This window comes from Ulvibacterium marinum (genome assembly GCF_003626755.1).
Lineage (GTDB): Bacteria > Bacteroidota > Bacteroidia > Flavobacteriales > Flavobacteriaceae > Ulvibacterium > Ulvibacterium marinum.
Genome location: NZ_RBCJ01000001.1, coordinates 1,210,135 through 1,267,805, shown reverse-complemented (window position 1 = coordinate 1,267,805; position 57,671 = coordinate 1,210,135). Strand labels below are relative to the sequence as shown.

At 41.2% G+C, this 57,671-nt stretch carries 42 protein-coding genes and 1 pseudogene (2 of these 43 only partly in view); 33 read left to right on the top strand and 10 right to left on the bottom strand.

The annotated features are described in order from the left end of the window. The 5 genes from D7Z94_RS05405 to D7Z94_RS05385 form a co-directional block, all read left to right on the top strand. Positions 1 to 3,250, top strand: the 3' portion of a protein-coding gene (locus tag D7Z94_RS05405) for a VCBS repeat-containing protein (RefSeq protein ID WP_120710474.1). 77 nt of this gene lie to the left of the window's left edge; the window shows 3,250 of its 3,327 coding nt (coding positions 78-3,327); its start codon lies beyond the left edge, outside the window; its stop codon occupies positions 3,248 to 3,250. Beyond that, positions 3,228 to 3,821 (top strand): hypothetical protein, encoded by a 594-nt coding sequence (locus D7Z94_RS05400; protein ID WP_147415830.1) that lies wholly within the window; start codon positions 3,228 to 3,230, stop codon positions 3,819 to 3,821. The genes D7Z94_RS05405 and D7Z94_RS05400 overlap by 23 nt, the downstream gene beginning before the upstream one ends. Continuing rightward, positions 3,802 to 7,128 (top strand): VCBS repeat-containing protein, encoded by a 3,327-nt coding sequence (locus D7Z94_RS05395; RefSeq protein WP_245967139.1) that lies wholly within the window; start codon positions 3,802 to 3,804, stop codon positions 7,126 to 7,128. Before D7Z94_RS05400 ends, D7Z94_RS05395 begins: the two co-directional genes overlap by 20 nt. Positions 7,129 to 7,131: 3 nt before the next feature. Beyond that, positions 7,132 to 10,413 (top strand): VCBS repeat-containing protein, encoded by a 3,282-nt coding sequence (locus D7Z94_RS05390; protein ID WP_120710472.1) that lies wholly within the window; start codon positions 7,132 to 7,134, stop codon positions 10,411 to 10,413. 95 nt (positions 10,414 to 10,508) lie between these two features. After that, positions 10,509 to 11,756, top strand: coding sequence for a hypothetical protein (locus D7Z94_RS05385; protein ID WP_120710471.1), 1,248 nt, complete (start codon positions 10,509 to 10,511; stop codon positions 11,754 to 11,756). Between the two features lie 3 nt (positions 11,757 to 11,759). On the opposite strand, the gene D7Z94_RS05380 is transcribed toward D7Z94_RS05385, so the two are convergent. Genes D7Z94_RS05380 through D7Z94_RS05365 form a run of 4 tightly spaced genes read right to left on the bottom strand, consistent with a single transcriptional unit; the run spans position 11,760 to position 18,305 of the window. Beyond that, a complete protein-coding gene (locus tag D7Z94_RS05380; protein WP_120710470.1) occupies positions 11,760 to 13,565 on the bottom strand; it encodes a hypothetical protein in 1,806 nt (601 codons plus the stop codon). 10 nt (positions 13,566 to 13,575) lie between these two features. Continuing rightward, entirely contained in the window at positions 13,576 to 14,772 is a 1,197-nt protein-coding gene (locus D7Z94_RS05375; protein ID WP_120710469.1) for a DUF4249 domain-containing protein, read from the bottom strand. Between the two features lie 12 nt (positions 14,773 to 14,784). Next, entirely contained in the window at positions 14,785 to 17,547 is a 2,763-nt protein-coding gene (locus D7Z94_RS05370; protein ID WP_120710468.1) for a TonB-dependent receptor, read from the bottom strand. Further along, positions 17,544 to 18,305 (bottom strand): hypothetical protein, encoded by a 762-nt coding sequence (locus D7Z94_RS05365; RefSeq protein WP_147415829.1) that lies wholly within the window; start codon positions 18,303 to 18,305, stop codon positions 17,544 to 17,546. The genes D7Z94_RS05370 and D7Z94_RS05365 overlap by 4 nt, the downstream gene beginning before the upstream one ends. A 266-nt stretch (positions 18,306 to 18,571) precedes the next feature. On the opposite strand from D7Z94_RS05365, the gene D7Z94_RS05360 reads away from it, so the two are divergent. From D7Z94_RS05360 to D7Z94_RS05340, 5 genes are all read left to right on the top strand, one after another. Beyond that, positions 18,572 to 20,056: a xylulokinase gene (locus D7Z94_RS05360; protein ID WP_120710466.1), complete on the top strand. Its 1,485-nt coding sequence runs from the start codon at positions 18,572 to 18,574 to the stop codon at positions 20,054 to 20,056. A gap of 3 nt (positions 20,057 to 20,059) precedes the next feature. After that, positions 20,060 to 21,385, top strand: a complete 1,326-nt coding sequence (xylA, locus tag D7Z94_RS05355) for a xylose isomerase (protein WP_120710465.1) — start codon at positions 20,060 to 20,062, stop codon at positions 21,383 to 21,385. 198 nt (positions 21,386 to 21,583) lie between these two features. Beyond that, entirely contained in the window at positions 21,584 to 23,236 is a 1,653-nt protein-coding gene (locus D7Z94_RS05350) for a sodium/sugar symporter (protein ID WP_120710464.1), read from the top strand. A gap of 307 nt (positions 23,237 to 23,543) precedes the next feature. After that, positions 23,544 to 24,896 carry a vanadium-dependent haloperoxidase gene (locus D7Z94_RS05345; protein WP_120710463.1) on the top strand — a complete coding sequence of 451 codons (1,353 nt, stop codon included), beginning with the start codon at positions 23,544 to 23,546 and terminating at the stop codon, positions 24,894 to 24,896. Continuing rightward, entirely contained in the window at positions 24,889 to 25,740 is an 852-nt protein-coding gene (locus tag D7Z94_RS05340; protein ID WP_120710462.1) for an NHL repeat-containing protein, read from the top strand. Before D7Z94_RS05345 ends, D7Z94_RS05340 begins: the two co-directional genes overlap by 8 nt. A 7-nt stretch (positions 25,741 to 25,747) precedes the next feature. Here the strand turns inward: D7Z94_RS05340 and D7Z94_RS05335 are convergent, their stop codons facing one another. Next, positions 25,748 to 29,458 carry a ShlB/FhaC/HecB family hemolysin secretion/activation protein gene (locus D7Z94_RS05335; protein ID WP_120710461.1) on the bottom strand — a complete coding sequence of 1,237 codons (3,711 nt, stop codon included), beginning with the start codon at positions 29,456 to 29,458 and terminating at the stop codon, positions 25,748 to 25,750. 57 nt (positions 29,459 to 29,515) lie between these two features. On the opposite strand from D7Z94_RS05335, the gene D7Z94_RS05330 reads away from it, so the two are divergent. Continuing rightward, positions 29,516 to 30,721, top strand: coding sequence for a Pycsar system effector family protein (locus D7Z94_RS05330; protein ID WP_120710460.1), 1,206 nt, complete (start codon positions 29,516 to 29,518; stop codon positions 30,719 to 30,721). On the opposite strand, the gene D7Z94_RS05325 is transcribed toward D7Z94_RS05330, so the two are convergent. Further along, on the bottom strand, positions 30,718 to 33,099 hold the full coding sequence (locus D7Z94_RS05325) for a GAF domain-containing protein (RefSeq protein WP_120710884.1): 2,382 nt from the start codon (positions 33,097 to 33,099) through the stop codon (positions 30,718 to 30,720). The two genes, D7Z94_RS05330 and D7Z94_RS05325, sit on opposite strands and share 4 nt — an antisense overlap. Positions 33,100 to 33,213: 114 nt before the next feature. Here D7Z94_RS05325 and D7Z94_RS05320 point away from each other — a divergent pair, with 114 nt between their 5' ends. Beyond that, positions 33,214 to 34,110, top strand: a complete 897-nt coding sequence (locus D7Z94_RS05320; RefSeq protein WP_120710459.1) for a metallophosphoesterase — start codon at positions 33,214 to 33,216, stop codon at positions 34,108 to 34,110. Positions 34,111 to 34,131: 21 nt separating this feature from the next. Here D7Z94_RS05320 and D7Z94_RS05315 read toward each other — a convergent pair whose 3' ends face one another. The 3 genes from D7Z94_RS05315 to D7Z94_RS05305 form a co-directional block, all read right to left on the bottom strand. Continuing rightward, positions 34,132 to 34,860 (bottom strand): energy transducer TonB, encoded by a 729-nt coding sequence (locus D7Z94_RS05315; RefSeq protein ID WP_120710458.1) that lies wholly within the window; start codon positions 34,858 to 34,860, stop codon positions 34,132 to 34,134. A 404-nt stretch (positions 34,861 to 35,264) separates the two neighbouring features. Beyond that, a complete protein-coding gene (locus D7Z94_RS05310; RefSeq protein ID WP_120710457.1) occupies positions 35,265 to 36,914 on the bottom strand; it encodes a Gfo/Idh/MocA family protein in 1,650 nt (549 codons plus the stop codon). Next, positions 36,911 to 37,405 (bottom strand): DoxX family protein, encoded by a 495-nt coding sequence (locus D7Z94_RS05305; protein ID WP_120710456.1) that lies wholly within the window; start codon positions 37,403 to 37,405, stop codon positions 36,911 to 36,913. The genes D7Z94_RS05310 and D7Z94_RS05305 overlap by 4 nt, the downstream gene beginning before the upstream one ends. Before the next feature lie 314 nt (positions 37,406 to 37,719). On the opposite strand from D7Z94_RS05305, the gene D7Z94_RS05300 reads away from it, so the two are divergent. From D7Z94_RS05300 to D7Z94_RS05285, 4 genes are all read left to right on the top strand, one after another. Further along, the gene (locus D7Z94_RS05300; RefSeq protein WP_120710455.1) at positions 37,720 to 38,562 is read left to right on the top strand and encodes an alpha/beta hydrolase; all 843 of its coding nucleotides are present in this window, start codon (positions 37,720 to 37,722) and stop codon (positions 38,560 to 38,562) included. Between the two features lie 22 nt (positions 38,563 to 38,584). Further along, positions 38,585 to 39,997, top strand: coding sequence for a BNR-4 repeat-containing protein (locus D7Z94_RS05295; RefSeq protein ID WP_120710454.1), 1,413 nt, complete (start codon positions 38,585 to 38,587; stop codon positions 39,995 to 39,997). Positions 39,998 to 40,075: 78 nt separating this feature from the next. Beyond that, positions 40,076 to 40,819 (top strand): SGNH/GDSL hydrolase family protein, encoded by a 744-nt coding sequence (locus D7Z94_RS05290; RefSeq protein WP_120710453.1) that lies wholly within the window; start codon positions 40,076 to 40,078, stop codon positions 40,817 to 40,819. A 66-nt stretch (positions 40,820 to 40,885) separates the two neighbouring features. Then, complete coding sequence (locus D7Z94_RS05285; RefSeq protein ID WP_120710452.1) at positions 40,886 to 41,542, top strand: hypothetical protein; 657 nt, start codon at positions 40,886 to 40,888, stop codon at positions 41,540 to 41,542. Between the two features lie 134 nt (positions 41,543 to 41,676). Here the strand turns inward: D7Z94_RS05285 and D7Z94_RS05280 are convergent, their stop codons facing one another. Beyond that, positions 41,677 to 43,863, bottom strand: a complete 2,187-nt coding sequence (locus tag D7Z94_RS05280; RefSeq protein ID WP_120710451.1) for an acylase — start codon at positions 43,861 to 43,863, stop codon at positions 41,677 to 41,679. Between the two features lie 230 nt (positions 43,864 to 44,093). On the opposite strand from D7Z94_RS05280, the gene D7Z94_RS05275 reads away from it, so the two are divergent. The 17 genes and pseudogenes from D7Z94_RS05275 to D7Z94_RS05195 all read left to right on the top strand — a co-directional run. Then, entirely contained in the window at positions 44,094 to 44,543 is a 450-nt protein-coding gene (locus tag D7Z94_RS05275) for a SoxR reducing system RseC family protein (protein ID WP_120710450.1), read from the top strand. A gap of 4 nt (positions 44,544 to 44,547) precedes the next feature. Further along, a complete protein-coding gene (locus tag D7Z94_RS05270) occupies positions 44,548 to 45,438 on the top strand; it encodes a Fe-S cluster domain-containing protein (protein ID WP_120710449.1) in 891 nt (296 codons plus the stop codon). Beyond that, positions 45,431 to 46,759, top strand: coding sequence for an electron transport complex subunit RsxC (gene rsxC / locus D7Z94_RS05265; protein WP_120710448.1), 1,329 nt, complete (start codon positions 45,431 to 45,433; stop codon positions 46,757 to 46,759). The genes D7Z94_RS05270 and rsxC overlap by 8 nt, the downstream gene beginning before the upstream one ends. 6 nt (positions 46,760 to 46,765) lie before the next feature. Continuing rightward, positions 46,766 to 47,776, top strand: a complete 1,011-nt coding sequence (locus tag D7Z94_RS05260; protein ID WP_120710447.1) for an RnfABCDGE type electron transport complex subunit D — start codon at positions 46,766 to 46,768, stop codon at positions 47,774 to 47,776. Beyond that, positions 47,776 to 48,378 carry an RnfABCDGE type electron transport complex subunit G gene (locus tag D7Z94_RS05255; protein ID WP_245967138.1) on the top strand — a complete coding sequence of 201 codons (603 nt, stop codon included), beginning with the start codon at positions 47,776 to 47,778 and terminating at the stop codon, positions 48,376 to 48,378. Before D7Z94_RS05260 ends, D7Z94_RS05255 begins: the two co-directional genes overlap by 1 nt. Positions 48,379 to 48,557: 179 nt before the next feature. After that, positions 48,558 to 49,163, top strand: a complete 606-nt coding sequence (locus tag D7Z94_RS05250; RefSeq protein ID WP_120710446.1) for an RnfABCDGE type electron transport complex subunit E — start codon at positions 48,558 to 48,560, stop codon at positions 49,161 to 49,163. Positions 49,164 to 49,165: 2 nt separating this feature from the next. After that, entirely contained in the window at positions 49,166 to 49,741 is a 576-nt protein-coding gene (locus D7Z94_RS05245; RefSeq protein WP_120710445.1) for an electron transport complex protein RnfA, read from the top strand. 145 nt (positions 49,742 to 49,886) lie between these two features. Further along, positions 49,887 to 50,720 carry a phosphoribosyltransferase gene (locus D7Z94_RS05240; RefSeq protein WP_120710444.1) on the top strand — a complete coding sequence of 278 codons (834 nt, stop codon included), beginning with the start codon at positions 49,887 to 49,889 and terminating at the stop codon, positions 50,718 to 50,720. Positions 50,721 to 50,726: 6 nt separating this feature from the next. Then, the gene (locus D7Z94_RS05235; protein WP_120710443.1) at positions 50,727 to 51,059 is read left to right on the top strand and encodes a hypothetical protein; all 333 of its coding nucleotides are present in this window, start codon (positions 50,727 to 50,729) and stop codon (positions 51,057 to 51,059) included. 153 nt (positions 51,060 to 51,212) lie between these two features. Continuing rightward, positions 51,213 to 52,229, top strand: a complete 1,017-nt coding sequence (locus tag D7Z94_RS05230; RefSeq protein ID WP_120710882.1) for a reverse transcriptase domain-containing protein — start codon at positions 51,213 to 51,215, stop codon at positions 52,227 to 52,229. A gap of 60 nt (positions 52,230 to 52,289) precedes the next feature. Then, a complete protein-coding gene (locus D7Z94_RS05225) occupies positions 52,290 to 52,871 on the top strand; it encodes a hypothetical protein (protein WP_120710442.1) in 582 nt (193 codons plus the stop codon). Between the two features lie 269 nt (positions 52,872 to 53,140). Next, positions 53,141 to 54,253, top strand: coding sequence for a DUF2891 domain-containing protein (locus D7Z94_RS05220; RefSeq protein ID WP_120710441.1), 1,113 nt, complete (start codon positions 53,141 to 53,143; stop codon positions 54,251 to 54,253). 114 nt (positions 54,254 to 54,367) lie between these two features. After that, the gene (locus D7Z94_RS05215) at positions 54,368 to 55,270 is read left to right on the top strand and encodes an alpha/beta hydrolase (RefSeq protein WP_158594583.1); all 903 of its coding nucleotides are present in this window, start codon (positions 54,368 to 54,370) and stop codon (positions 55,268 to 55,270) included. A 97-nt stretch (positions 55,271 to 55,367) separates the two neighbouring features. Continuing rightward, a complete protein-coding gene (locus tag D7Z94_RS05210) occupies positions 55,368 to 55,943 on the top strand; it encodes a Crp/Fnr family transcriptional regulator (RefSeq protein ID WP_120710439.1) in 576 nt (191 codons plus the stop codon). A 74-nt stretch (positions 55,944 to 56,017) separates the two neighbouring features. After that, a complete protein-coding gene (locus tag D7Z94_RS05205) occupies positions 56,018 to 56,818 on the top strand; it encodes a type 1 glutamine amidotransferase domain-containing protein (protein ID WP_120710438.1) in 801 nt (266 codons plus the stop codon). Between the two features lie 243 nt (positions 56,819 to 57,061). Continuing rightward, positions 57,062 to 57,238, top strand: a pseudogene (locus D7Z94_RS26170) (short-chain dehydrogenase/reductase); the annotation flags it as partial. A gap of 103 nt (positions 57,239 to 57,341) precedes the next feature. After that, positions 57,342 to 57,671, top strand: the start of a protein-coding gene (locus D7Z94_RS05195) for an FG-GAP repeat domain-containing protein (protein WP_120710436.1). Its footprint extends 876 nt past the window's final position; only the first 330 of its 1,206 coding nucleotides appear in the window; the start codon lies at positions 57,342 to 57,344; its stop codon lies off the right edge, out of view.

Genomic DNA, 57,671 nt, shown 5'->3' with positions numbered 1-57,671 from the left:
GACTTCCTTGTTTGTATTAAAGGATACTACTATCGGAGTTTCCTTTGAAAATACATTGACCTACGATGAGGAATTTAACCCGTACTTGTATCGCAATTTTTACAATGGTGGAGGAGTAGCCATCGGGGATATCAATAATGACGGGTTGGAGGATATCTATTTTACCGGGAATATGGTGGATAATAAACTCTATTTAAATAAGGGCAACTGGCAATTTGAGGACATTACTGAAAACGCAGGTGTAGCCTGTCCTGGCGTTTGGTCCACCGGGGCTACTTTTGCGGATGTCAATGGTGATGGTCTTCTGGATCTGTATGTCTGCAAGTCTGGAAAGCCCGAAGGCGGTAATAGACACAACGAACTTTTCATAAATAATGGCCCTTCTACAGACCTGCCCGACGGTCAGGCGGGATCAGGGCAAATAACCTTTATCGAATCCTCCAAAAAATATGGATTGGATATTGAGGGGCTCTCGGTACATGCCGCTTTTTTTGATTACGATAAGGATGGGGATTTGGATGCCTATATCCTGAACAATTCGCTTCGTTCCGTGGGTGCATTTGACTTGATTAAAGACCAACGGACCATTCCAGATGAAAGTGGTAGCGGAAACAAATTTCTTAGAAACGACAATGGGGTTTTTACCGAAATTACTGAGGAAGTTGGAATTTATAGTAGTAAGATAGGGTTTGGCTTAGGAATTACCTTAGGTGATTTCAACCAGGACAACTGGACGGATATTTTTATATCCAATGACTTTTTTGAAAGAGACTATCTCTACATCAATGATACATTAGGAGGGTTCACAGAAGAATTGGAAAACTATTTTCAATCCATCTCTATGGGTTCCATGGGTGCCGACATGGCCGATTTGGACAACGACCTTTTGTCCGAACTCATTGTTACCGAAATGTTGCCCGAAAACCTTGAGCGGCAAAAAACCAAAACTCTTTTTGAATCCTGGGACAAATATACCATGGCTCGGGAACAAGGCTATTTTCATCAATTCCCTCGCAATACCCTTCAAAAAAACCTAGGAGGCAAACAGTTTTTGGAAACTGGTAGATTAGCGGGCATATCCGGTTCCGAATGGAGTTGGGGAGCCCTTTTATTTGACATGGACAACAATGGCCTAAGGGATGTTTTTATCAGTAACGGTATTTATAAGGATTTGCTAGATCGCGACTATTTGGCCTATCGGGCTAATGAGGAGACCGTAAAAAATAGAATTCAAAAAAATGAAAAAAATGTGATAACCTCCTTAATCGATGCCATGCCTTCCCAAGCTGTGCCAAATGCCGCCTATGCCAATCAGGGAAATCTAAAATTCCAAAAAACCAGCCATGAATGGGGCCTGGGCACTCCTAGTTTTAGCAATGGAAGTGCTTATGGCGATTTGGACAACGATGGCGACTTGGACTTAGTGGTAAACAATGTGAACATGCCTTCCTTTGTATATGAAAATACGACGGATACGCTCACGCTCCGAAGCATTACCTTAAAACTAATGGATTCCACCGGTCGCATTCCAGTAATTGGTACAAAAGCCACCATCAAATATGGGAACGATCAATACGCCCATGGTGAAAATTACGTGTCAAGAGGCTTTCAAAGCAGCGTTCCGTATGGCGTCCATTTTGGAGTTGGAAACAGGGAAAAAGTAGATTCCCTTTGGATCCAATGGCCCAATGGAAAAATTTCAACATATACGAACCTTGCCACCAATAAGATATACTCTTTTAAGCAGCCGGTACGTCTTGGAAAGTATCCGCCAACACATTCTTTTGATGCTATATCTCCAACAATACTAGAAGGAATTTCGCCGTTTTTCGATTTTACACATAAGGAAAACAATTACGTAGATTTCAACAATGAACGGTTACTCACCCAGATGAGCAGTAACGAGGGCCCGGCCTTTGCCAAGGCTGATATCAACAAAGACGGAAAACCTGATTTTTTTGTAGGAGGTGCCAAAAATCAAACGGGAAGGTTATTCATTTCCTCCCGAACCGGATATTACCAAATGGATACCCCTTTTAGAGAGGACTCCAATTCCGAGGATACGGATGCTTTATTTTTTGATGGTGATAATGATGGAGATTTAGATCTTTATGTCTGTCACGGAGGTAAGGCTTTTTCGCCCTATTCCGTTGCACTCAATGATGCCTACTATAAAAATAATGAGGGTGCCTTTGTCAAATCCAAAACTAGCCTTCAATTTCCAAAGACCTTAAGCTCGTCTACGGTGGCGGCTTCGGACTATGACCAGGATGGGGATATGGATCTTTTTGTTGGAGAACGCTATAAAACCAATCTCTATGGATTGCCAGGTACCGGTTATCTTCTCGAGAACAATGGGAAAGGGGAATTCACAACTTTAGAGGAAGAGGGTTTCATCAATTTAGGCATGATCACCAATGCCCAATGGAGCGACCTGAACAATGACGCTTGGGAGGACCTTGTAGTACTTGGCGAATGGATGCCCGTAAAGATTTTCTTGAATGAAAAGGGCAAATTAGTAGATAGGACCGAAGCATACGGAATGGGAGAGTCTTCTGGGCTCTGGACATCCTTGGAAGTGGCCGATATTGACCGTGACGGGGATATGGATATCATTGCCGGAAATATTGGACAAAATAGTTTTTTAAGACCAAATATGAAAATGTTTGTCCACGACTTTGATGGCAATGGATTTCAAGAACAGATTATATGTCAGTCTTCAAAAGGTAAGTATTATCCCATTGCGGATAAAGATGAGTTAATCTCACAAATACCGAATCTTAAGAAAAAACTACTGTATTATAAGGATTACGCCAAAGCAGATATCTCTTCCATATTCACGGAAGAACAATTAAAAAATGCTATTTCTTTTGATCTTAAAATGATTGAAAGTACTGTTTTCATTCATGAAAATGGAAAGTATTTCCCCACAAGACTCCCAAGTGAAATTCAATATGCCCCGGTATACACAATCACGTCTGCCGATATAAATGAAGACGGCCATATCGATCTTTTCTTTGGAGGCAATCAATATTTGGTCAAACCTCAGTTTGGAAGGTATGATGCTTCAACAGGATGGGCTATCTTTGGGCCTTATACCAACACTGACAACCCTCCCGAAGTGTTTCCGTTGAGAATCAAAGGACAGATTAGAAATCTAGAATGGATAGATACGGGCAATAAAAAAGTGTTGATCGCTTCGATAAATAATGGAAAAATCAGATTTTATGAGTTCAAAAATGATCGCTAAAGTATGTAGCACTTTCATTTTCATGGTACTTATGGGTTGCTCTGAAAGTAAGTATACAAGTATGGTAAAAAAGGAGCTTGCCAGTGGCGTAATCCACGATTCCCTTTTTCTTGGGCTTCGATTGGGGCAAACCCGGAAGGACTTTTTTGAAATCTGTTGGAATTTGAATCGAGAGAAAATGGTGACCCACAGCGAAATTTTCCCATTTGTTAAATATCCTTTGCCTAAAAAGACAACGTCAGATCCAGAAAAGGATATGACCATGCTCTTCTATGGCGATTTTGATGAAGGAAAGACCATCATGACCGGGATGAAACTTCAATTCTATTATGACGCTTGGGCAATATGGAACAAAGCTTTACAAGCCGATCAACTGCTTTTAGCTGTGAAGGATTCCCTGGAAAAATGGTATCCTGGAAATGATTTTATCAGAGTCCCATTAGAAAAGGATTCAACCGAATTATTTGTGAAGGTGGATGGCAACCGGAGAATTACCATTAAACCTTTGGATGATAACCGAATGGTAAAGGCTAAAATAGACGACCTTAGATATGTTTTGGATAAGGAATAAAAAAAACGTTTCAATAGAAAAATTTGGACAATTGGGCATAGCTCTGATGTTCTTTTGCATTATAACTTCTTGCACTTCGGAGACTCCAATTGAGAATCAAGCCGAGCCAAAAAAAGTCTTTCAATTACTTGATGAATCTGTTACAGGTATCGATTTTACCAACAAACTGGCCTATGACAATGAGTTCAACGTTTACAAATACCGTAATTATTACAACGGCGGTGGTGTCGCCATTGGGGATATTAACAATGATGGCCTTCCGGATATTTATTTTATCGCCAATCAAGAAAAGAACCGACTCTTTCTAAACAAAGGGAATTTTAAGTTCGAGGACATTACGGATCAATCTATGGTAGGAGGAACAAAACCTTGGTCCACGGGAGTTGCCATGGTAGACATAAATGCAGATGGTTATCTGGATATCTACGTATGTAATTCCGGTGATTTAAATGGGGAAAACAAACAAAACGAACTTTTCGTAAATCAGGGAGATACTACGTTCAAGGAAATGGCAGCGGAGTACAATTTGGACGACAAAGGGTTTTCCACGCATGCCTCATTTTTTGATTACGACAAGGATGGGGATCTAGATGCCTATATCCTGAATAACTCCTATAAGGCCATTGGAGGTTTTGATCTAAAGCTGAACCAGCGAAATAAAAGGGATGTTCTAGGAGGCGATAAATTAATGGAGAACATAGACGGTACGTTTGTAGATGTAAGTGAAAAGGCCGGTATCTACGGTAGTGTTATAGGTTTTGGTTTAGGGGTAACCGTCGGTGACGTAAATAATGACGGATGGGAGGACATTTACGTATCCAATGATTTTTTTGAGCGGGATTATCTCTACATCAATAATCAAGATGGCACCTTTTCCGAGCAGCTCGAAAATCAGATTACGGCTACAAGTGTAGCTTCCATGGGTGCGGATATGGCAGACATCAATAATGACGGTCACAACGATATTTTTGTCACCGAGATGCTTCCTTCAGACTATGAACGTCTTAAAACGGTGACTACTTTTGAGGATTGGAACAAATACCAGTTGAACCTCAAAAGCGGGTATTACCACCAGTTCACAAGAAACACCTTTCAATTGAACAATACCAACAATTCTTTTAGCGAAATTGGGCGGTTAAGTGGTGTGGAGGCCTCCGACTGGAGTTGGGGCGCCCTTATATTTGATATGGATCATGACGGTTTTAAGGATCTGTTCATAGCGAATGGGGTTTATAGAGACCTTACTGATCAGGACTACCTCCTATACCTTTCCAATGAGGAAATTTTGAAATCTATGATTAGTAATGATACTATCAATTATGCAAAGTTGATAGAGATCATTCCCTCCAACAAAGTGAAAAACCATGCCTATAAGAATTTAGGCAAACTTAATTTCGAGATTTACGAGCAATCCGGTCTATTACAAGAGAGCTTTTCAAATGGAGCCGCCTATGGGGATCTGGATAATGATGGGGATCTGGATCTGGTAGTGAACAATCTCAATATGGAGTCCTTTGTCTATCAAAATACCACAATGGATTCCGAACAAGCACATTATCTCAAATTTGACTTAAAAGGGGAAAATAAAAATACAAATGCCATCGGTTCCAAAATAGAAATCGAACCTTATTCCATTACCATAGAAAACCAGCCGGTACGTGGTTTTCAATCGAGCATGGATATTCGTCCCAATATTGGATTAAAGACCAATGACCCCGTTGCCGTTACCATAACCTGGCCTTCCGGCAAGATTACCAAGCTGGATGACGTTAATGTTAATCAAACTTTGACCCTTTATGAAAAGGAGGCCGAAACAATAGAAACAAAAAACACGGAAGCTGTTAAGAAGATATTTGAAAAAATGGATTGGGACAACAACTACAAGCATCTTGAAAATCGTTTCGTGGATTTTGACAGGGATCGTTTGCTCAACCATATGTGGAGCACGGAAGGGCCAAAGGTTTCCATGGCCGACATAAACAAAGATGGCAGAAAAGATTTGTTCATTGGCGGATCCAAGGGCAACCCTGCTACGTTGTTTTTAGGAACCCAGGATAAACCAGTCCAAAAAATAACCAACGATTTTGATAAGAACAGTGGGTCCGAAGACATGGGCAGTTTATTCTTCGATGCGGACAACGATGGGGATTTAGATCTCTATGTATGCAGTGGTGGTATTGAGTATTCCCAGTTTTCGGCTGATTTCTCAGACCGTCTTTATTTGAACGATGGAGCCGGAAATTTTACCCTGTCCAAACAACAACTTCCCGTTAAGGGATCATTCCATAGTACTTCTATAGTACGGGCTGCAGATGTGGACGGTGATGGAGATCAGGACCTCTTTGTTGGCGAACGAATAATTCCCCTTAAATACGGCGCACCTTGTTCGGGGTTTTTACTCCAAAATGATGGTCAGGGAAACTTTACAGATGTCACCGGTCAACAAGCCCCGGAACTGGAGGGATTAGGGATGATTACCGATGCCCTATTCCAAGATTTGGATGCCGATGGCGATCAAGATCTAATAGTAATCGGTGAATTTATGGGAATTGAACTATTGGTAAATGAAAAAGGGAGGTTTAGTAGAAAAGCCAATAACAAGCTTGCGGATTTAAAGGGGTGGTGGAACACCATTCACCCGGTAGATCTGGACAATGATGGAGATATGGATTTCATATTGGGCAACCACGGTCTTAATAGCCGGTTCGAGGCAAGTGCTGAAAATCCGATTACGCTATACTCCAAGGATTTTGATGGCAACGGCTTTACAGATCCCATTCTTACTTTCCGCAGGGACGATGGAAAAGATTACCCCTATGCACTTCGGCATAACTTAATAGAACAGATGAAAGTCCTCAACAAGAAATTTCCCAACTACCAATCCTTCAAAAATGCATCCATTACGGACATGTTCTCACCTCAAGAAATGGAGGGGGCATACCGTTTGGAGACAAACATTCTTTCTTCCATAGTATTAACAAATGAAGGGGATTTCAATTTCAAGGTTCAGGAACTCCCCATAGAGGCCCAGTTTTCGACAACCTATGCAATCACATCCCATGATTTTGACAAAGACGGAGATCAAGACATTGTTTTGGGCGGAAATTTATACAACGTAAAGCCTGAAGTGGGTCGGTATGATGCCTCTTATGGCGTTTATTTGGAAAACTTAGGAGCCATGAAATTTATAAGTCGGGAGAGTGGAAGCGGTTTTAACGTAAAGGGAGAAATCCGTGATATGGTGATAGATGAACAACAACTTATTGTAGCCAGAAATAGGGACTCTTTAGTTCTATTTAAATTTTAAGACATGAGATACGCTTTGAGTGTTTTCATAATAGCTTTCCTATTTTTAGTGAGTTGTTCGGAGACTAAGAAACAGGTTCCTACCGAAAAAGCGGCGATTTACTTCCACAGCGTTCCCTCTGACAGTAGTGGTGTCGATTTTTCAAATGATTTACACTATAAAAATGACCTTAACATTATAGAATATCTCTACTACTACAATGGAGGTGGAGTGGCCATAGGGGATATAAACAACGATGGTCTGGAGGACATCTATCTGTCCGCAAACCAAACTCCGGATAGGCTCTACCTAAATCTAGGAAATCTAAAGTTCAAGGATATAACCGAAGAAGCGGGAATAGCATTAGACTCGACTTGGTCCACCGGAGTGACTATGGAAGATATTAATAATGATGGATTTCTAGATATTTATGTTTCTAAAGTCGGGAATTATAAAAGTCTTAAAGCCCATAATTTGCTCTATATCAATAATGGCAATAATTCCTTTACGGAGTCCTCGTCTCAATATGGTCTGGATTTTTCGGGGTTTTCCACTCAAGCTTCTTTTTTTGATTACGATAACGATGGTGACATGGATATGTACCTGATGAACCATTCCATCCACACCCCCAGAAGTTATGGCAACATAAGCATTCGACAACAAAAGGATTCACTTGCCGGCGATCGATTCTTCGAAAATACCTTGAATGAAGGCAATGCAAATTTCATTGATGTTACCAATGAATCTGGTATCTACAGCAGTGCCTTAGGATATGGATTGGCCATTACTACCGCCGATATTAACAAAGACGGTTTTATTGACATTTATATAGGCAACGACTTTCATGAGGACGATTATCTTTATATCAACCAGGGAAATAGAACTTTTAAGGAATCAAGGGATGCATACCTAAACCACACCGCCCGATTTACAATGGGCGTGGATATAGCCGACATAAACAATGATCTACTTCCTGATATTTTCACCTTGGACATGATGCCTTTTGATCATGAAGTTTTCTTGAAATCCGGAGGGGAAGATTCCGATAAAGTAAGCCAAATCAAAAAGAATTTTGGTTTCGGTACCCAATATGCGAGAAATACACTTCAGCTAAACAGGGATAACCAATCTTTCTCAGACATAGCTTTGATGACAGAAACCTACGCCACAGATTGGAGTTGGTCCCCATTGATCCAGGATTTTGATAATGATGGCCTTCTGGACATTTATGTAACCAATGGCATTTATAAACGTCCCAATGACCTCAACTACATCAATTATCTGAGCAATGTGGATTTTGCAAAATATGACCAGACCAAGCAAAATGAAATTGAGAAAAAGTTGATTGACCAAATGCCTACCATTGATATCCCCAATGTACTTTTTCACAATAAAGGGACCTTGGAATTTGAGAGGCTTACCAATGCATCCGGACTTCAACCTTCGTATTCCAACGGGGCGGCATATAGTGATCTGGATAATGACGGTGATCTGGATATTGTCGTCAATAATATCAATCAAAAGGCCTTTGTACTTGAAAATCGAAGCTCGAATCAAGCCAATAATAATTTCATCTCATTTGAATTAAGGGGAGATGAAACATACAAAAACCCTACTGGTTCAAAACTGTACCTCTATGCCAATGGCAAGACATTCTATAGAGAACTTGCAGCCACCAAAGGATTCCAGTCCTCCTCTTCGCATAGAGTGCATTTTGGGCTGGGGCCTACAGAAAAAATTGATTCCGTTAAGATTCAGTGGTTGGACGGAATGGAACAAATAGAAATGGACCTGGTCATTAACCAACACCACGCCATAGAAAGAAATGCCACGAGAACTCCTTCGGAAAATGACAGCTCTAAGGATGAACCAAATAGCGAGGTTCCCACTTTTCCATATGTACATATTGAGAACAACTATCTGGATTATGAACGTGAGATATTGATCCCGGAAAAACTATCTTCTGAAGGGCCCTGCTTGCTCAAAGCGGATTTCAATGGCGATGGACGGGACGATATTTTTGTGGGATCTTCAAAATATCAATCTCCTTCGCTTTTTATACAGCAAAGGAATGGGACTTTCTTAAAGGATAAAAAAAGTGAATTTATCAAGGACATTGAATATGAAGATGTAGACGCCAGTGCTTTTGATTTGGATAATGATGGTGATTTAGATCTTTACGTGATGAGTGGAGGGAACGAAAAAGTAGAAGGCGATCCGTATCTGGAAGACCGTATCTACATTAACGATGGGAAAGGTACATTTAGCCGACTCAAAATCGATTTGATCAGGACCAATGGGGGCAGCGTATCTTCAGGGGATTTCAACGGGGATGGGTTTACGGACCTCTTTATCGGTAACCGTTCCATTCCTGGTGGATATGGCCTATCCCCTACTAGCTACATCTTGGAGAACAATGGCAAAGGTAGCTTTCGAGTGGTGGCACAGTCCAGTATGGGTATGATAACGGATAGTCAATGGGCCAACATCAATAATGACGAACTTTTGGACTTGGTGCTTGTTGGGGACTGGATGCCCATCACCATTCTTATAAACCAAGGGGATTCCAAGTTTGTGGATAAGACCAAAGCCTATGGCCTGGACAAGACCCACGGTATGTGGAATACAGTTTGGGTGACGGATCTGAATGGGGATGGCAAAAATGACATTTTAGGAGGTAATGCTGGCCTGAATATGAAATTCAAGGCCTCACAGGAGCGCCCTTTAAAATTGTATGTCGACGATTTTGACAAAAATACCCAACCAGATCCCATTATTTTTTATGATTTCTTTGGAGACTACGTTCCCTTTGCCTCCAAAGACCGATTGGCCCAGCAACTCCCCTCCCTAAAGAAGCGATTTTTAGGTTATGAGGAATTTTCAAAAATAAGTACCATTACGGATTTGACCGGATGGAAAGAAAAGGATATCCTAGAAACCAAAACCATATATGAGCTTGAATCCATGGCCTTTATCCAACAGGATAGTACATTCCAAGGGATATCCCTGCCTAAGGAGGCTCAAATGAGTAGCATTGAGGATTTTCTTGTAGATGCCGACCAAGGTGGAAACCAGAGAATAGTATTTGTGGGCAACTATCTGGACTATACCACGGAACTAGGTCAAAGCAGTTCAAATTCAGGAGGGATACTCACTTACGGGGAAGATGGTATATTCAACTTTACGGATTATTTACCCTTGCCTCCTACTATAAATGCCAGGGAGATACTAAAAATTGGTAAGGATACATTTTTAGTGGTCTCAAATGATGGCCCATCGTATACTTTTAATCTAACAGTGCCCTAGACCTATAAATTTTAAATATTTCAATTAAAAATAGGTATGCGTTTAATGGGAAAAGTGGTATCTTTTATTCATAGGAATTGTAAAAACCGATACCCTTGTTCCCTGTTAAAATATACATAGGATCCTCTCTCCCAAAAAGTGTTTTTGTAGGAGTATTTTTTTTTCTAATCATTTCATGTTCAGACGATGACCCTGTAGATGATAATGAAGCAGTCCTCACCTGTTTTGATGGTATCCTCAATGGGGATGAAATCACTGTGGATTGTGGAGGGGTCTGTCCTGGATTTTGCCCCCTTTCCTCCATAGGTATCCTGGGAGGGGAAGTTAAGGGAAGATCACAAAATGGGGAACTAGTTGATGTATTACAATTAGATCCCTCAATAGAGTATCGTCTTGTGGGTCCATTGCTTATTAGGGACAAAGGAGCCTTATCGATACCCGCTGGAACAGTAATTAAGGCCGATCCCAATGTAGGTGCCTACATTGCCGTGGCACAGGGCGGTCAATTATTCGTGTTTGGGCAACCGGAAAATCCAGCGGTCATCACCTCTGGAGCTGAAAACCCGATGCCCGGCGATTGGGGAGGTGTTATCATTTGTGGTCAAGCTCCCATAGATACCGGTGAAGTAGGTAGATCCGATATTATTGATATTTTCTATGGGGGTTCCGAGCTAGAGGATTCATCGGGATTCCTTAACTATCTACGAATTGAATATGCTGGAGCCATAACCGAAAATCAGCAAAACTTTGATGGTATTGCCTTTTATGGAGTGGGTGCATTTACAAATGTTACCAATGTGCAAACCTATGAAAGTCTGGGAAACGGAATCCGGTTCATTGGGGGTAATGCAGATGCAGAAAGACTTGTGGTTACCAATGCTGGGGCGAATGGTATAGCCGTGACTAACGATTGGAGCGGGAATGGAAATTCCTGGTACTTGTCCGGTGTTTCCGAGGCCGGAATCCGAATTAGCAGCAATGAGCTTGTAGAAAGTCCCAATCCCATCGTTACCGATACCATACGTAATATCAGTATGGTGGGGCCTAACTTTGAAGAAGGGTTGAATTATTCGGAGTTAGGGGGGAGTTATGTGCTCACCAATGTACATACAACAGGCATGCAATTAGGAATCAATGTTGAAGGACCGGCGGCTTCAAATCAGATAGACCTAGGTAATCTACAAATCGATTCCATCCAATTTGATAATCCGGCAACTGATTTTGTTCCGACCAATTACACAGGTACCAATCCCGGATTTTATCAGGAAAATATAGCTACAGGTGCTGGCAACGAAGCCCTAAAACCAGATTGGGCCAATGGTTGGACAAGAGGTTTGCAATAAATTTCAATCCACATAAATTGATTTTCGAATGGAAACCGGCCTGCTATCATAAGTAAGTCCTTCCAAATGGATTTCAAACTCCCCGGACACATCAGAGGTAAAAAAATCCAATTGGGTCTGTCCATCCCTCAAACTGAATTTTGGAATCCAAAGCAATTGTAAGCGATCATCTGGCAGACGGTATTTGGAATCCACGGGATTTATTCCGTCGTATTGTTGTACAAAGTATTTCTTATTCGGTTGAGGCTTCGTAATCCCTTCCATCGAAATTGCACCATTTTTTTGAAACTGTTCATAACCATCACCTACCTTAGTCCTTATAATCAGGGCACCCTGAAATACTTCGGGTCCAAAAACAAGTCTATGCCTTAATACGGTCATGGCTTCAATGGTACGGGCATCGAACTCCAGAAGAGCATTATTATCTTGTATTAGGCAGCCATCCATTAGGATTAACGGAGGTAAATCCGTAACTTGGGTGTAATCGAACCCTTTTATACGTATGGCTTCATTGTCCTTATCCACCCTTTTATGGGAAACATCCTTAATAATTTCCACAATGGTTTCACGTACCGTTTTAAAACGTACGTAATCATCCAGCAGATACACCTCTTTTTCTTTGTTATCCGAAAACTGTCTTAGTGGATTGGACAAGATAGAATCTGGTCGAAATTGAAAATAGGAATTTTCGATTTGATTATGGATGCTCCGTTGTAGGATCTTCTCTCGCATTGATGAATCTATCCTTATCCCCTCAAAAAACAATTTGGAATGGTCCAAAGGTTTCTGCTCCCCTAACTGAACCTCATATCCTTCCGCATTAACGGACAAAACCTGTACAACAGCCTTCTCCCCAGAATAGTAACCGTCTATATTTAGATGAAAATTTCCCAATTCGTCCGTCTCCACCACTTCAAAAAAGTAGTCCTCCCCTGGAATGCATAGCGCAACCTTTAAATTCTGCACCGATCTGTTCCCTTGAAGTGCAATGATCTTACCAGAAAAAAGTTCTCCGCGAAGTTCGGGGAGATAAACGGTATCGCCAATTGCGACCGAAGGCTTTATATTGGAAGCATCATTCTTTTCAAAAAAATCTAGCATTCCTAATTGTGCTGGTGCTGGAATTCCATCCTTTTTTCTAACCGAAATGGAATAGTTGCCTTCCAAGATTTCACTGTTATCCTTATCTTGAAAGAAAAGGGATACTTTTTCGCGTTTTTTAAATCTTGTCCTTTTTAAAGTTAGGTCCATAGGTCCACCTTCTTTGGAAATGGTCCCGGTTACAGTGGATTTTTTTTCGTCATCCTTTTTTTTTGGTTTTCCCAGGGAATCAATTTTAGAAAGAACTACTTTTTGTAACCGGCCTTGGTTGGCCAAATAGGGATTTATAATCGTGATATCGCTTTGGTAAAATTCGGATTGGTCCTGATTTCGCATCCAACTCGTATAGGCTACTAGTTTATAGCCTCCTGAAACGATATCGGTAGGCACAAAGAAATCGCCATGACTAACCCCATTTTCCAATAAAATTTTATGCTTAAAAACGGCTTTGCCTCCAGTATCGATTAATTCTACATAAGCAATTTTGCTTAGCTTGCTTAAATCCCCGCCTCCACGCTCCAAACAATATACCTTGTAGTAGAGATATTCACCCGTTAAGAACAGGGAAGAATTTGCATGGACAAAGATACCTTCTTGGGGTACGGCCTTATAACCATTTATCTGATCATTTGTCTTTAGGGCAACCTGGCCCAGCCCTATGGCAGGGGTAATGAACCCTATCAATACAAAACATAACAAACGTCTCATGGAACAAAAATTATTCTATCCAAAAATCCGGCACCTTATTGCTGCCTAAAGCGGTACAATCCCCACATGCACTTGGGGTCATTAAGTAACCGCCTTGACTTGGGTCAAATTTATATAGCACACTGTTACCCCGGTCCAATATTCCTTTGAGGTCCTCTCCAAAAGCTGGGGAACCGATACATTCTTGAATATAAGGAGGCAACTCCTCCCCCGGAAAAAAGTCTTCATAACTGAAGAATATCCGTTTTTCGTCTATTGCGGCAACTTCAAAAAACCCAGCAATATTCTCATCCTCATTATCCACCGAAAAGATATTCCCTGGTAGGAACCCTGGTTGATCCTCGGTAAAAACACTATTGGGAGATTGTGACAACCCCTTAAGGGCTTCATAATAGTCAAATGCTTCCGGGGTCTGCACATATTGCCTAACCAAAATACTATAGCGGTGCGACAAGATGTAATTGTTGCGATTAATAAACCTTACTGGGTAACGGCTTAATCTATCCTCGGAAAGGTTTAAGGTGTTGACTACCTCAATAGTCTTTTCCCTATCGGTACCATAACAGGTCCGTTCTTCCCGCTCACGTAAAATTACTTCAAACACAGGGCCCGTGGAGAGCTGAATAATGAATACTACATCATTGGGACCCCAAAGAGGTGCTATTATCTTAAAAGTTTCCTCATATTCGTATCTATAATAATTGGACTGCCGGGAGGGGTCAAAAGTATCCACAAAGATACCCATACCCTCTTCCCCCTGATCATTTGCGGTCCGTTCCGCATACAATTCGTCTATTGTAGTAGAGGCCGTTGGCAATTGTATGGTATCCGAGCGATAGGACCTACCATCCTCTGTGGTTATGGATAGACTGTAGGCCTTGCCCATTTCCGCGGAAAACGGGGGGTTGGATAAATAGATTCCGGGCTCCTCTTCATCAAATACAAATTGCCCTCCTTCTCCATCCTCAACGGTAACATTGGCATTTTCTTCGGCTTGGGGTCCATCTTCATCAAAACGAAAAGATCGGGTCAACCGTATTTCTTGTCTTTTATTTTCATTGGTGATTAGCGCATCGACCACCAAAACATCCTCAAAACCTTCAACTGTGCCCTCAAAAGGTTCGGTACAACCAAAGATCCATAACAACAGGGCCATACCGATGCATTGTACGGGAAATTGTTTTTTATGTATGGTCGTAGCGTACATATATGTATTGGTTCAAAATCTAAAATTATAGGTAATCGACGGTATCGGTATGGTAAAAATGGAGCTTTGTAGTGCCTCTATTTCCCCATCCTGCGAAACAAAAAAAACCGAATAGGGGTTGTTCCTTCCTAGAACGTTGTAAACGGAAATAGTCCAGAAACTATGGGCAAACTTTTTTATTTTATGGTTCCCCTCAATATTGAAACCAATATCCAAACGATAGAAATCCGGAATCCGGAATTGGTTCCGTTCACTATAAAGCACAAACTCGTTCCCGTTAAATTCATAGTTCCCGACAGGAAACGTAACCGGTCTTCCGGTTTGGTACACAAAATTACCGGAAAAACTGAATCGCCTGGTAAGCTTGTAATTTAATACGAGACTTAGGTCATGGGGCTTATCAAAATTCGATGGGAAAAATTCACCGTCGTTTACGCGTTCCTGGGGAAATTCACTATCCAGCTGAAAAAATGAACGGGAATAGGTGTACCCTAGCCAACCATTCAGTTTTCCCCGGTTCTTACGGATCAATAATTCCACCCCATATGCTTTCCCCTTTCCTTGTAATACTTCGGTCTCTATATTCTCATTGAGGAACAATTGGGCTCCTGTCTTGAAGTCTATGATATTGTTCTGCCTTTTGTAAAAACCTTCCAAACTAAGCTCATATTCTTTGATATTCTTGTAAATCCCCAATGAAAACTGGTTGGCCTGCTGAGGTTCTATATTACGGTCCGAAAGTTTCCAGGTATCCACGGGAGATACCGTGGTATTATTGGAAAGGGTATGTATAAATTGATAGGTGTTGTTGAAGCTTGCCTTAATGGATAGGCTATCATTTAAAAGATATCGCGCGGAGATACGGGCCTCCGGCCCACCATAGGTCTCAAAAATTTCATTGTTGTCAAAAGTTTCGGAGCCGGCTACATTGGCATCGGTCCTGGGTGCTCCTTCCCGATATATTCGTTGTGTGGAAGGGCCCAATGCGGCATAAAACGAATAACGCAGTCCTAAATCCAATTGCAATTTTTCATTGACCTTATAGTTATCGGATACAAAAAGGGCGGACTCCAACGCTCTTTCTTCGGGAACGGCCAACGGCTGTATGATATCATTGGAGCCTTTTGGGGCTATCTCCCCAGGAAGCACCGAATACAATTTTCCGGAAATTCCATAGTCAATGGTATGGGATTCTTTGAGTAGGTATTTCAATTGAAGCTTTAGCTCCGTCTCATCTATTTGAAACCCTTGCTCAAAGTTTCTATTTGTGCTGCCATCAAAATCGATATTGAATTTATATTGACTGTTATTTAACATCAAGGTCCCGGAACTTTTTTCGCTCAGTTTACGGTTCCACTGCAAGGAAAGCAAACGATTGCTATAGTCGAACAAGGAATCCGAAGTTATACTAAAGATGTCCCTAGTATAATATGCAGTTGCCCTTAACTCGTTGTTGTCATTGATTTTATGATTATACTTGGTTATAAAATCATAAAAGGAAGCCTGACTGTTATTCAGGTTCTCTTCGTCCAAGGAACGCAAAATCCAATCCGAATAAGCGCCACGTGCTCCTACCATAAGTCCGGCCTTTTCCTGGGCCAAGGGAATCTCCACAACGGCATTTGAAGTCACCGGACCCACCGAAACCTCACCTTTAAATTTGGTGTTACTGGCATCCTTGCTACTAATGTCAAAAACCGATGACAACCTACCTCCAAACTCGGCTGGAATACTTCCCTTGTAAATATTAAGATCATTTATGGCAAATGGGTTAAACGCCTGAAAAAAACCAAAGAAATGCGTAGGATTATAAATTACAGCATTATCTAGGAGGATAAGATTTTGATCGGTCTTACCTCCCCTTACATTAAATCCTGCGGAACCTTCTCCTGCGGTGGATACCCCGGGAAGGGTAGTAGCGATCTTAAGAACATCCCGTTCTCCTAGAACCAAGGGAATATTTTTTGAGGCTTCCGAACCGATACGTGTATTTCCCGTTGAAGTATCCTCAACATTCCTTGTGGCATCGGCGGCCACAACTACCTCGTCTAGTTGTTCAAAATTCTCCTCCAGGTTAAAGTCAAGCTTACCGTTATCATAAATAATCACATTTCTGCGGGAACTCTCAACGCCCATGGAACTGGTTTCCAATACATTCAATCCGGAGGGCAATTTGATTTCATAAAAACCGGTATTATCCGTTACCGCTCCGATATTCAACTTCCTCACAACGATAGCAAGGTTGGCAATGGGTTCCCCTGTACTGGTGTTGGTGACATAACCTGAAAGGGTAAGTTGATCCCGTCTATTCGTTTTACGCTCCCTACCTATGCGTATGGTTTCCAAGACCTTGTCCGGTCCATCATTTTGTTTTCCTAGGAGAATGGGGCCGGCTGAAACATTTTCTTGAAGTATTTCTTCCGTCTCTACCTGTTCGGGTTTGGTAAAGAACCCTTCTGGTAGATTTCCATAGATACTATTATTGCGAGTCAAAATAACCCGATCGTCCCAAGTAATAAAGAAATTAATCTGCGTGTTCTGAAAAAGATCGGTTAGAATGGTTTCAACAGATTCATTTTTATAGCTCTTGTCCAAAGCTGTAGTATCCAACCATTGTTCCGCATAATAGAATTGAAAATCTGTCTCCTGCTCTATTTCCGACAATAGTTCGGTAATTGATTTATTTTGGATTTCCAAGGATACTTTCCGCTCCTCCTCCTGACCCATTAAAAACGTGAAACAAAGCAATAACACTATGGTCGTTATGGATCTCATAGACTTCCCTTATCGCTTTGGTTGGAGATAAGAGCTGATAAGTCTAACAAAATGGATTTCATATATTCATCGGTATCCGATTTTCCTAAAGAAGCATAACGATTGCGTAGTGCCTTTACCTCTTTTCTATACTTTGGAAAAATCCCGTTAAGGTCGTTGGCCTTTTTAAAGACGTAAAAATCGGGACCCCGTCTTAAATAATAGGTGTAACCATCCTTGAACTCATAGTACAAAACTTCTTCATCGGTCCTCTTGAATCGCTTCTTTCGATGTTTTTTGAACAAGCCTAGAGAGTCCTTTTCAATTAGGATTTCGAAGAAACCGGAAATATTCCCTCTAGCTTCTTTTCCACTTAAATGTTTGAACTGATGTTGGCCTATCTGAAATTCCGCTACTTTTTCCTTATCCAATACCATGATGGGCAATCTGCTCGATTTTTCATTCTTAATGGACAACTGATCATTATATACATCATAGCGCAAATTTACCTCAAAATAGGGTTGACCATCATAGACTACCGAACCCAAAATAAAATAGGGTTCCCTAAAAAATTGATGTTCATCGTTAATGGCTCGAAACTCTTCGGTATAGGCTACGCCCTCAAATATTCCCGAATTGGTTTGCCCTATCATGTCATCGAACCAAGCGTATGTGGAAGGGTCTTCTTCGGATATTTGGCCAAAAATCAAACATGGCGACCATACACCAAAAAGTCCAAATAACAACTGAAGGAAATGAATAGGGTACGTAATTTTCAAACCAAGGTTTTCGGGGATTTAGTAATTTTTTATTTTTCAATTAAGATAGGGGTTTTTCACAATTATTCATAGGCCATAAACAAAACCTTTAGAATAAAATGGGCTATGGTTTCTGAAATAAGGTAAAAAGACAACCTTCTGCCGCCATGCTGTATCCTAAATTTAAACTGCACTGTAATTACGCGCTAAACTTTTACAGATTAATTCCTAGGAATTTGCTACAACGAGTCTAAAATAATATCTTAAACCCCGCAAAAATAAGTAGCATGTACTCCATCGGATATGATATTGGAAGTTCTTCGATAAAGGCCGCCCTGGTAGCCACTGCATCCGGGAAAAGTTTGGATGTAGTCAGCGAACCCAAGGTTGAGATGGGCATGATAGCCTTGGAAAATGGTTGGGCGGAACAACATCCGGACGATTGGTGGCAACATGTCTGCAATGCCACAAAAGCATTGCTCCAAAAACACGGCATAGACCCAAAGGATATTACCGGAATCGGTATTTCCTATCAAATGCATGGTCTTGTTGTTGTAGATGAAAATGGCATCCCACAAAGAAATTCCATTATTTGGTGTGACAGCAGGGCCGTAAACATAGGACAGAAAGCTTTCGATGAGCTGGGAAATGATAAATGCGCTTCCCAATTGTTAAATTCCCCGTCAAATTTTACGGCATCCAAACTTAAATGGGTGAAGGACCATGAGCCGGAAGTTTACCAAAAGATATACAAGTTTATGCTTCCAGGCGATTATGTAGCCTATAAATTGAGTGGTGAAATCTGCTCTACAATTTCGGGGCTATCAGAAGGTATATTTTGGGATTTTAAGAATAATGACCTAGCGGATTGGTTGTTGGAGCATTATGGGATTGACAAGAAAATGGTTCCCGATATTGCGGATACATTTTCCGTTCAAGGCAAGGTTTCAAAAGAAGGAGCCGCCATGTCCGGGTTGGCACAAGGCACTCCGATTCTATATCGTGCCGGAGACCAACCCAACAACGCACTTTCCCTAAACGTTTTTAATCCGGGCGAAGTTGCGGCAACTGGAGGAACCTCGGGAGTGGTTTATGCCATAACTGAAAATCTGTCTGTAAAAGAGAGTTCTAGGGTGAACAATTTTGCCCATGTGAATTATACAGTCTCAAATCCTAGAATAGGTAAATTGCTTTGTATCAATGGATCTGGGATACAGTACCGGTGGCTTATGAACAACCTAGATGTTTCGGACTATTCGGAAATGAACGATTTGGCCGCTTCTGTCCCTATTGGATCGGATGGGGTGCTGATACATCCTTTTGGAAACGGAGCGGAACGAATGTTGGACAACAAGACCTTGGGCACACAAATGTCCAACATAAATTTAAACAACCATTCCAAGGCCCATTTATGCAGAGCGGCTTTGGAAGGTATTGCATTTTCCTTCGTTTATGGAATGGAAATTATGGAATCCGATGGTATTCGCCCAACAGTAATTAGAGCTGGTAATGACAACCTCTTTCGATCGGATATTTTTTCAAAGACCATTGCTACCCTTATAGGACAGGAAATTGAAATCTATGATACCACCGGAGCCATTGGTGCCGCCAGGGCCTGTGAGCTCCATAAAGGCGATTTTAAAACCTTTGGAAAGAACATTATGGAGAATGACTATCTCATGAAGTTTGAGCCTTTAAGTAATCGGTCGGAATATAAATCTGCTTACAATACATGGAAACAACAACTAAAACTCTTAATCAATAATTCGTAAAACATGGCACTAATAGGAGACAAGGAATATTTTAAAGGAATTGGGGAAATTAAATTTGAGGGTAAGGATTCCGATAATCCATTGGCATTCAAATACTACAATCCCGAACAGGTCATTGCTGGAAAGACGATGCGGGAACATTTTAAATTTGCCATAGCCTATTGGCATACCTTCTGCGGACAGGGGGCAGATCCCTTTGGACCGGGAACACAGAACTTTCCCTGGGACCAGCCTTCCGATGCGGTTGACGCGGCCAAGGCAAAAGCGGATGCTGCCTTTGAGTTCATCACTAAAATGGGTTTTGATTATTTCTGTTTTCATGATTTTGACCTAATCCAGGAAGCCTCCACATTTGCGGAATCAGAAAAAAGATTGGCCACAATTGTAGATTATATAAAAGGCAAAAAGTCCGAATCTGGGGTTAAGTTGTTATGGGGAACGGCAAATTGCTTTTCTAACCCCAGATACATGAATGGTGCCTCTACCAATCCTGATTTTAATGTATTGGCCCGCGCAGGAGGGCAAATAAAATTGGCTTTGGATGCCACAATAGCGCTGGATGGTGAGAATTATGTTTTCTGGGGCGGTCGTGAAGGGTATATGTCGCTCTTGAATACTGATATGAAACGTGAGCTGGACCATATGGGTCGCTTTTTGGGCATGGCCCGTGACTATGCCAGAAAGCAGGGCTTTACCGGAACCTTCTTTATAGAACCTAAACCAATGGAGCCCATGAAACATCAATATGACTTTGATGCTGCCACTGTGGTCGGATTTTTACATCAGCATGGGCTACAGGACGATTTTAAACTGAACATTGAGGTGAACCATGCCACCTTGGCGAGCCATACCTTTCAGCACGAGCTGGAAATGGCCGCAGCCCATGGTATGTTGGGAAGTGTAGATGCAAACCGCGGTGATTATCAAAATGGATGGGACACCGATCAATTTCCAAATAACCTTACCGAAGTCACCGAGGCCATGTTGGTATTTTTGCAGGCCGGCGGGCTGCAAGGCGGAGGTGTTAACTTTGATGCCAAAATAAGAAGAAATTCTACAGATATGGAAGATGTATTCCATGCTCATATTGGTGGAGCGGATACCTTTGCACGCGCTTTGATTACGGCGGATAAAATCATTTCCTCTTCTCAATACACGACACTCCGAAAAGAACGTTATGGTTCGTATGACTCCGGAAAAGGGAAAGACTTTGAAAATGGCAAATTGGAATTCAAGGACCTATACGAAATCGCCAAAGAAAATGGAGAGCTTCAATTGCAAAGTGGTAAACAGGAATTATTCGAGAATATCATCAATCAGTACATTTAAGAATTTCCTTTTGTACCTAACAATAGATTGAATTCTACAAACATGTACACCCGAAGTTTTGTAAAACTTCGGGTGTCTTTGTTAAATCCATAATTAAAGGGCAAAGAATTTGAGAAATTCGATGGTTTTTTTAAGCAAAACAGTTACTTTGCTAGACCATTACGGAATTTTTAGTACTAATAACCAGCCAATACAACTATGACTTCGTCTTTCGAATTTTGGGATTACTTCATTTTTATAGCCTATGCTTTTTTAATCCTTGGGGTGGGCCTCTGGGTATCCAGGGATAAAAAAGGACATCAAAAAAATGCAGAAGATTACTTTTTGGCCAGCAAATCGTTACCCTGGTGGGCCATTGGTGCCTCATTGATCGCCGCCAATATTTCTGCAGAACAGTTTATTGGCATGTCCGGTTCCGGTTTTGCTGTGGGATTGGCCATTGCCTCCTACGAGTGGATGGCTGCCATAACCTTGCTGATCGTAGGGAAGTATTTCTTACCGATTTTCATAGAAAAGGGATTATATACCATTCCTGAATTTGTAGAAAAGCGATATTCTACCAACTTAAAGACCATCTTGGCCGTTTTTTGGATCGCGCTTTACGTTTTTGTTAATCTGGCTTCGGTATTGTATTTGGGGTCTTTGGCTTTAGAGACTATTATGGGAATTCCTATGGTCTATGGTGTGATCGGTCTTGCCCTATTTGCTGCTGCCTACTCCCTATATGGAGGTCTTTCCGCCGTCGCCTGGACCGATGTTATCCAGGTTATCTTCCTGGTATTGGGTGGGCTGGTGACCACTTATCTGGCATTAAATACGGTCTCTGATGGCAATGGCGTTTTGGCAGGACTTCAAACTGTTTATGAAGCTGTTCCTGAAAAATTTGTTATGATTTTGGACGAATCGAACCCAGAATATAAAAATCTTCCCGGCCTAGGTGTTTTGGTAGGCGGTCTATGGGTGGCCAATCTCTACTATTGGGGATTCAACCAATACATCATTCAGCGGACACTCGCCGCCAAATCCTTACGTGAATCCCAAAAGGGAATTATTTTGGCCGCTTTCTTGAAAATTGTTATACCAGTTATCGTTGTAGTACCAGGAATAGCTGCCTATGTAATGATAAATGATGCAGAAACCATGAATCGTCTAGGCGATGTGGCATTAAATAACGCGCCTTCATTGGAGCAAGCAGATAAAGCCTATCCATGGTTGTTACAATTCTTGCCCACGGGACTAAAAGGTGTGGCATTTGCCGCTTTGGCCGCCGCAGTGGTCTCTTCGTTGGCATCCATGTTAAATTCTACATCTACCATTTTCACCATGGATATCTATAGGCAATATATCAACAAAAATGCCACTGATAAGACCACTGTTAACGTTGGTAGGCTATCTGCAGCTGTTGCACTTGTTATTGCATGTATAATGGCACCCCTTCTGGGTGGTATCGATCAGGCTTTTCAGTTTATCCAAGAATACACGGGTTTGGTAAGCCCAGGAATATTGGCTGTTTTTATTCTGGGATTGTTTTGGAAAAAAACCACGAACAAGGCGGCCATTATCGGCGCGTTGGTCTCCATTCCGATTGCCTTGTATTTCAAGGTAGCCCAAAACGGATGGTCCTCCAGTCCTGTTTTTGTAGACGTTCCGTTCATGGATCAAATGGGATATACTGCCATACTTACCATGTTGGTGATTGTTGCGGTAAGTTTACTCCAAAACAAGGGAGAAGAAGACCCCAAGGGAATTTCGCTAACAAAGGGAATCTTTAATACAAGCTCAAAATTCAATATTGGAGCCTTTGCGGCGATGATTATTATAGCTGCAATCTATGCTTTCTTTTGGAGCTAAGTCATTAAGCAAGTATACCCTTGTTTTAATTTAATCCGGGGTATTGTTTTGCGCCCTTATCCATATAAGGTGCGATCCATGTTCGACAAAATAGAACCTTGTTCCCATAAAAATGGTTTACGTTCGTTTTGGCCTACTTGCCACGTTTTGATACGAATTGAAAATGATGTAATTTTGGGCACTAATCAGGTCTAAATCTTTCCCAATTGTTAATGCGGACATCTCGATAGGACAATCAAAAAACCAACCAGAGGTAATAACGACCTCGCACCATAAAGGGCATTTATATAAAATAAAAAGTAGAAAAATGAAGAAGATATTGGCGATATGTGTTATTTCGGTGCTATGGGTTTCATGTGGCACAAAAAAGGAAGAACCTATAACCATAACCCCCGAAGAGTTGCATGCCTCGGTTGATAAGGTTACAGAAATCATGATCCATGATATTTTCTCTCCACCTGTCGCCAGCCGTATTTTTGCCTATCCAAATGTAGCAGCTTATGAAATTATGGCGTTGGGAAATGATGATTATCTTTCTCTGGCAGGGCAGTTAAAACAACTGGATTCTATTCCCAAACCGGAAAAAGGCGTTACTATTAATTATCCATTGGCCGCCATGACCGCCCATATGGAATTGAACAAACGCCTAATTTTCTCCGAGGAGAGAATGGAAGTTTTTCGAGATAGCCTCTATGGGGTATGGGAAAATAAAAACCCTACCGTATTTAACGCCTCCAAAATCTACGGCTTAAAAGTGGCGGATCATATAGGAACATGGATGAATAAGGACAATTATGCCCAGACCCGTACCATGCCAAAATTTACGGTGGACACGGATGACCCTACACGCTGGCAACCTACCCCCCCGGCCTATATGGATGGTATAGAGCCACACTGGAACAAAATTCGTCCTTTTGTGATAGATTCTGCTAGCCAATTTAAACCTACCCCACCACCACCGTTCTCTATGGAAGAAAGTTCGGATTTTTACAAGGAATTGAAAGAGGTCTATGACATAAGCTTGCAAATTACCGAAGAGGGCGATGAATCGGAAGAAATAGAAATAGCGCAGTTTTGGGACTGTAATCCTTATGTTTCCGTTACCCGGGGCCATTTGATGTTCGCCACCAAAAAGATAACCCCGGGAGCCCATTGGATAGGTATTACCAAAATTGCTGCCCGGAAGACGGATAGTGATTTTGATAAAACGGTTTACGCGTATACCAAGGCGTCCATCGCCATGGCCGACGCCTTTATCAGCTGTTGGGACGAAAAGTACCGCAGTAACCTCATCCGTCCAGAAACTCTGATCAATCAGCATATTGATGACGATTGGAAACCCGTACTTCAAACTCCCCCATTCCCGGAATATACCAGTGGACATAGTGTGGTATCAGGAGCTGCGGCAACGGCTTTAACCGATATTTTTGGAGATAATTTTGCCTTTGATGATGACACGGAAGTCCCTTATGGGCTTCCCATAAGAAGTTTCAATTCGTTCAACGAGGCGGCCGATGAAGCCGCCATTAGCCGAATGTATGGTGGTATCCATTACAGGGCAGCCGTACAGGTTGGCGTTAAACAAGGGCGTGACCTGGGAAAGTTCGTACTTGACAATTTAAGGATGAAGGCAACCAAGGATTTGGCTGCAAATGATTAGGTTGCTACCTTTCCTATGTATCGTTTTCTTTGTCAGCTGCGCCAACTACGGCCAACTCACCTTTATAACGAAGCTTCCCAAGAAATTGAATGAAAATTCAGGAATCGCTACATTTTCCGATTCAACCATTTGGCTGATTGAGGATGGTGGCAACCCAGATGAAATCTATCAAGTAGATTTTAAAGGAACCCTCTTAAAAAAATTAAAGGTCAAAAATGCCAAAAACAAGGATTGGGAAGATTTGGCCAAGGACAAAAAGGGAAATCTCTACATTGGGGATTTCGGAAATAATTCAAATGAACGCAAAGATTTGGTTATCTACAAACTGCCCAACCCGGAAGTAGAGCCAGGTGATAAAATCGATGCGGAACAGATTAGATTCCACTACCCCGAACAAAAAAAGTTTCCTCCAAAAAAAGCAAGGATGTATTATGATACAGAGGCTTTTTTTCATTATGGCAATTTCCTTTATATCATTACTAAAAATAGGGCCGAACCATTTCCTGGCACAGCACTATTGTACAAAATACCCGACCATCCCGGGAAACATAAGGCCATTTTTATGGGCACTTTCAAAACTTGTGATGACTGGAAAACCTGCCAGATTACCTCGGCGGATATTTCTCCCGATGAAAAGACCATAGTGCTCTTGAGCTATGGAAAACTATGGAAACTCACCGATTTTACGGACAATGATTTCCTACAGGGAACTTCCATGGAAATTGACTTGGGTGCGCGTTCCCAATTAGAGGCCGTAAGTTTTAAGAATGATTCCACGCTTTTAATTTCCGATGAAAAACGAGGGACTACCGGAAGGAATTTGTATTCATTTCCCATAAATTAATCAGCTCCTAGAAACCGAAACCTACACCAAAGGTAAACCGTGGGCCATCCTTACTATTGAACAAAGCCGTTCGGAAAGAAAAAATATCGGCGGCATTGGCAAAAAATCCAAGACCATAGGAGGTATGCCATGTATCGGAGTCCTGGTCGGGCTGCCAGACCCTGCCATAATCAAATCCCGCATACATACCTAAGGCAGTGGGCACAATTCCTGTACGCATTTTACGAAAACTATAGCGAATATCCGTATTTTGATAATAGGCTTTTTTGCCCGTAAATCTTTGATTCCGAAATCCTCGAAGCCCGTCTACACCACCTATGCTAGCAGCTTGGTAAAATTCATAGCCATCCCCAATATTGAAGTGGCCCTTCATTTTGGTCCCCAATACCAAACGACCACTGGATACCAGTTTATAAGCTATGGTAAGACTTGGAACTACATATCCAAAACTGCCCGAATTGCTTACATTGCTTCTATATCCCGCCAGAAGTGACGTAGCCATGCCTAAAGTAGGGAACCCGGAATAATCCGCATTGCTAAAAGTATACTCCCCATCTACTCCCACAAAACTATTTTCTGGAATCAGAGTATTCTGAGTGGCAAATTCATTTATAAACCGGTTTTCTGTCTCTTCCACATCTATGGTCTCATAGGTAGCCCCAAAGCGCACTTTGCCACCCAATTGTCCACGCCAGACCAGAGCAGGGGAAAATCGTAAAGTCTGCAATTTTACCCGATTGAAGTCCAACTCGAAATCATCATCAAAATTGGGTGTATCGTTACCAAAGCCAAAAAAGTTGACCGCGAAATTTGGGCTGGTAAAACGCGCGCCCAATTCCAAGTTCCAATTTTCGAATATATGGGCAAACTCTCCTCGATATCCCAGCTCAAAACCGTTTGTGGCAAAATAAAAAGCCGCATTTACCGTATGTTGCTGGGTAAACGGGTTCTGACGAAAGCCATTAAAGGTGTAGGTATCCGTAAAACCTATTTTCATTCCATCATCCGGATTAAAACCTATCGTAGGAATAAACTGGTTTGTACTATTTCTTATTTTTAAAGGCCTATAGGTATTGGTTTCATAATCATTGGTCAATTTTACTTTTGCTCCACGTACTTCTTTTAGCGTATTTTTTTTGCTTTTGTGATCATAGATTGCAACCCGATTTCCATTTTTAATGTCATAAACATCATTATTCTGACCGCCAATGAGCCGTAATCTTATTCTATTGTTGCTTTCACCGGTTACTTCAAAATGATCATCATCATCCAAACCATATATCCAAAGCTCTTTGGTAGTTTCGGCAGAGAACTTTTTGCTAAAAAATAACCGATCCTTCTTTCCGTCGATAATGCGATATACCTTTACCTCCGTTTCGTTGGAACTGGTGCGTGTTATTTGAAACCAATCATCCTTATCCGTACCAATTATAGTTGCATATTTGTTCATGACCTGATAGTACTCCATTGCGGTTTCATCGATTTTAGCGACTCGGGACAGAAGTATCTGTTTTATCTTGCTTATGGTTTCATCCCTTACTTCCTCCGGAAAATACTGAAAAGCCTCGTCGATTACTTTAGCGGTAAGGTTATCCTTTATAAACTTGGCCTGAGCCCTCCATTGTTGTGGATGGGTCTCCGTTAGCACCGCCATATCCAAAACGTAAGTCTTCGGGGATGAATTAAAGCCCTGAACACTTCTGATTTCTTCCTTAAAACCTTCCATTAATCGTAAGCCCGGAATAATACGTGTGGCGAGGCCCATAAAGAGTCCATCTCCCATTATGGAATAGGCCTGATCTCTATCCCGGGGTATAGGTTTGTAAATAATTTTTCCTGTGTCCTTATTCTTAAATTCGGCCCAACGCCATTGATCCACATGACGGTCCCAATCCCCGATTACCATATCAAATAATCGGGCCCTTAGATACATTTCGCTATCCACCTCATATTTTTCGTCATCGCGAAGGTCTTCCAGCATGGCGTCCGTACTTTTAAGTTCATCGGCATAGCCATAACTTTTTAAATCTCCATGCCCATCACCGGCATGCTCCTCTATCATATAAAGTTCATCCCCAAATTCCTCATTAAACCCTTCCAGAGCATCTTGTTTTGGAACATAGTAGAGAACTGGATTGGTATGATAAATGCCAATGGCATCGGATAACGCACCTACAGTAAAAGGGGCATAGGGGTGTGAGCCGGTATAAAAATCCTCCAGTAATTCTACCGTAAAGGTATCCTCTAGATCATCGGTTATATATTGTTCTGTGAACACCATGGCTTGTAGATATAGATCCGCCTGCTTGCGTAAGGCACGCATCACGTATTCTTTTCCGCTTTTATGGCGTAACCGTAGCGATTTGGACTGATTACCACCTCCTTTCCTGACCGGTGTAAGTCCTCCTAAGAGTGTGTCCAAATCTACCGTAGGTGCGGCAACTTTGGTTGCGTAATATTTGCGATAGCGTTCTCCCCAAATAGTCTTAAAGAAACCCGATTTGTCAATCTCTTCTTCAGAATAAACGGAGGCCCTTACCGTATCGGGAAAAGTTTCCGGATAAGTTCTGGCGATAGGTTTTCTGTCCGGAGGTAGAACAGGGGATCCAAATAGAGGTTCCTCATTACCATAATCCCCCACCCCATAGTAAGTAACAAAGGATGAGCCGTCTTCAAAGACTTCCAAAGTAGCATAACCCATGCTTCCCGTGGAGAATTTGCTTCCGTTCAAAAGTCGGGTATTTCCTTTCTTTGCACCGGAGCCACTTACAATTTGGGGGATGCCATTCTCCACAATGTACTGCAAGGTATGCTCATGGCCCGATGCAAATATGACTTTTTCAGAATATTGGGCCAAAGTGATAATTCTATTTCTTAGTTCGATGTACCTTTTGTTCTGTAGGTCCTCTATAGAGGCCCCAGAGGTTTTCCTGAGCAAATTAGCCAAAGACCCCAAAATAGGCAGGGGAAAATTCCCATTGTCAGGATACAATTGTTGGCGAAGGGAAAATTGTCCTCCGTGTGGACCATAACTGAACATGGGATGATGCATTGCTATCAATGTAGTCCGCTGCCTATTACCCTTGATTTCATCCGCTAGTTCCAACAAAAATTTATCCCTACTTTTTATATCACATTTGTCGTTCATGGTCGGGTGTTTGTCCCAATTGGCCAAATACCATTCTGTATCTATTACAATTACTACCAGGTCTTCATTTATTTCAATGGTCTCCAGAGGACATCCATTTTCGGGAAGAAATGGGTCCTTCTGTTCCAACCTTTCCTTTATATAATCTTCTTCACGTTCCAGACCAATTAGGCCCTCGTTATACCAATCGTGGTTGCCTGGAATAAAGAGTGGTCTTCCTTTGTAGTTTTTTAAGGTTTCCAATTGTGCATCCAAATGATTCGCGGCCGTTTTATAGCTCATTGCATCTTTCTTTGGATTGGGTAATCCTGCCGGGTATATATTGTCACCTAAAAATATAGCAGTGCTATTTTTATCCGCTTTATCCAATTTACTTTTAAACATCCGGAGCGCGGGGTTCATATCTCCAATGGGTGACAAACCGGCATCCCCAATCAAATAAAAGGTGTGGGATACTTGTTTATTGGCGGGGGTATTGGACAATCCTGTTCCCTCCAAATATTTTGTTTTGTAGGTTGCACAACTGCTGATGAACAGCAGAAGCAAGATTACTAAGTAATATTTCTTCATAAAGATGTTCTAGAAACTAAATTTTTGTAATTTGTGAAATCCATTAAATCCCTTGGTATGTCGGAAATTCTTGAAAAAACTAAACATTTTGTAACTGATTTGTTGACCAATCAATTGGATTCCGAGTATCTGTACCACAACTTACGTCATACCCAACGAGTTGTTGAAAGTACGCAAGAACTATTGAATTTTTACAATTTAAAAGATAAAGAAAATAATGCACTTGTTCTGGCTGCTTGGCTTCATGATACCGGATACACAAAAGGTACTGAGAATCATGAAGAGGCAAGTTGTTCCATAGCCAAGGAATTTTTAGAATCAGAGGGGTTTGATAACAGATTAATACAGGATGTTTCCGCATTGATTATGGCCACAAAACGCTTTTATCAGCCTCAAACCCTTTCCGAAGAAATCATTAGGGATGCGGATTCGTCCCATCTTGGGCAAAAGAGCTATTTGCAAACCTCGGAATTGCTCCGCGAGGAATTGGCAAAATTGGGCATAGCGGAATACTCGTTCAAAGAATGGCAAGAGGCCAATGTAAAAATGTTTCGGTCCGAACACAGATTCTATACGGACTATGCCAAAGAAAACTGGCAGGACCGCAAAGACAAAAATTTGGCCGATATTCTAAAAAATAAAAAAGAGGATAGAAAGCTTTTAAAAAAGGAACAACTTAAGGCACAGCTTAAAAACCAGAGTCCGGAACGTGGCATACAGACACTGTTTAGGGTTACCATGCGCAATCATTTAAAACTAAGTGACATTGCGGACACCAAGGCCAATATATTGTTATCCGTTAATGCGATTATCATTTCACTGGTCCTGGCCAATCTTATTCCCAAACTGGACAATCCCTCCAATGATTACCTTATTTATCCTACGGTTATTTTTATCATATTCAGTGTGATTTCCATGATACTCTCAATTTTAGCCACACGGCCCAACGTTACTCGTGGCGAGTTTACTAAAGAAGATGTTAAGGAGCAAAAGGTAAATCTTCTCTTTTTTGGAAACTTTCATAAAATGAAGCTTCCGGAATATGAATGGGCTATTCAAGAATTGATCAAAGACCAAGTTTATGTATATAAGTCACTGACCAAAGATCTTTACTTTTTAGGAAAGGTCTTGGATAAAAAATACAGGATTCTACGTTTAACCTATACCATTTTTATGATAGGAATGGTACTCTCTGTAATTGCCTTTGGAATAGCCTTTAAATTTTTTGGGCCAGAAAGAGTTTTGGAGTTGCCTCAACCTTAGGAATTCAATTCTTCCATAAGGTCATCATAGGTATATGTTTTTTCGGATGCAGTTTTTGCGTCCTTGGTCTTATACAAAATATTGGCTCTAATTGCCTTAAGACCTGATACCCCTTGCAAACCTTCCAACTCTACAATTTCTACCTTGCCATCAAAATAGCCCTTGGATTTTAAGTATTTGACATACCTCAAATATTCCAGCTCATCTTTCTTTTGAGAATATACGATGACCATTTTTCCAGGTTGCGTAAGACGTTCATTAGTGCCCTTTACAAATGATTTATCGATGCGTTTTTTAATGATTTCATAACGGGCGTTGTAGGTTCCATCTACATCAAACCGTTTTTCGTCCATGCGAAAACGAATGGACAAAGAAGTATTGTACACTAATATGAGCGAAGCCACATCCAACGGAACCGGAAGATGAGGTTTTAGATTGTAATGTGTGTTTTCCATTTCGCACATTACTTGTAACTGCCACAACCTAAGATTATTGAGATAAAGAGGGTCAAAATCCTGATCCCCCACAATGGAATCACCGATATACATATTGTGCTCTACACCATCCGTTTTATATCGCTCAAAATAATGTGGAAACATAGCCTGGGCGTCTTCCTGCTTCCTATCCATTACGGCTACCAATTCCTGATTAATCTCCATTACGGTTTCATCATAGTTCCTCCGATGATCATAATAGGATTCGGTCCCCTTGTCGATTTTGGCCTCATAAGCGGATATTAAATTCGTCAGGGTACTATCCGCTTGTTTTAAGTGGTTAAAAACAGGAACGATTTCTTCCTTTACAAAATTGAAAATCGCCTGTTCGCTGTTAGTATGGAGTACATCTCGTATGGCGTCTATATGATTGTTTACCCTGAACATAAGTTCTTCATAAATGGGTAATTTGTTTAGTTTAAAAGCCTCGGCTAAAACATCATTGATTTCCGAGAGCTGTATCATCAAATCCCGCTGAATGGCCGTATTTCTGGCCTGGGAGGAATTCTTGATATCTATTTGACCATATAACGGATGAACATCCTTAAAGACAATTTCCTTGAAAGAGGGTTGTCCTCCCTCCAAGTTATCTTTAATAAAATGTTTGGCCTCTTCCCTAAAACGCCAGTACACCGATTCATGAACCGAAGTGCATTCGTGCTGGATAATTGCGTCTATCAAATTTTCTTCCTCGGCCTTGGAGCGTTGCACAGCGGATACTATATAGGGCATAACATCCTCCAATTTGGTGGCGTTGACACTATTAAGCTCATTTACTTTCTTGGAAACCAGTTCTAGCACTCCAAGTAACTTTCCATTTTCGGCAATGGGTGCAAAAATGGCACTCTTTATTCCTTGCTCCTTCAGATTTTTATAGGGATTAATGCCTCCAGAGAGCTTGTAATACTTATCTACATTGGAAATGGAAAAATACTCGTTGTCCTTCAATAATTTACTATAAGAGCCTTGGCATAAGGCAGCATCACAGGCCTCTATTTCAGAATCGTTTAAAATAAAACTGTTCATCCCCTTTCCATAGACCTTCTCGAACTGATTCGTTTCCGGATTGTAGGCCACGAACCCTACCCTGATTTTCGGAAGGTTGAAAAAAGATTGAAAGGTCTCTTGGAGCTCTTCCATAAAGTTATCGCTACCTCTTTTATCACTAGCGATAAGACCCGATTTTATTTCGGAAATGGAGTGCTCAACCGTTACATCGAACATGTTGGATATTACAAAGCCCTTGGATATGAAGCTATTGGGAGGAATTTTCTCTTTCCAGATTTCAGGATTATCAAAATTTTCCAGAAGCTCATCCACGTCCTCCTGGGTCAAGTCCTTGGCTTTATCCGTGGGATATATTTCAAAAAAATCGGCATTATATAAAATTCGGTAATGCCGCATTACCCCATTGGCATCCGGGATGTCATAGAAGAACGGTCTTTTGAAATCCAGGGGGAAACCGTAATGGAAATTTAGGATAACGGTACAGGCAACAATGTACATTTGGTCTTCGGGCATATTGCGCATCTCAGGGACAAAATCCTTCCCGGCGTTTTCCAATATTTTTTGAAACCGTCTTGAGGAGTTAAAGACCACATTATCAAAGGGTATTGAGGCCGCTTTGATTTCATTGTCCGTTAGGACTTCGGAAAAGGCATCCTCTAGAATGATTCGTATAACCTTTTCATGTTTTTTTAAAAGAGAGACATCTGCAAATCCATCACGAAGTTCCGGATAGGGAGCCTGTGCCTCTAGGACGCGTTTTGCCTTGGCAACCAAAAACTCGTCATCGCTTTCGAGCATAGCATCGTACTGCTTCAACAATTTGTTAAAACTGATCAGCTGGATAAAAGGCGACTCTACATTTCTGTTGTCCTTCATGCCCATGTTAGTCGTTTAAGAGGGGGTAAAGTTACAAAAGAAAAAATGGAATATTGTTAACGTATTCTTTAAGCGTTTCATCGCTTTTTTTGGATATTTATAGAAAATAATAGAATGTCTTCCAATTTTCGGTTAACCAGAGCCTACCAAAATGCCAGAATTGTTCCTTTTGATGATAATTCCAAATTTATTCTCTTCAGTGATTGTCATCGGGGGGATAACAGTTTTGCGGATGACTTTGCCAACAACCGGAATATTTATTTCCATGCGTTAAGGCATTACTTCAATGAGGGTTTTGAGTACTGCGAACTTGGTGATGGGGACGAGCTCTGGGAAAATATACATTTTGAATCCATCTTTGAGGCCCACAAAAATGTTTTTAAGCTACTGCGCCAATTTCATCTGGAAAATCGTTTGCATATGATTTGGGGAAACCATGATATGGTCTATAAAGACCCTCAATATGTAAAGAAACATCTGTCCAGCTATTTTGAACCTATTGATGATAAGGACAAGGAGCTTTTTGAGGGTATCACATATAATGAAGCCATTGTCCTAAAACATCGGGAAACCCAACAAGAACTTTTTTTGACCCATGGCCACCAAGCGGATTGGTGGAACTATACTTTTTGGCGTTGGGGCAGATTTTTGGTCCGGGTACTCTGGAAACCTTTGCAGGTATGGGGTATTGCAGACCCCACAAGCCCAGCAAAAAACTATAAGGAACTGCGAAAGGTAGAAAGACGGATCAAAAAATGGATACTGCGGAACAAATTATTGATTACAATTGCGGGGCATACCCATAGACCGCGTTTTCCTGAACCTGGGGATATTCCTTTTTTTAACGATGGTAGCTGTGTACATCCGAGAAGTATAACCGGAATTGAAATTGAAAATGGAAAAATAGCCCTTATAAAATGGCAAATTGCCACCCGTGAAGATGGCACTTTGCAAATTGTACGATTATTATTGGAAGGGCCCCAAAAGCTCGCCGATTATCAGATCGCCTAAGACTAGGGCCCTTCCATAAGGCTAGTTGGTTCGCAATACAAAGTTTACGGGGATACTATACGGAACCTTAACAGCTCGGCCTCTTTGCATACCCGGTGTCATTTGAGGAAGGGATGCTATAATACGGCTAGCTTCTTTTTCCAAATTGGAATCCGGACCACGTGTCCTTACACCGGTAATATACCCTTTGGTGTCTATGACAAACTGAACGAACACCCTACCTTGAATTCCAAGTTCAGCGGCAGTAGCTGGATACTTGAACTGCTTAATAACATGCTCCTGTATTTTCTTTTGGAAACAGGCCTTTCGTTCTTCATTGGTGCTCATATTCTCGCAACCGGGAAAAATCGGTACATTTTCTATGACGGCAAAGGGAACCGTAATCTCCTCTTCCTCCTCGCCAACGGCAACGTCATCAACCTCAATGACCGCATCGATTACGGTCTCTTGGTTTATCTCCGTACTTTCAATAACCGTTTCCTCTATTTCCTCAGTATCCTCAACTACTTCAATAATTTCCGGTGCAGATGGTGGAGGAGGAGGGGGAGGGGTTTTGATCTGTTCTGTTTGTGGTACATTTTCCTTTATGTCGTCCACCACATTCATGGCTTCTACAACATAATCATCGGTCTCATACGTCTTGTACTCCAGGGCCCTCCAAGTAAGGAAAAGGACTATGGTAAGGCCTATTACGAAAAAAAGGCCACTATCCTTATTTAAATCTGCTTTTGGGTTTTTTTTAGGTCTCATCTTAAAAAAATTTAGCGTTAAAAATAAATACAACCCATACTTTATAAAATCAGGTCAATCCAGGATAAATGTGCATTGGGTTTTTATAAATTGCACTTTGGATAATGCCCTTATCCTAGAGAATGGTTCTTTTGTTTATTAGTATAAATGTAAAATCTTGAACGCGGAAAAAACATGACAAATATCATGTCCGTAATTTTGATAGTTTTTTTTTGATAAATCATCATTTACAGGTCTGTTAATCCCGCAAATAATGACAATAATGTATTTTTTCAATCCGGCAAATACAGAAGCAAACCAAACGATGTAGCGCATTTCAAAGCCTTGGAATCGGAAACCAAAAAACCCCGATCAAATTGATCGGGGTTTTCTAGGAATAAAACAGTAGGGCCGCTATGAGACCTTTACCCTTCTATCTTATCCATTTGCATTTGTTGCATTTCCAAAAACTTAGGAACATTCTCTGCGGTGGTATTGGCTAGAAGTGCCTGGTCAAAGTCAATACCTTCAATAGGCTTAAGTATTTCCTTTTCCCGGTCCCATTCGATTCTTCTTCCCAATTTATAGGAAAGTCCTGCCATATGCGAAGAAATAGCCTCTTCGAAACCTTCATCTATTCCACAACTCAATTTGCCTCCATTTTTGGCGGCACTTAGCCATTCCCGCATGTGAAGGAATGTTGAATCTACACGAGCTCCGTTGATATAGGTCCACATAAGTCCTTTGTCCGCAAAATACTGTGAGGTAGCCGAAGCCACGGCATCCGGGGAGTTTGCTCCTGGATTGTACTGATAAATAGGTACGTTTGGACTCATTTTACCTTCCTCGATCATATCGGCATATCGTGTAGATCTACCATCTGGCCAAACCGTCAATCGGTTACCGAGCTCCATGGTACCATCATGGCCCATAAGAATGGTGGGGCGGTTAAAGCCATTGCCCAAGGTTGCACTGTACACAAAGGTCATTCCCTTCTCCTTGCCTTCTTTTTGGCTACTGCCTGTTGAGTAATTCGGAAATTCCATGTTTACTTGTAATACGTCCGGTACGTTGCGTCCGTCATTATGGGTATAGATTCCTCCGGAAGTCATTACCGAATCTGGGATTCCCATTTCCAAAACACAATTCAGACGATCATAATCATGGGACAACAAGTCACCGGAAAGTCCTGAACCGTAAGCCCACCATTTACGCCATCTAAAGAAGTGATTTTTGTTGAAAGGAACTTTAGGGGCAGACCCTAAGAACATATCCCAATCAATGGTTTGTGGACTGGCATCTTCATGAATGTGATACATCCAGGCTCCGTTATCATCATTTCGGTTGGTATTGGTTTGAATCAAGGATACATGTCCAAGAGTTCCTTTATTGAGGATATCCTTGGCCGTCTGGAAACTTAAGGTCTGCCTATGTTGATGACCTACCTGCAAAACGGCTTTTGATTTCCTGGCCGCGTCCCGTAATCGATAGGTCTCCTCAACGGTATGCGTCATAGGTTTCTCAATATATACATGTATATTGTTTTCCAAGGCATCTATGGCCATTGGTGCATGCCAATGATCTGGAGTGGCTATTACTACGGCATCTACCTCTCCACTGCGAATCATCTCCTGATGCGTACGATATCTCTTTATCTTGTTATCGTCCGTAGTAAACGAATCCAATGCAAGGTTTGCCCGATAATCAAAAATATCGCAAACTCCGGTTAATTTTATGTTCAGTTTTTCTTGTGCCATAAAATCTTTAAGGGCGGAATGTTTTGGATTTTCCTCAGCGGCCAATTTCATATCCTCTTTCCATTTTTTGGTAGCAAAGCCAAGTGCACGGCACAATTGCTGGCCTCGAATACCAAAACCGATAATCCCCACTCGTACCGGGTCACCACCAATACCGGGTACCGCTTCCGGCAAGGAGGGTTGTATGTTCAATTGTTCCAATATGGCGGAACGTTCCTTTTTCTTGGAAACTGTATTGGCGGCACCTGCCCACCAAACGGCACCTAGTATCGGAATACCCCCTAGACCTTTAAGCGCGTCTCTTCTTGTCCATTTCATGATAATTCGGTTTTAGTTATTTCCTTATTTTTTTTGAGAATTCCACTCAATCCAAAAAACTGCCCTGTAGGAACTTGATAAAGTACAAAACAGGCCATAAGTTCTATAAGATTTTTGTTTACAAACCAGTAACTTCCTTCAACATTTAATTGGGTAACCCATGGAAACGAAGGATGGGCAAGATAATATAAAGCCAATAGGAACATCCCGACCAAGGCTCCCCATTTCTCCCAGATTCCTAAAACTAGGGTAATGCCCACAAAAATCAAGGCCATTACATTCAACCAATCCGCGATGCCTATCAAGGAATCGTTAGTGATTGCCACAAAAAGTGGTCTAAAAGGTCCTTGCGCCGATGCCAAATACCCGAAGGAGGTCCAATCAGGATTATATAATTTAATAATCCCCTCATACAAAAAATGCCACCCGATAAAAAGTCGCAATAGTACGAGTCCATTTCTCAAGTGTTTTTCATTTCGAATTGTTATCATACGATTAGATATTTTGGTTATACTAGTCTGTGCTGGAAATAAGCGCTAAAAGCTCAAAACACCAAGCCCCATAGTGTGCTCGATAATTTTCAAAGCTACGCCCGTATTGCTTGAGTTTTTATGATATTTATCATGTCCATAAATTTCGGACTAAATTTTTAAACAATTGCTATTCTTTCCTGTTTTTTAAAGGGTATCTCACAAAATATAGGCGAAATTGACACTATTGTCACACATCTCTTTAAAAAAATATAAGCTGCTTCATTCGGATAGCTTAAATCGTTACTTTTAGACCTAACCTAAATGCGTAGGATATGTTAAGAAAGTATTCCATTTTGGCGATGATTTTCATGTTCTACTTTATCACGTGTACGGCCCAGAGAAAACTACTCTACAAACAAATCGATACCACACGGTTATTCGTTGAAATCTATGCACCTGAAAATATTAAGGCAAAGAACAAATATCCTGCCCTGGTCTTCTTTTTTGGAGGAGGATGGAAAGGTGGCGACCGATACCACTTTTTGAATCATGCCCGGTACTTTTCGCAAAGGGGCCTTATCTGCTTCTTGGTGGATTATCGAACGGAGAGCAAGCACGGCACCACACCTTTTGAGTCATTGAAGGACGCTAAATCTTCCCTAAGGTTTATCCGTAAAAATGCTTCTGAATTTGGTATTGATCCCTCAAAAATAATTGCAGCCGGAGGTTCGGCCGGTGGCCATTTGGCCGCTGCTACCGCATTGATAGAAAAGTATAACGAAGAAACCGATGATATGTCCATTAGCTGTGTTCCCAATGCATTGGCACTTTTTAATCCGGTTATAGATAACGGTCCAGGAGGCTATGGGTATGAAAGAATCGGAACGGCCTACAAGGACTTTTCCCCGCTCCATAACATAAAAAAAGGAGCCCCACCAACGATATTATTTCTGGGTACCAACGACCAGCTTATTCCCGTGGAAACTGCCCAATATTATAAAACCGTTATGGAAAAAGTAGGAAGTAATTGTATGCTGAAACTTTATGAAGGGGAAGGTCATGGGTTTTTTAACTATAGAAATCTTCATCTATACAAGGAAACGGTTTTGGAAACGGATCTATTCTTACAGTCCTTGGGTTATTTGGGGCAAAATCCGGTAATTGAAATTGAATAGGTATAATGCTTCAATGTAGCCAATGATATCATGTAGGTTTTCCGTTTTTCTTACCGTATTTCTATTTTTTGGCAACCTGCTTCTCTCTCAGGACACCCTGGATTTAAGAAATACCAAAATAAATGGTTATCGGGGTATTTGGTTTGAACTGAACCAAAAATATACCTATGGCGATAAATACTCGGGAGGTCTGGGCACCTATACCGCAAAGCACATTCCACTGGCGGTCTATTCCCCAAAAGCTGATAAAACCTTTTTCGTATATGGTGGCACGCCCAGCGAGGATAAAAGACATTTACTTTGTATGATCGGCTCTTTTGACCATAAGACCTTAACGGTAAACAAACCCACGGTAGTCTATGACAAAATGGACGTGGACGACCCGCATGACAATCCTGTAATTTACATGGGTGATGATGATCATATTTGGGTATTTGTCAGTGGTCGTGGAACAAAACGTAAAGGCATTAAGTTGCGAAGTACAGAGCCCTTGTCTATCGAAAAGTTCGAAATGGTAGCTGAAGAAGAATTCACCTATCCACAGGTATGGCATACGGATACAGGATTTTTTCATTTTTTTACCAAATACACCGGCGTCCGAGAACTCTATTTTGAAACCAGCACCAACGGAACGGAATGGTCCCCTACCCAAAAACTGGCTGGAATCCCATCCGGTGAAAATAACCGTAGCGGTCATTATCAGGTCAGCAGTTCCTTCAAAGGAGGTGAAAAACTCGCTACTTTTTTTAACCGTCACAATAATGGCCATCCTGATGCCCGAACAGACCTATACTACCTTCAAAGTGAGGACAATGGAAAAACCTGGACCACGGTTCAGCAATATACCCTTTTGCTTCCCATTCATAGTATTGACAGCCCCGCCAGGGTAATAGATTATGACTCCCAGAAGAAAAATGTCTACTTAAAGGATATGCGGTTTGATCAAAACGGTCATCCTATTCTGTTATATATAACCAGTAATGGCCACGAGCCCGGACCCAAAAACAGGCCCTATGAATGGCGCATTACTAAGTGGACGGGCAAAAACTGGGAAACGACCGTAGTGTGCAGTTCCGATCATAATTATGATATGGGCAGTCTGTATCTCGAAAAGGATAGCTGGAAAATAGTGGGCCCTACGGAACCAGGTCCCCAAAAGTATGGCACTGGCGGGGAGATTGCCGTCTGGATATCAAGGGATAAAGGAGAACATTGGAAAAAGGAAAAACAAATCACCAGTTCCAGTCCATGGAACCACTCCTATGTTCGAAGGCCTATACGGGCAAAAGCACCCTTCCAGTTCTTTTGGGCGAATGGAGATCCTCAAAAATTCGGTAAGTCCGAGCTTTTCTTTGGGGATTTTAATGGTACTATTTATAAATTACCCTATACCATGAATGCCAATACTGAAAAGCCCATAAAATCTCATAATTAATAAAAGTCATTTTTTATCCTCGTCCCTATTTCATTTGATTGGCGTAATTTCTATTTTTGATCTTAACCTTACCTATTAATGGATAGAAGACGATTTTTAGCCCATTCCTCCATCGTTCTTATGGGCAGCTCCTTTTTGGGTTGCCTTTCCAACAGTAGACCTACGCTTAAAAAAAATCAAGTAATCGGCTGTTTAGGTGATAGTATTACCTACGGGAACAAGCAAGGTTATGTGGAATTGTTACAAAAACACTACACAGCGAACCACCCGGAAATGAGCCTTAAATTCGGGAATTGGGGCAAAAGTAGTGAAACCGTTACCGGCCTTACGGAAGAACACCATCCCGGCCCCAGACCCTACCTGTTTGAACGCCTGGATACCCTATTGGATAATGAGCCGGTGGATATCATCACCTTTTGTTATGGCATTAACTGTGGCATTTATGGCCCTCCTTCCCAAGCACTTTTTGATAGCTACAAAACCGGCATTTACACCTTTTTGGAAAAAATAAAACAAAGGAATATTACGGCCATACTTTTAACCCCTCCCCCTTTGGTCCTGGATGTTGCTCCTATTTCTCCCAACACGCAGGAAACCAGCTATGGGTATCGGAATCCATATCCAAAATACGACGAGGAAGTACTCCAGGAGTTTAAGAAAATTGTTTTGGATTTCCATCATGGATCGGTCATGGGCGTAGTGGATATTAACACCCCCCTATACAAAAATAGGGCAGATTGCTATGATACGGACCCCATTCATCCCAATACAAAAGGACACCGATTGATAGCCGATACGGTCATCGAATATTTTGGAATTTAACACCGCTTTAAGCCCCTATGGCAGGGTATTTGTTATCTTTATTTCGTATTTATCGAGGATAGTACTATGCAGCTAAAACCGATTTTTGTACTGTGTTTCCTTGGGTTGGCTTCTTCTTTAATGTATGCCCAAACGGATATTCCTACCCAAAAACCACTGAAAATTGAAGCAGCGAACAAAATAGACCCCATTGGAAAGCCCAGTCAGAGCAGTATACTCAATATTCCTTCCATTATAGACGACAAGCCGGAATCAAACCTTATGGATTCCCTATCAAATAACCCGGTAAAAATGTTGCCGGATCGGGAACTGGTTCAAGCTGGGCATGGGATGAAAATAGATCCCAAAGTAGGCCCAAGAAAACCAAAGGAGGGTTCCAAGGAACATTTTGGAGATATGTACATGGGCGATGTAAAAAGTAACGGAAAATTTGTAGGTGTTATCTGCAGAGACCACGAATTCGTAGATGGTGATCGAGTCAAGATTTACCTGAACGACCAAGTGATAGACCCTAATGTATTACTTACCGGCTCCTTTAAAGGAGTAAACATAGACTTGCAAAAGGGTTTCAACAAATTGGATTTTGAAGCGCTAAACGTAGGTTCGTCACCACCAAATACGGCACAGGTGGATGTATATGACGATCAAGGACAATTGATTTATTCCAATAAATGGTTACTGTCCGCCGGCTCCAAAGCAACGCTTATTATCACGAAAGAGTAGAACGGTCCATAGTTGGCAATCAATCCTTTGCTTTGGTTAAATTTCCAAATCACAAATATCAAATTCCAAGAGTCAAATCTTCAAATCAAACATTTTCAAATTGTTACACTAAACACCATAGGCACATTTAAACATCACTCCCTTGACCCGGGCTTATAAGTCTCCTTCGCTCTTTTTAGCACGTCCTCCTTATAATACGCCACATCTTTCCATTCCACATTGGCATACGGCAATGCTTGATCACCAAAATGAGGGGAATTGGGGTCTCCGCTTTGGCCCCCGGCTAGGATACTTTTTGCCTTTACCGTATCCCCAAACTCAACAACGGCAACAAAACTGTTCCCTCGAGTACCATAGATTTTTTTTGTGTTGTTGTCATAACGTGCGCCATACGCTGCCAACGCACCCCATCTCCCCGAAGCAAAACCGATGGGAATACTGGGCTTGTCGTCATCAAAAGCTTGATAAATATCCCCGTTCAGTCGCTGGTAGCGGTTAACCTCCCCCCAAGGTATGTTCCAGATACCAAAATCCGTTGTTAAACGGTCCAAGACTGCAGTAAAAATGGATATCCGTTCTCCTTTTGGCGAACTACTTCCGAAATAGTTTATTAATTCCATTCCGCCAAGCCCATTGGGGCGATTACCTTGTTCCAAATACAGTGTACCGTAATAGTGCGCCAATGTCATGGCCACGGATTCCTTTGAAGTCGTATAATCCCATTCGCGAAGTACGTTTATAGCCGAAGCAAAGGCCTCGGTAGGTCGAGTGATGCCATCACTCGCTTCGATCAGGCCGGGAATCAATGCCTCGAAAGCAGGCAGATAAGGATCATGCGCCAATTTTATGAGACTATCCAAAGTATATCCTTTTCTATCCTTTAACAGGCCAATGGCATGTACCCCACGAAAGTTTTCCCGGTCCAGGGACATGTATTTTGGGTAATTTTCCCGTTTTGGACCGTGTTCCAAAGCAGCGGTATAAGGCGTAGAGTTGCAGTTTTGTATCCAGCCATTCGCCGGATTGAGCACCAGTATATTTTCATCTACCGTATGAAGTCCTTGCCAATCGGTTTTGGGATTCCTGCCATCTACGGGCTTGGTATAATCAAAGCGTGTATCCCGTTTTGGAATGAAGTTTCCATGAAAGTAGGCAATGTTTCCTTCCGCATCGGCATATACGGTATTGTTGGAAGAGTTCGTCCGGATATCCATCATCTTTCGAAAACCTTGGTATCCAATTTGTTTTGTACGGATATAGGATTGCTCCAGGGCCTTCACCGGTTCCCACATCATGGCAGTGGCCGTCCACAGCCCATCCTCCATATGGGTTATAGGCCCATGATGTGTATGGTAGGCGGGAAATGACTTTTCTTTAATACCATCACCCTCCTTATATTTTAGGATGATTTCAGAAGTTTTTACGGGACGCAATTCCTCACCATATTGATAGAACAATTGGTCATTCATCCTAACCAGGGTTTCCTTAAACTCGTCCAGCACATCGGTATAGGTACTGGTATGCATCCATCCGGTCTTTTCATTGAATCCCTGATATACAAAAAACTGGCCCCAGGTAACTGCACCGTACGCATCAAGTCCTTCTTCACTAACCACATGAACCTCGCCCCGAAAGTAAAATGAGGTATGCGGATTGATCAATAACAGGGGATTCCCTGATTGGGTCAACGCTCCGGATATGGCAATCCCATTTGATCCCTGAGGTTCGGCCATCGCCTCCTTTTTATTCATCTCCAATTCCTCTACCTCTGGAATTTCCATACTACTTTCATAGAACACCTTGATTTCTTCAGTGGAAATCCGTTCAATATCGCCACCAATGGAGCCTTCACTAAAGTACATGGGCATCCAAGGTTCAAAACGGGTCAACAACTTAGGTTCAACCTCGGGATGGGTATACAGGTAATAATTGATTCCGTCCGCAAAGGCATTGCAGAGTTTTTTTAGCCATTCCGGACTTTCCTCATAGTTCGCCTTGGCCTCTTCCTCGGTCATAAACAACTTGGCCCTTAGATCACTGTATAAAGCTTCTTTGCCCTCCACCTCAGCAAGCCGGCCCGTGGCCCAGATATAGTTCTGTTCTACCCGGTAAAAGTCGTCCTCACATTGCGCATAAAGCAGTCCAAAAACCGCATCGGCATCCGTTTTTCCATAAATATGGGGCACGCCAAAGTCATCACGAATAATGCTAATGTTTTCGGCTTGGGCCTGCCATTGTGATACTTCAGAATCAGTGGTGGTTTCAGTCTTACAAGAAACCATGCCGACGAAACAAAGAATAGAAAGAAGTTGGTATTTCATTCCTAAAGATTTGGGATGAAAATAAATGTCTTATCCGTGAAATACTAATTAATGCGTAAAAAAATCGAGGCTGTTGGCACTTGCATGCCATACGCTTATTTCGCGATTCCCCAAAAGATGTACTGCTTGTTCCGGTTTTCTAAAGTATTGATTAGCAATCAACTATTCTCACACCCAATACCTGACATATGTCATAAAATAGGTGGGGCATTTCTTCTATTTTTACCCTAATGCAGCTAAAGTATGTGATGATGAATACGGCACCGACAGCGAACGATACCTTTATCCATTTTGGGAAGATATCCAGAATTGAACGGAATTCACTGACCGTTTCCTTGGACGAAAATGTCCATTGTGAGTCCTGCCGTGCCAAAGGGACCTGTGGAATTGCGGATTCTGGCTCCAAGGAAGTGGTAGTCTCCGATTCCAAAGAGGCCTTTTCCATAAATGAGCCCGTAGCCGTGGTCCTTAAAAAGGAAACCGGCCTTAAGGCCGTCTTTTGGGCCTATGTATTTCCCTTTGTTTTGGTGATAGCCACCTTATGGATCGCTTCGGGATTTCTACAGGAATGGATGGCCGGGCTACTATCGCTCTCGATCTTGGTCCCCTACTACCTCTTCCTTTATTTGCTAAAGAACGTGTTTACCGAGGCCTTTAAAATTTCAATCCTAAAAGTGTAATAGCATGACGTACTCCATAATCTATAGCGTTCTTTTACTGGCATCCCTAGGGGTAACGGCGGCTATGGTGCTCTATGTCGTCTCCAAAAAGTTTTACGTATATGAAAACCCTTTGATTGCCGAAGTGGAAGATTTGCTCCCCGCCGCCAATTGTGCCGGATGCGGTTCTCCGGGATGCAAAGCCTTCGCTGAAAAATTGGTTGATACGGATGACATATCCGATTTGTTCTGCCCTGTTGGGGGGAATGATGTTATGCAATTGGTATCCGAGGCTTTGGGCAAAGAAGTGGCGGAAAAAGACCCCACGGTTGCCGTGGTACGCTGTCAGGGTGCTTGCGATGTACGACCCAAAACCAGTGAATTTCAAGGACCGAAATCCTGCGCGATTTCCGCCTTGATCTACAGTGGTGAAACGGATTGCCAGTATGGATGTTTGGGCGATGGGGACTGTGTAGCGGTCTGTAAGTTCAATGCCATGTATATGGACGAGACTACAGGTTTACCCGTGGTCATCACCGATAAATGTACCTCTTGTGGTATGTGTGCCGAGGCCTGCCCAAGGGACATCATTGAAATGCGCCCCAAGCACAAACGGGACCTTAAAATTTTTGTAGGATGTCTCAACGAGGACAAGGGCGGCATTGCCAGAAAAGCATGTTCCGTGGCCTGTATAGGTTGTTCCAAATGTTTCGATATCTGTCCCAAGGAAGCCATTACCATGGTGAACAATCTCGCCTATATTGATCCGGAGTATTGCACCCTTTGTAGAAAATGCGTTCCGGTCTGCCCTACCGATTCCATCATTGAGACCAATTTCCCCAAGAAAAAGGTAAAAAAAGTAGAAGTTGACCAAGGAGCGGAAGTGAAATCGGTTAATCTGATAGACCATGCTTAAGACCTTCCCAAAAGGAGGTATTCATCCTCCAGAGAACAAGTTGACCTCATCCAAGCCGATACAACGATTGCCGGTACCCAAAGTGGTTTACGTGCCTATAGCGCAGCATATAGGAATCCCTGCGGAGATTGTGGTGGATCGAAAGGATAAAGTGGATATAGGTCAGGTCATTGCCAAATCGGGTGGATTTGTCTCTTCGAATATTCATTCCCCTGTGGCCGGGACCGTGACCAAGTTGGATATGATCGTAGATAGTACGGGCTACAAAAAGCAATGTATCGTCATCCGGACGGATGCCAAGAATGCGTCCAATTTTGTGGAAACCGAGTATCCGTTGAAAAAGGAAATCGAATTGGAACCCCAGGAGATATTGCAACGCATTTCCGATTATGGTATCGTTGGGCTAGGGGGCGCCACCTTCCCCTCGCACGTAAAACTGAATATAAAGGCGGATAAAAAAATCGATTGCCTGATTATCAACGGAGTGGAATGCGAACCGTATTTGACGGCAGACCATAGATTAATGCTGGAAAAGGCCGAAGAAATCTTAATGGGGATTCAAATCTTGATGTATGCCCTAAACGTTCCCCGTGCGATCATTGGTATTGAAAACAACAAGAAGGATGCCATAGAAACCTTCAAAAAATTGATGTTACAAGAACCCAAGATTCAAGTGGCCGCCCTACAGGTAAAATATCCTCAGGGTGGTGAAAAACAATTGGTCCGGGCGCTGTTAAAGCGGGAAGTTCCAAAAAATGGATTGCCGTTGGATGTGGGTGTAATTGTGCATAACGTGGGGACTATTTTTGCCATTTACCAAGCTGTGCAGCATAACAAGCCTTTAATCGAACGCGTAGTAACAGTCACGGGCAAGAAAATGGGGAAGGCCTCCAACTTTTGGGTAAAGATAGGGACGCCTATAAAAGACCTGATTACCGAAGTGGGCGGTATGCCGGAAGGTACCCGTAAAATTGTGAATGGCGGCCCTATGATGGGGAAAGCCCTAAAAAATACGGATGTTCCGGTAACCAAAGGCACTTCGGGCATATTGGTTATTTCCGAGGATGAGGCTAGCCGGGGCGAGACCAAACCCTGTATCCGCTGTGGCGAATGTGTATCGGTCTGTCCCATGGGATTGGAACCTCACTTATTGATGAACCTATCGGAAAAAGGGATGTTCGAGCATGCCGGTCAGGAGGATATCCTCACCTGTATAGAATGTGGTTCGTGCAGCTATGTATGCCCTTCGCACAGACCCCTCTTGGATTACATCCGATTTGGAAAAAGTATTGTCAAAAAGTTGGACGTCTCAAAGAACTAAGAACGTATGGATAGCCCTCCTATTGTTATCTCCGCCTCACCCCATGTACATTCCGACCGGACTTCCAAACGAATCATGTATGATGTGGTCATTGCCATGGTTCCCGCTTTTCTGGTCTCGCTGTATGTGTTCGGAATCAATGCCTTTATTGCCACGGCAACGGCCGTTGTTTCCTGTCTCTTGTTCGAATATCTGATCCAGAAATACCTTTTAAAAGCGGAAATCACCATAGCTGATGGTTCCGCTTTGATTACCGGAATTTTGTTGGCCTTCAACCTACCCGCGGGCTTACCCATTTGGATGATTATTGTGGGGAGTTTGGTAGCCATAGGCATTGCCAAGTTGTCCTTTGGAGGTCTGGGGTACAATATCTTTAATCCTGCCTTGGTAGGCCGGGTATTTCTCTTGGTCTCCTTTCCGGTACAGATGACCTTATGGCCCACCGCCGTCGAAAACAACACGACCCTAGCCGATGCCGTTACCGGGGCCACTACCTTGGGAATCATCAAGGACGGGCTTCAATTTGGGGGAACCATGACGGAATTGAGCGCCCAACTCCCCTCCCATCTCAATCTGTTTTTGGGGATTACCGGCGGATCGCTGGGCGAAATGTCAGCCTTAGCCCTACTCCTGGGTGGTTTATACCTCATCGCCCGAAAAGTAATCACATGGCATATTCCGGTAGCCGTATTGGGGACCCTAGCCCTGATGACCGGGATTTTCTGGTGGGCAGATTCAGAACAGTATGCCAATCCCTTGATACATGTATTATCCGGAGGTGCCATCCTCGGGGCCTTTTATATGGCGACCGATCTGGTGACCAGTCCGGTGACCAAAAAAGGGATGCTGATTTTTGCCATAGGCATTGGGGTAATTACGGTTATCATCCGGTTGTTCGGATCCTATCCGGAAGGGATATCCTTTGCCATTTTGATTATGAACGCCTTTGTACCCCTGATCAACAAATATTTCAAGCCGCGTAGATTCGGTTCCAAAATAAAGGCCAAAATCGTATAATGATGCAGAAAAAAGAATCGACTTTCCTCAATATGGCGCTGTCCCTTTTGGTCATCACCTTGGCAGCAGGATTCTCCCTAGGCTATGTAAACGACATCACCTTGGAACCTAAGGCCAAAGCCAAATTGGCCAAAAAGGTCAATGCCCTCAAAACGGTCCTACCCGAATTTGATAATGATGCGGTTTCGGAAGTCGTAATCGTTAAACCGGAATCCGCAAAAGACAGTATTGAAATCTATCCTGCTTTTCAGAATGGGGAATTCGTTGGGGCTGCGGTCACGGGATTTTCAGAAAAAGGATATAGTGGCCTCGTAAAGATCATGGTAGGCTTTACCCTGGATGGACGTATTTATAATATCTCCGTTTTGGAACAAAAAGAAACCCCAGGGCTAGGCACAAAGATGAAGGGCGAAAAGTTTCTGAGGCAATTTCGGGATAAGGATCCGAGCCGATACGATCTAAAAGTGGTGAAAGATGGAGGGGAAGTAGATGCCTTAACAGGGGCCACCATTACAACGCGAGCCTTTACCGAAGCCACACAATTGGCGTATAATGTCTTTGTGGAACAGAAGGAGCAATGGGCAGTGAACAATGAACAGTGATAAGTGTTTAGTAAAAAGTAATAAGTAAATGGTTGATGGTGGACGAAGCGGTAGGCGATTAGCGGATAGCGTTAAACAATTGACAGTTAAAAATAATTCAATAACCAGTAATAACTCAATAACATAGTAACTCAATAACAAACAACCAGCAACAGACAACCAACAACTAACCAAGACCCATGAACAAAACACTCGATCAAAAGCAGAACTTTTTAAAGGGCATCCTCAAGGAGAATCCGGTCTTTGTAATGCTTTTGGGGATGTGTCCTGCCCTAGGAGTAACCTCATCGGCCTTTAACGGGCTAGGGATGGGAGTGGCTACCCTGTTCGTCCTATTGATGTCCAATGTAGTTGTTTCCCTGATCAAATCGCAAATACCGAACAAGGTTCGGATTCCGGCCTTTATCATTATTATCGCTTCCTTTGTCACCGTGGTGGAAATGGTATTGGAGGCCTATATCCCCTTTTTATACGAGCAGTTGGGCATCTTTATCCCTTTGATCGTAGTCAACTGTCTGATCTTGGGGCGGGCCGAGGCCTTTGCCTCCAAGAACAATCTGTTCTCCTCCATTCTGGATGCGCTGGGTATGGGCTTGGGCTTTACCATTGCCCTTACTGCCCTAGGGGCCACACGTGAAATCCTGGGTAGCGGTAGTATTTTTGACATCAAGTTCGTGGGTGAGGATGCCAATACCTTTATCCTGTTCATTTTGCCTCCTGGAGCCTTTATAGCCCTGGCGTATTTAGCTGTACTCTTCCAAAGATTAACCCCTAAAACTTCCTAGGTATGGACTATCTGGTTATCCTTATAGCGGCCGTATTCGTCAACAATATTGTACTCTCCCAGTTTTTGGGGATATGTCCCTTTTTGGGGGTATCCAACCGAATATCCACCTCTGTGGGGATGTCCGGGGCCGTACTCTTTGTGATGACTATTGCTACTACGGTCACCTATTTGCTGCACCAATATATTCTGATACCCTCCGGGCTGGATTATCTTCGCACCATTACCTTTATTTTGGTCATCGCCGCCTTGGTACAGATGGTAGAGATCATCTTAAAAAAGGTAAGTCCACCCCTATACCAGGCCCTTGGGGTGTTCCTCCCCTTGATCACCACCAACTGTGCAGTCTTGGGCGTAGCCATTCTGGCCCTGGGGCTGGAGAATGGCAGTCTGTTAAAGGCGGTATTCTTTGCACTCTCCCATGCTATAGGATTTTCCTTGGCCCTGGTAGTCTTTGCCAGTATCCGCGAATTCCTGGAACTGGCCGATCTCCCCGAGGGAATGAAAGGCGTTCCCATTAACCTCTTGGTAGCCGGACTCCTATCGCTGGCCTTTTTAGGCTTTGCTGGGCTGGTGTAAGAATACTATTTACGGATCCGCTAAAAAATAGTACATTGCCGTATTAACGGAAGCCTAAGACCAATAATCGTATACCCTATAGCGGTTATTGATGCTATACCATTGTTAGCTGTAATACAAAAAATAGATTTGCGAAAAATAATTAATGACTACAAAACAACTACTAGATTATCAGAATATTATTAAAACTAAAGGATGGAAAAAAAATCCTCTTCATAAATCCGTAGAAAAAAAAATGTTTCAACTTTTTACCAACTTAAACAAAATTGAAATTGATCTAATTCTTGAGTTATTGGAAAAGTTTACGTGGATAGGCAATAATCAGTATGATAAAAAAATATTAGATATTTTCAGAAAAATAGAAGATAAACTAATAAAAAAAGCAGAAAGATTTTATTTCTTCCCCGTTGTAAAACCGTACGACAGTCACAAATTGAAAAGCGGATTATCTTTGATTTACCCAGTAGTTGGTATCCTAAATTATATTGAATATCTGGACCATATTGATAAAGGAGGCAAAAATATAATTACCAAATACAAGTCATTAAGAAAGTTAAAACTCAAAGAGAATGAATTTCTCATTCTCGTAGATGACTTTGTTGGTTCAGGAAAAACGCTTGAAACATGTATTAAAACTATAGAATCGTATAAAATACCTTTGGAAAAATTGATTTTGATATCAATCGCTATTCATAATGATGGTCTAAACTTAGTAAATAAAAAAGAAATAAAGGCTTACTATTCTCATATTGAAAAAAAGGGCATTACTGATTATTTCTTTGATGAAGAACAAATGAGAAGAAAAAGTTTGATGAAGTTGATGGAAAGGAAACTGAAGTTTAAACCTAAATTCAGCCTAGGATTTGAAGAATCCGAAGCTCTATTGTCATTAATCCGAACACCTAATAATACATTTCCTATTTTTTGGCATGAATATTATTATCGAGAAACACTGCACAAAGCACCATTTCCTAGATAATCAATTATGAATGAAAAACATATATACCTGTCCCTTTTAAAGGTAAAAAACAATACAAGTATAAATGAACTTATACATGAAGGTTTGAGGTATAAAGAAATTCTCGAACTAATTAGATTTATACTCAATAAAAAATATATTACTGAAACAGAAGACTCTGTTATTTTATCTCAGCATGGAGAAAAAATGCTAAAGGAGTTAGCAACCACTTATAAAAAAACAGATAAAAAATCTTGGATAAAGCAGGACGAAAAAAGCCTGATTAAAAAAATGAAAAAAAGTGATATATTTATTCCAAGAAGTAATGAGTTGACTTTCAAAATAAAGTTTAAAGAATAGTATGCTTTGCATACCAGATTAGTGAGTCATTAATCTGTAAAAGAACTGAATTTCAAGCTCATCAACTTTTCAAAAGGCCTCCGAGTACCTCCGACCTTTTGAAAAGTTTATTCCAAATTGAGCGAACTTCGGTTCGCTCAATTAAAGATTCAAATGGAATTTGAAATCTATAAAAAAAAATTTGAAGCCAAGGCTCTAAAAACCGGTCTTACCGATTTAGAAATAACTGATTGTCTAAATTATGCTCTACCCTTAATAGAAAAAGGGCTTCCTGTAATTTACAATACATCCCATTTATCCAAACTTGTCGGTTTAAGAAAAACATATGTAAAGAGAGCAGCTATCTATACGAAATCTTATTATAGAAATTTTACTATTGCAAAAAGATCGGGCATGCCAAGAGAAATTTCAGAGCCCCTTCCCAACTTGAAAATCATACATAAGTTTATTTTAGAAGAAATCTTAGAGAATATAAAAGTCAGTGCTTTTGCAAAAGCTTACAAAAAGAAATCCAATATACTAGAAAATACTAGATATCATATAAACCAAAACAAAGTCGTTACTCTTGATATCGAGAATTTTTTCCCATCTATAACTACAGACAAAGTTGAGAATATATTTAGAGGATTAGGATACTCTGATTTGATTTCAAATCTATTGTCAAAACTCTGCACTTTAAATAATTCATTGCCACAAGGTGCACCAACAAGCCCTTATCTTTCAAACCTTTTCATGAAGGGTTTTGATTCTAAACTAGCTGATTTTTGTTTAAGCAAAAAAATTAGATATACTCGATACGCCGATGATATTACGCTTTCTGGAGATTTTAATGAGAAAGAGGCAATAGATTATATATCAGTATTACTTAAGGAATTGGACTTAGACTTGAATTGTAAAACCAAAATAATGAAACGCGGTCAACAACAAATAGTAACTGGCATTGTGGTTAATGAAAAAAGTCAAGTTCCTAGAAAAGAAAGGTTAAAATTGAGGCAAGAAATTTATCATATTAAAACAAAAGACTTAGACTCTCATAAAAAATTTAAGCAAATAACTCAAAGAAATTACTTATACCATTTATATGGTAAGATTTCCTATGTTGTTTTTGTTAATCCTAAAGATGAGGAATTCATAGAGTACAAAAAATTCCTGAAAACATTAATGAACTGAAAAGCACAGCAGCTAATAACAGCGGATATAAAACTGTTAGGCGCAATTTTGACCCATTTAATGAATCGATTTATTAAAGTACTTCGTATAATCGGGCAAGTACTTGTCTTAAGCTCAATAACTTTATTAGCTTACCCGTTAATCGAATTGAAAATCCCCGGAAAAAGAATATTTACGGATCAAGGCCAAATTGGAATGTCGGTATTTGGCGCTCTGTTTTTCATAATTGCCTCTGGACTTCTACTGAATTCAATAATAATGTTTACACAAAATCATTGGAGGAATTATAGATTAATTGCCAGCATAATCATTGTAATTTTAGTTTTTCTAGTGATTTTACCAAGAGAAAATTATGTGAAATCAGTCCTTGGCAAACCAAAACTTTCGTTCAATAGAATAAACAAAAATGAAAAATATGCAACAGCTACAATTAAAATAAGGCTATTTAACAATGGAAGGTTTCTATCAGAAACATACGATGCTCACTTGAACAACGAAAACATGGGGAATTACACTTTTGAAAATGGTAATTTAAGCTTGGATTTTCATAATGAAAAACCGGAATATATGGGAACGGAACTCAAAATAATAAATGATACCCTGAGCTGTCTGAATTGCACGGAAAAAGTGAAACTTATATAAATTAATCCTAACATGTTTCAGGATTAATGCAATCGGAATTTCCATGCTTCGACTTCGCTCAGTACAGGCTTGTAAATTTTTGCAATAAATTATCTTTAACATTTAGGCGGACGTTTTCCGCCGCATATAAAGTAACAATTTAGAAAAGTCCCCAACTAATCATACAGAGACCATTGGTAACCTTTTAATTAATCCCCTGATATTAAACAGGGATAAAGGTTTAAATGCCAATGAAAAAAACACATATATAAACGATTGACCCAAAATTAATGAAGCATAGATTTCTCCTCCTAAGTAGCATAGGTATTTTATTAGGTTCCTGTATTGTTGAAATACAAAAAGAAAACTCTTCAACACAACCGGTTAAAAATACAAAGAAAATAGAGCTGGACATCAAAGAGGCCAACCGGCTTATGGAATTGCCGCTGGGCTGTATTCAAAACCCACTTCCCTACAAGTCAGGATTAGTAGTAGCAAAGGAAAGCGATTTGGCCATGCCGGTAGATCATCATCCCGCTTTCTATGGCTGCTTTGACTGGCATTCTGCGGTACATGGCCATTGGTCATTGGTCTACTTGTTAAAAAACTTCCCCGACCTCGCCAAAAAAGAAGAAGCGATCCAAATGCTTGATGAAAATCTTACTGCCCAAAACATCGAAAAAGAAGTGGCCTATTTTTCATTGAATCCGGAAAGCAAGTCTTTTGAAAGATTATATGGCTGGGCTTGGTTGCTCAAACTTCAAGAGGAGCTGTTCACCTGGGATAATCCCTTAGCGCAAAAGTGGTACAATAACCTAAAACCATTAACAGCTTATATTTCAAAGGCCTATATCGAATATCTTCCAAAATTGGTTTACCCTATTCGGGTAGGTACGCATACCAATACTGCTTTTGGAATCAGTTTTGCCTATGACTACGCACAAACAGTAGGAAATAAAACTTTGGCCGACGCCATTAAAAAAGCGGCAATCCGATTCTATAGTACGGACAAAGATTGCCCAATTACTTGGGAACCCAGTGGACATGATTTCCTTTCACCTTGTTTGCAAGAAATTGACATTATGCGCAAAGTGCTCTCGGAGGAAGAATTCAAGAAGTGGTCCAAAGCGTTTTTGCCTGCTTTGTTTAATCAGAACTTATCTTTAAGCCCCGGACAGGTAAAAGATCGTTCCGATGGTCATTTGGTCCATTTGGATGGTGTAAATTTCTCAAGGGCTTGGTGTCTCTACCCATTGAAAGATAATAACAATGCCTACAATTTGGCAAACGAGCATTTGGATTACTCACTTTCCAAAATCACGGATGGAGATTATGCAGGACAACATTGGCTAGGTTCATTTGCATTGTATGCCTTCAAAACGAAAATCGAAGCGCAGCAATAAACCTAAGGAAATACAAGAATTCACATGAGAATAAATAAAAACCACGGCCAACAAAAGCTAAATTGCATTAAAACACAGATAAGCCAAACGTTGTGTATAACTAAGACCAACAAAATGAAAAAAGCAATATTAGTATTGACCGCTGTATTACTGGTTTGCCATATTTCCTTCGGGCAATCGGAGGATTTCACGGTTTACAATGACCTTTCCTACTTGAGCAAGGAATCGGTTTCCAATGACAGTCTTCAAAGATTGAACTTGGTCTTACCTTCAAATAAGGAGAACTATCCGTTATTGATATGGATAGGTGGGGGTGCTTGGTCCTATGGGGATAGAAATCAAGAAATGGATCTGGCCAAAAGGTTCGCAGCACAGGGAATTGCCGTAGCAAGTATTGGACATAGATTGAGCCCTGCCACATGGCGCGATTCAACTTTAGATAAAGGAATCCAGCATCCAAGACACATTGAAGATGTGGCAGCATCCGTTAAATGGTTGCACGATAATGCCGATACCTACGGGTATGATAAAGGAGCTTTTTTTATCGGGGGATATTCCTCTGGAGCTCATTTGTCCGCATTAATAAGTTTGGACAATACCTATTTAAACCAAGTAGGCCTTTCCATTGAAATATTCAAAGGGGTAATACCGATTTCAGGAACCTATGATATCGTTGATTACCATAATGTATTTTTGAACGGGGGTAGGCCGGAACTTGCCAAGCTACATGTTGAAGCTGTTTTCGGTAGCACAGACAAAGACTTTAAAAATGCCTCGCCCGTAACCTACCTCAAAAATTTATCGATTCCTATGCTGCTCATCAGCGACAATACTTTGTACAATTACTCAAAGCTTTTTGAGGAAAAAATACGCGAAACGGAGTTTAGGGATATGCAAGTTTTATATAGCTATGATCTATCACATGGCGAATTGTGGAAAAATATATCACTTTCAGAAAAAAGTATCTACAGGGCGGTAATCGTAAACTTCATCAAAACACTATTTGGAAATGGTTAACGGCACACTTCATAAGGTTGTCTACTTTTAGTGTGCACGTAAAAGATCTATAGATTATATGATCTGTATGCCTATGTTGTGAGTAATTGATTAAAAAATGAAGAATCCTTTTTTACAAGAAATATTTGATCCAACCATATTTTCTTCAGAAGAGCTGAAAATTCTTGGTCCTAAATTCAAAAAAATAACTTTGAAGAAAGGTGATGTTTTGTTGAGGAGTGGAGAAAAAGTTTCATATACACACTATGTCCATATAGGCTGTTTAAGATGCTACTTTATTGATGAATTTGGTAAAGATCACACCTTGCAGTTTGCTATCAAAGATTGGTGGATTAGTGATTACACTGCTTTTTTCTCGGGGACCAAGGCCATGATGAATATTGAATGTATTAAAGATACTACGCTATATAGGTTGTCTAGAAAAAATATGGAACAATTGTATCTTGATATTCCGGCTTTTGAGACCTTTTTTAGAAAAAAACTGGAAAAGAGAATGGAAGCCTTTCACAGAAGAACCCTTAATAATTTAGCGTTTCCTGCTAAAGATAGGTACTTATCTTTTGTCAAAACTTACCCTAGGATAGAACAACAAGTCAAAAACTACCACATAGCTTCATACTTGGGAATTACAACTGAGAGCCTTAGTAGAATCAGAAAAGAAATCGCTCAGTAATCGTTTCTTACCATACATCAATTTTTTTGAGAGGTGTATAGCTCAATTTTGCAGTGTAATTAAATCATTATAAAATGAAAAAAGCACTCATTGCATTATTAAGTTCTGCTTTTCTTTTCTCTTGTGGGAATAAGACAAAAGGAAGTACGGTTTCAAATCAAGAAAAAAATACCAAACAAGAAAAAAGAGAAACAATGAAAAGGATTTTGTTCGTAATTACAAGTCATGATAAATTGGGTACTACAGGCGACAAAACCGGGGTTTGGCTTGAAGAGTTTACTGGCCCATATTACTTTTTAAAGGATAAAGGCGTTGTTATTACGCTAGCCTCACCCAAAGGTGGCAAACCTCCTATTGACCCTAAAAGTGAATTACCAGACTTCCAGACTTCTTCCACTAAAAGGTTCAATGAAGATAAGGAAGCGCAGAACGTGTTTTCTAAAACCATTAAATTGGAAACCGCCAAGCAAACGGATTATGATGCTGTTTTCTACACTGGTGGATACGGTCCATTATGGGATTTAGCCGATAATGAAAAATCAATAGCTTTAATAGAAGGTTTCTACAATAGCAATAAACCAGTAGCTTCCGTTTGTCATGGTCCAGCCATCTTTAAGAACACCAAGGATTTAGAGGATAAACCACTTGTAGCTGGAAAAAAGGTAACGGCATATTCAAATTCTGAAGAGGCAGCAATTGATTTTACGAATGTTGTCCCGTTTTCGGTAGAAGACGTGTTAAAGGAAAATGGTGGAATTTATTCGAAAGGGGCCGATTGGAATCCTTATGCAGTTGAAGACGGGTTATTGGTTACCGGTCAAAATCCTGCTTCTTCCGAGTTGGTAGCTGAACTTCTACTGGAAAAACTGAATTAATATCATCCATTAAAAAAAATAAAGCCGCATAATGGGAAATACAATTTTAACAACCCATTAAAGCAACGGGATAGGAAAGTAATTACTCGTAATTTTCACAAAAAGGCTGGAATGTGATTGCCGCAATGCGCAAACCTAAAGCAGGGCAAGATCTTATACCAAATGAAAGTCTTGTCCTAGAGACTCTTGATGTTAAAAAAAGGAAACGATTGAACAAGCCATCGCAAAGGTGTCGCCAAATTTGGAAAAATTGATGTCTTTTTAAATAACACCGAATATGGAGTGACTGGAACACTGGAAGCTGCCACAACCGATCAAGTCAGAGGACAGTATAATGTTACCTTTTTTGAGGCAATTGATTGTATAAAGTCAATTCTTCCTTATTTTAAGAAAAACAAAAGAGGAACAATTATAAATTAGGACAGCTTAAAACGCATATTTCTGAATTTTAAGCTGAATCGGATTGATGGGCTACCGCATTTTTGTTAATTTGATTCACTTAACAACTAACGCTCGATAAACCATGAAAAAACCATCTTTTACGGTAATCCTCGCTTTTGGTATGTTTTTATCATTTCAACTTTCGCATGCGCAAATAGATTTTTCCAAACACGTATTGGTAAATGGTACAGCCGACAAATGGTGGGCAAGGAGTCATGCCGATGTGAATAATGATGGGCTCCTGGATTTTTTCGTGATCCATAACAATGCTAACGGAGGGGCCCTTCTATGGTATGAGACCGTACCCGGTTTCGGGGAATCCAAAAAACACCTTATTGCGGAAACCGGCCCCGAAGGGAAAAAGTTTGCCGCCGGCGACCTGGCATCCGGCGATATTGACAATGATGGGGAT

Bases quoted from the DNA above. Each gene is read 5' to 3' on its own strand.
- D7Z94_RS05400 (WP_147415830.1), top strand. From the start codon at position 3,228: ATGAGTTCAAAAATGATCGCTAAAGTATGTAGCACTTTCATTTTCATG.
- D7Z94_RS05395 (WP_245967139.1), top strand. From the start codon at position 3,802: ATGTTTTGGATAAGGAATAAAAAAAACGTTTCAATAGAAAAATTTGGA.
- D7Z94_RS05390 (WP_120710472.1), top strand. From the start codon at position 7,132: ATGAGATACGCTTTGAGTGTTTTCATAATAGCTTTCCTATTTTTAGTG.
- D7Z94_RS05380 (WP_120710470.1), bottom strand. From the start codon at position 13,565: ATGAGACGTTTGTTATGTTTTGTATTGATAGGGTTCATTACCCCTGCC.
- D7Z94_RS05375 (WP_120710469.1), bottom strand. From the start codon at position 14,772: ATGTACGCTACGACCATACATAAAAAACAATTTCCCGTACAATGCATC.
- D7Z94_RS05370 (WP_120710468.1), bottom strand. From the start codon at position 17,547: ATGAGATCCATAACGACCATAGTGTTATTGCTTTGTTTCACGTTTTTA.
- D7Z94_RS05360 (WP_120710466.1), top strand. From the start codon at position 18,572: ATGTACTCCATCGGATATGATATTGGAAGTTCTTCGATAAAGGCCGCC.
- xylA (WP_120710465.1), top strand. From the start codon at position 20,060: ATGGCACTAATAGGAGACAAGGAATATTTTAAAGGAATTGGGGAAATT.
- D7Z94_RS05350 (WP_120710464.1), top strand. From the start codon at position 21,584: ATGACTTCGTCTTTCGAATTTTGGGATTACTTCATTTTTATAGCCTAT.
- D7Z94_RS05345 (WP_120710463.1), top strand. From the start codon at position 23,544: ATGAAGAAGATATTGGCGATATGTGTTATTTCGGTGCTATGGGTTTCA.
- D7Z94_RS05340 (WP_120710462.1), top strand. From the start codon at position 24,889: ATGATTAGGTTGCTACCTTTCCTATGTATCGTTTTCTTTGTCAGCTGC.
- D7Z94_RS05335 (WP_120710461.1), bottom strand. From the start codon at position 29,458: ATGAAGAAATATTACTTAGTAATCTTGCTTCTGCTGTTCATCAGCAGT.
- D7Z94_RS05330 (WP_120710460.1), top strand. From the start codon at position 29,516: ATGTCGGAAATTCTTGAAAAAACTAAACATTTTGTAACTGATTTGTTG.
- D7Z94_RS05325 (WP_120710884.1), bottom strand. From the start codon at position 33,099: ATGAAGGACAACAGAAATGTAGAGTCGCCTTTTATCCAGCTGATCAGT.
- D7Z94_RS05320 (WP_120710459.1), top strand. From the start codon at position 33,214: ATGTCTTCCAATTTTCGGTTAACCAGAGCCTACCAAAATGCCAGAATT.
- D7Z94_RS05315 (WP_120710458.1), bottom strand. From the start codon at position 34,860: ATGAGACCTAAAAAAAACCCAAAAGCAGATTTAAATAAGGATAGTGGC.
- D7Z94_RS05310 (WP_120710457.1), bottom strand. From the start codon at position 36,914: ATGAAATGGACAAGAAGAGACGCGCTTAAAGGTCTAGGGGGTATTCCG.
- D7Z94_RS05305 (WP_120710456.1), bottom strand. From the start codon at position 37,405: ATGATAACAATTCGAAATGAAAAACACTTGAGAAATGGACTCGTACTA.
- D7Z94_RS05300 (WP_120710455.1), top strand. From the start codon at position 37,720: ATGTTAAGAAAGTATTCCATTTTGGCGATGATTTTCATGTTCTACTTT.
- D7Z94_RS05295 (WP_120710454.1), top strand. From the start codon at position 38,585: ATGATATCATGTAGGTTTTCCGTTTTTCTTACCGTATTTCTATTTTTT.
- D7Z94_RS05290 (WP_120710453.1), top strand. From the start codon at position 40,076: ATGGATAGAAGACGATTTTTAGCCCATTCCTCCATCGTTCTTATGGGC.
- D7Z94_RS05285 (WP_120710452.1), top strand. From the start codon at position 40,886: ATGCAGCTAAAACCGATTTTTGTACTGTGTTTCCTTGGGTTGGCTTCT.
- D7Z94_RS05280 (WP_120710451.1), bottom strand. From the start codon at position 43,863: ATGAAATACCAACTTCTTTCTATTCTTTGTTTCGTCGGCATGGTTTCT.
- D7Z94_RS05275 (WP_120710450.1), top strand. From the start codon at position 44,094: ATGCAGCTAAAGTATGTGATGATGAATACGGCACCGACAGCGAACGAT.
- D7Z94_RS05270 (WP_120710449.1), top strand. From the start codon at position 44,548: ATGACGTACTCCATAATCTATAGCGTTCTTTTACTGGCATCCCTAGGG.
- rsxC (WP_120710448.1), top strand. From the start codon at position 45,431: ATGCTTAAGACCTTCCCAAAAGGAGGTATTCATCCTCCAGAGAACAAG.
- D7Z94_RS05260 (WP_120710447.1), top strand. From the start codon at position 46,766: ATGGATAGCCCTCCTATTGTTATCTCCGCCTCACCCCATGTACATTCC.
- D7Z94_RS05255 (WP_245967138.1), top strand. From the start codon at position 47,776: ATGATGCAGAAAAAAGAATCGACTTTCCTCAATATGGCGCTGTCCCTT.
- D7Z94_RS05250 (WP_120710446.1), top strand. From the start codon at position 48,558: ATGAACAAAACACTCGATCAAAAGCAGAACTTTTTAAAGGGCATCCTC.
- D7Z94_RS05245 (WP_120710445.1), top strand. From the start codon at position 49,166: ATGGACTATCTGGTTATCCTTATAGCGGCCGTATTCGTCAACAATATT.
- D7Z94_RS05240 (WP_120710444.1), top strand. From the start codon at position 49,887: ATGACTACAAAACAACTACTAGATTATCAGAATATTATTAAAACTAAA.
- D7Z94_RS05235 (WP_120710443.1), top strand. From the start codon at position 50,727: ATGAATGAAAAACATATATACCTGTCCCTTTTAAAGGTAAAAAACAAT.
- D7Z94_RS05230 (WP_120710882.1), top strand. From the start codon at position 51,213: ATGGAATTTGAAATCTATAAAAAAAAATTTGAAGCCAAGGCTCTAAAA.
- D7Z94_RS05225 (WP_120710442.1), top strand. From the start codon at position 52,290: ATGAATCGATTTATTAAAGTACTTCGTATAATCGGGCAAGTACTTGTC.
- D7Z94_RS05220 (WP_120710441.1), top strand. From the start codon at position 53,141: ATGAAGCATAGATTTCTCCTCCTAAGTAGCATAGGTATTTTATTAGGT.
- D7Z94_RS05215 (WP_158594583.1), top strand. From the start codon at position 54,368: ATGAAAAAAGCAATATTAGTATTGACCGCTGTATTACTGGTTTGCCAT.
- D7Z94_RS05210 (WP_120710439.1), top strand. From the start codon at position 55,368: ATGAAGAATCCTTTTTTACAAGAAATATTTGATCCAACCATATTTTCT.
- D7Z94_RS05205 (WP_120710438.1), top strand. From the start codon at position 56,018: ATGAAAAAAGCACTCATTGCATTATTAAGTTCTGCTTTTCTTTTCTCT.